The organism is Rania fehmarnensis (assembly GCF_056494185.1).
Genome location: NZ_CM151398.1, coordinates 5,380,064 through 5,437,734, shown reverse-complemented (window position 1 = coordinate 5,437,734; position 57,671 = coordinate 5,380,064). Strand labels below are relative to the sequence as shown.

51 protein-coding genes and 1 tRNA gene (2 of these 52 running past the window's edge) are annotated in these 57,671 nt (G+C 52.9%); 36 read left to right on the top strand and 16 right to left on the bottom strand.

The window, feature by feature from the left end; translation table 11 throughout:
* A protein-coding gene (locus tag SH573x_RS18540; RefSeq protein WP_479356765.1) for a sigma-54-dependent Fis family transcriptional regulator crosses the window boundary here: on the bottom strand, positions 1-1,013 show its 5' portion. It extends 607 nt beyond the left edge of the window; 1,013 of the gene's 1,620 nt are visible here — the first part of the coding sequence; it begins with the start codon at positions 1,011-1,013; its stop codon lies off the left edge, out of view.
* A 229-nt stretch (positions 1,014-1,242) separates the two neighbouring features.
* Here SH573x_RS18540 and SH573x_RS18535 point away from each other — a divergent pair, with 229 nt between their 5' ends.
* The 9 genes from SH573x_RS18535 (at position 1,243) to SH573x_RS18495 (ending at position 8,997) form a co-directional block, all read left to right on the top strand.
* Positions 1,243-1,734 carry a nuclear transport factor 2 family protein gene (locus SH573x_RS18535; RefSeq protein ID WP_479349183.1) on the top strand — a complete coding sequence of 164 codons (492 nt, stop codon included), beginning with the start codon at positions 1,243-1,245 and terminating at the stop codon, positions 1,732-1,734.
* Positions 1,735-1,831: 97 nt separating this feature from the next.
* Entirely contained in the window at positions 1,832-2,743 is a 912-nt protein-coding gene (locus SH573x_RS18530; protein ID WP_479356763.1) for an alpha/beta fold hydrolase, read from the top strand.
* Between the two features lie 58 nt (positions 2,744-2,801).
* Positions 2,802-3,449, top strand: coding sequence for a pyridoxamine 5'-phosphate oxidase family protein (locus SH573x_RS18525; protein ID WP_479349182.1), 648 nt, complete (start codon positions 2,802-2,804; stop codon positions 3,447-3,449).
* A gap of 10 nt (positions 3,450-3,459) precedes the next feature.
* Positions 3,460-4,107 carry a cysteine hydrolase family protein gene (locus SH573x_RS18520; RefSeq protein ID WP_479349181.1) on the top strand — a complete coding sequence of 216 codons (648 nt, stop codon included), beginning with the start codon at positions 3,460-3,462 and terminating at the stop codon, positions 4,105-4,107.
* Between the two features lie 47 nt (positions 4,108-4,154).
* Positions 4,155-4,910, top strand: coding sequence for a glucose 1-dehydrogenase (locus SH573x_RS18515; protein WP_479349180.1), 756 nt, complete (start codon positions 4,155-4,157; stop codon positions 4,908-4,910).
* Between the two features lie 41 nt (positions 4,911-4,951).
* A complete protein-coding gene (locus SH573x_RS18510) occupies positions 4,952-5,782 on the top strand; it encodes an alpha/beta fold hydrolase (RefSeq protein ID WP_479349179.1) in 831 nt (276 codons plus the stop codon).
* Positions 5,783-5,882: 100 nt separating this feature from the next.
* Complete coding sequence (locus SH573x_RS18505; protein WP_479356762.1) at positions 5,883-7,217, top strand: dihydrolipoyl dehydrogenase family protein; 1,335 nt, start codon at positions 5,883-5,885, stop codon at positions 7,215-7,217.
* A 773-nt stretch (positions 7,218-7,990) separates the two neighbouring features.
* Positions 7,991-8,479: a DUF2924 domain-containing protein gene (locus SH573x_RS18500; protein WP_479349178.1), complete on the top strand. Its 489-nt coding sequence runs from the start codon at positions 7,991-7,993 to the stop codon at positions 8,477-8,479.
* Positions 8,476-8,997: a recombinase family protein gene (locus tag SH573x_RS18495; protein WP_479349177.1), complete on the top strand. Its 522-nt coding sequence runs from the start codon at positions 8,476-8,478 to the stop codon at positions 8,995-8,997. Before SH573x_RS18500 ends, SH573x_RS18495 begins: the two co-directional genes overlap by 4 nt.
* A 214-nt stretch (positions 8,998-9,211) precedes the next feature.
* Here SH573x_RS18495 and SH573x_RS18490 read toward each other — a convergent pair whose 3' ends face one another.
* Positions 9,212-9,733, bottom strand: a complete 522-nt coding sequence (locus tag SH573x_RS18490; RefSeq protein WP_479349176.1) for a helicase-related protein — start codon at positions 9,731-9,733, stop codon at positions 9,212-9,214.
* Here SH573x_RS18490 and SH573x_RS18485 point away from each other — a divergent pair.
* The 3 genes from SH573x_RS18485 to SH573x_RS18475 all read left to right on the top strand — a co-directional run bounded on the left by SH573x_RS18485 (position 9,636) and on the right by SH573x_RS18475 (position 11,680).
* Complete coding sequence (locus SH573x_RS18485; RefSeq protein ID WP_479356867.1) at positions 9,636-10,379, top strand: hypothetical protein; 744 nt, start codon at positions 9,636-9,638, stop codon at positions 10,377-10,379. The two genes, SH573x_RS18490 and SH573x_RS18485, sit on opposite strands and share 98 nt — an antisense overlap.
* Before the next feature lie 385 nt (positions 10,380-10,764).
* The gene (locus SH573x_RS18480; RefSeq protein ID WP_479349174.1) at positions 10,765-11,340 is read left to right on the top strand and encodes a hypothetical protein; all 576 of its coding nucleotides are present in this window, start codon (positions 10,765-10,767) and stop codon (positions 11,338-11,340) included.
* Complete coding sequence (locus tag SH573x_RS18475; RefSeq protein ID WP_479349173.1) at positions 11,309-11,680, top strand: hypothetical protein; 372 nt, start codon at positions 11,309-11,311, stop codon at positions 11,678-11,680. The genes SH573x_RS18480 and SH573x_RS18475 overlap by 32 nt, the downstream gene beginning before the upstream one ends.
* Here SH573x_RS18475 and SH573x_RS18470 read toward each other — a convergent pair.
* The 4 genes from SH573x_RS18470 to SH573x_RS18455 all read right to left on the bottom strand — a co-directional run bounded on the left by SH573x_RS18470 (position 11,677) and on the right by SH573x_RS18455 (position 15,729).
* Positions 11,677-12,627 (bottom strand): carbon-nitrogen hydrolase family protein, encoded by a 951-nt coding sequence (locus SH573x_RS18470; RefSeq protein ID WP_479356760.1) that lies wholly within the window; start codon positions 12,625-12,627, stop codon positions 11,677-11,679. The genes SH573x_RS18475 and SH573x_RS18470 overlap by 4 nt on opposite strands.
* 193 nt (positions 12,628-12,820) lie before the next feature.
* Complete coding sequence (locus tag SH573x_RS18465; RefSeq protein WP_479349172.1) at positions 12,821-14,554, bottom strand: alpha/beta hydrolase; 1,734 nt, start codon at positions 14,552-14,554, stop codon at positions 12,821-12,823.
* A gap of 194 nt (positions 14,555-14,748) precedes the next feature.
* Positions 14,749-15,333, bottom strand: coding sequence for a Fic family protein (locus tag SH573x_RS18460; RefSeq protein WP_479349171.1), 585 nt, complete (start codon positions 15,331-15,333; stop codon positions 14,749-14,751).
* A 27-nt stretch (positions 15,334-15,360) separates the two neighbouring features.
* Positions 15,361-15,729, bottom strand: a complete 369-nt coding sequence (locus SH573x_RS18455; RefSeq protein ID WP_479349170.1) for a helix-turn-helix domain-containing protein — start codon at positions 15,727-15,729, stop codon at positions 15,361-15,363.
* A 482-nt stretch (positions 15,730-16,211) separates the two neighbouring features.
* On the opposite strand from SH573x_RS18455, the gene SH573x_RS18450 reads away from it, so the two are divergent.
* From SH573x_RS18450 to SH573x_RS18430, 5 genes are all read left to right on the top strand, one after another.
* Entirely contained in the window at positions 16,212-16,814 is a 603-nt protein-coding gene (locus SH573x_RS18450; RefSeq protein WP_479349169.1) for an RNA polymerase sigma factor, read from the top strand.
* Positions 16,811-21,415 (top strand): WD40 repeat domain-containing serine/threonine protein kinase, encoded by a 4,605-nt coding sequence (locus SH573x_RS18445; RefSeq protein WP_479349167.1) that lies wholly within the window; start codon positions 16,811-16,813, stop codon positions 21,413-21,415. The genes SH573x_RS18450 and SH573x_RS18445 overlap by 4 nt, the downstream gene beginning before the upstream one ends.
* Positions 21,416-21,873: 458 nt before the next feature.
* Complete coding sequence (locus tag SH573x_RS18440) at positions 21,874-22,626, top strand: sugar phosphate isomerase/epimerase family protein (RefSeq protein ID WP_479349165.1); 753 nt, start codon at positions 21,874-21,876, stop codon at positions 22,624-22,626.
* A 42-nt stretch (positions 22,627-22,668) separates the two neighbouring features.
* On the top strand, positions 22,669-24,189 hold the full coding sequence (locus SH573x_RS18435) for a TolB family protein (protein WP_479349164.1): 1,521 nt from the start codon (positions 22,669-22,671) through the stop codon (positions 24,187-24,189).
* A gap of 336 nt (positions 24,190-24,525) precedes the next feature.
* Complete coding sequence (locus SH573x_RS18430; RefSeq protein WP_479356758.1) at positions 24,526-24,729, top strand: DUF1559 family PulG-like putative transporter; 204 nt, start codon at positions 24,526-24,528, stop codon at positions 24,727-24,729.
* A gap of 149 nt (positions 24,730-24,878) precedes the next feature.
* Here the strand turns inward: SH573x_RS18430 and SH573x_RS18425 are convergent, their stop codons facing one another.
* Positions 24,879-25,472: a Uma2 family endonuclease gene (locus SH573x_RS18425; RefSeq protein ID WP_479349163.1), complete on the bottom strand. Its 594-nt coding sequence runs from the start codon at positions 25,470-25,472 to the stop codon at positions 24,879-24,881.
* 372 nt (positions 25,473-25,844) lie between these two features.
* Between SH573x_RS18425 and SH573x_RS18420 the strand changes: the two genes are divergently transcribed.
* The 6 genes from SH573x_RS18420 (at position 25,845) to SH573x_RS18395 (ending at position 34,419) form a co-directional block, all read left to right on the top strand.
* Positions 25,845-26,060: a hypothetical protein gene (locus SH573x_RS18420; RefSeq protein WP_479349162.1), complete on the top strand. Its 216-nt coding sequence runs from the start codon at positions 25,845-25,847 to the stop codon at positions 26,058-26,060.
* A 523-nt stretch (positions 26,061-26,583) separates the two neighbouring features.
* Positions 26,584-28,257 (top strand): potassium-transporting ATPase subunit KdpA, encoded by a 1,674-nt coding sequence (kdpA, locus tag SH573x_RS18415; protein ID WP_479349160.1) that lies wholly within the window; start codon positions 26,584-26,586, stop codon positions 28,255-28,257.
* A gap of 36 nt (positions 28,258-28,293) precedes the next feature.
* Complete coding sequence (gene kdpB / locus SH573x_RS18410; RefSeq protein WP_479349159.1) at positions 28,294-30,384, top strand: potassium-transporting ATPase subunit KdpB; 2,091 nt, start codon at positions 28,294-28,296, stop codon at positions 30,382-30,384.
* A 27-nt stretch (positions 30,385-30,411) separates the two neighbouring features.
* Positions 30,412-30,990 (top strand): potassium-transporting ATPase subunit C, encoded by a 579-nt coding sequence (locus SH573x_RS18405; RefSeq protein WP_479349158.1) that lies wholly within the window; start codon positions 30,412-30,414, stop codon positions 30,988-30,990.
* The gene (locus SH573x_RS18400) at positions 30,987-33,710 is read left to right on the top strand and encodes a DUF4118 domain-containing protein (RefSeq protein WP_479349157.1); all 2,724 of its coding nucleotides are present in this window, start codon (positions 30,987-30,989) and stop codon (positions 33,708-33,710) included. Before SH573x_RS18405 ends, SH573x_RS18400 begins: the two co-directional genes overlap by 4 nt.
* 4 nt (positions 33,711-33,714) lie before the next feature.
* Complete coding sequence (locus tag SH573x_RS18395) at positions 33,715-34,419, top strand: response regulator (RefSeq protein ID WP_479349156.1); 705 nt, start codon at positions 33,715-33,717, stop codon at positions 34,417-34,419.
* A gap of 315 nt (positions 34,420-34,734) precedes the next feature.
* Here the strand turns inward: SH573x_RS18395 and SH573x_RS18390 are convergent, their stop codons facing one another.
* The gene (locus SH573x_RS18390; RefSeq protein ID WP_479349154.1) at positions 34,735-36,117 is read right to left on the bottom strand and encodes a Gfo/Idh/MocA family protein; all 1,383 of its coding nucleotides are present in this window, start codon (positions 36,115-36,117) and stop codon (positions 34,735-34,737) included.
* 342 nt (positions 36,118-36,459) lie between these two features.
* Here SH573x_RS18390 and SH573x_RS18385 point away from each other — a divergent pair, with 342 nt between their 5' ends.
* Complete coding sequence (locus SH573x_RS18385; protein WP_479349153.1) at positions 36,460-37,188, top strand: PEP-CTERM sorting domain-containing protein; 729 nt, start codon at positions 36,460-36,462, stop codon at positions 37,186-37,188.
* Between the two features lie 230 nt (positions 37,189-37,418).
* Complete coding sequence (locus SH573x_RS18380; protein ID WP_479349152.1) at positions 37,419-37,664, top strand: GntR family transcriptional regulator; 246 nt, start codon at positions 37,419-37,421, stop codon at positions 37,662-37,664.
* Positions 37,665-37,776: 112 nt separating this feature from the next.
* Here the strand turns inward: SH573x_RS18380 and SH573x_RS18375 are convergent, their stop codons facing one another.
* A complete protein-coding gene (locus SH573x_RS18375; protein WP_479349151.1) occupies positions 37,777-38,007 on the bottom strand; it encodes a Uma2 family endonuclease in 231 nt (76 codons plus the stop codon).
* Between the two features lie 212 nt (positions 38,008-38,219).
* Here SH573x_RS18375 and SH573x_RS18370 point away from each other — a divergent pair, with 212 nt between their 5' ends.
* Positions 38,220-38,663 carry a hypothetical protein gene (locus SH573x_RS18370; protein ID WP_479349150.1) on the top strand — a complete coding sequence of 148 codons (444 nt, stop codon included), beginning with the start codon at positions 38,220-38,222 and terminating at the stop codon, positions 38,661-38,663.
* Positions 38,656-38,865: a helix-turn-helix transcriptional regulator gene (locus SH573x_RS18365; protein WP_479349149.1), complete on the top strand. Its 210-nt coding sequence runs from the start codon at positions 38,656-38,658 to the stop codon at positions 38,863-38,865. The genes SH573x_RS18370 and SH573x_RS18365 overlap by 8 nt, the downstream gene beginning before the upstream one ends.
* Here the strand turns inward: SH573x_RS18365 and SH573x_RS18360 are convergent, their stop codons facing one another.
* Positions 38,866-39,351, bottom strand: a complete 486-nt coding sequence (locus SH573x_RS18360; protein ID WP_479349148.1) for a hypothetical protein — start codon at positions 39,349-39,351, stop codon at positions 38,866-38,868. It abuts the gene before it with no gap.
* Between the two features lie 130 nt (positions 39,352-39,481).
* Entirely contained in the window at positions 39,482-41,329 is a 1,848-nt protein-coding gene (locus SH573x_RS18355; protein WP_479349147.1) for a sulfatase-like hydrolase/transferase, read from the bottom strand.
* A 465-nt stretch (positions 41,330-41,794) separates the two neighbouring features.
* Between SH573x_RS18355 and SH573x_RS18350 the strand changes: the two genes are divergently transcribed.
* From SH573x_RS18350 to SH573x_RS18335, 4 genes are all read left to right on the top strand, one after another.
* Positions 41,795-42,394 (top strand): transposase, encoded by a 600-nt coding sequence (locus SH573x_RS18350; RefSeq protein ID WP_479356756.1) that lies wholly within the window; start codon positions 41,795-41,797, stop codon positions 42,392-42,394.
* 468 nt (positions 42,395-42,862) lie between these two features.
* Positions 42,863-42,920: transfer RNA gene (locus SH573x_RS18345), tRNA-Ser, on the top strand.
* Positions 42,921-43,340: 420 nt separating this feature from the next.
* Entirely contained in the window at positions 43,341-44,459 is a 1,119-nt protein-coding gene (locus SH573x_RS18340) for a slipin family protein (protein ID WP_479349146.1), read from the top strand.
* A gap of 172 nt (positions 44,460-44,631) precedes the next feature.
* Positions 44,632-45,210 carry an RNA 2'-phosphotransferase gene (locus tag SH573x_RS18335; RefSeq protein WP_479349145.1) on the top strand — a complete coding sequence of 193 codons (579 nt, stop codon included), beginning with the start codon at positions 44,632-44,634 and terminating at the stop codon, positions 45,208-45,210.
* 51 nt (positions 45,211-45,261) lie between these two features.
* Here SH573x_RS18335 and SH573x_RS18330 read toward each other — a convergent pair whose 3' ends face one another.
* The 4 genes from SH573x_RS18330 to SH573x_RS18315 form a co-directional block, all read right to left on the bottom strand.
* Positions 45,262-46,287: an alpha/beta hydrolase fold domain-containing protein gene (locus SH573x_RS18330; RefSeq protein ID WP_479349143.1), complete on the bottom strand. Its 1,026-nt coding sequence runs from the start codon at positions 46,285-46,287 to the stop codon at positions 45,262-45,264.
* A gap of 347 nt (positions 46,288-46,634) precedes the next feature.
* A complete protein-coding gene (locus SH573x_RS18325; RefSeq protein ID WP_479349142.1) occupies positions 46,635-47,384 on the bottom strand; it encodes a nucleotidyltransferase domain-containing protein in 750 nt (249 codons plus the stop codon).
* Entirely contained in the window at positions 47,381-48,310 is a 930-nt protein-coding gene (locus tag SH573x_RS18320) for a nucleotidyltransferase domain-containing protein (protein ID WP_479349141.1), read from the bottom strand. Before SH573x_RS18320 ends, SH573x_RS18325 begins: the two co-directional genes overlap by 4 nt.
* A 355-nt stretch (positions 48,311-48,665) precedes the next feature.
* Positions 48,666-48,806, bottom strand: a complete 141-nt coding sequence (locus SH573x_RS18315; protein ID WP_479349140.1) for a hypothetical protein — start codon at positions 48,804-48,806, stop codon at positions 48,666-48,668.
* A 551-nt stretch (positions 48,807-49,357) separates the two neighbouring features.
* Between SH573x_RS18315 and SH573x_RS18310 the strand changes: the two genes are divergently transcribed.
* From SH573x_RS18310 to SH573x_RS18295, 4 genes are all read left to right on the top strand, one after another.
* Entirely contained in the window at positions 49,358-50,575 is a 1,218-nt protein-coding gene (locus tag SH573x_RS18310; protein ID WP_479349139.1) for an efflux RND transporter periplasmic adaptor subunit, read from the top strand.
* Positions 50,576-50,833: 258 nt separating this feature from the next.
* Positions 50,834-51,196, top strand: coding sequence for a four helix bundle protein (locus SH573x_RS18305; protein WP_479349138.1), 363 nt, complete (start codon positions 50,834-50,836; stop codon positions 51,194-51,196).
* 65 nt (positions 51,197-51,261) lie between these two features.
* The gene (locus SH573x_RS18300) at positions 51,262-54,777 is read left to right on the top strand and encodes an efflux RND transporter permease subunit (RefSeq protein WP_479356754.1); all 3,516 of its coding nucleotides are present in this window, start codon (positions 51,262-51,264) and stop codon (positions 54,775-54,777) included.
* An 11-nt stretch (positions 54,778-54,788) separates the two neighbouring features.
* The gene (locus SH573x_RS18295) at positions 54,789-55,301 is read left to right on the top strand and encodes a hypothetical protein (protein WP_479349136.1); all 513 of its coding nucleotides are present in this window, start codon (positions 54,789-54,791) and stop codon (positions 55,299-55,301) included.
* A 165-nt stretch (positions 55,302-55,466) separates the two neighbouring features.
* On the opposite strand, the gene SH573x_RS18290 is transcribed toward SH573x_RS18295, so the two are convergent.
* A complete protein-coding gene (locus SH573x_RS18290; RefSeq protein WP_479349135.1) occupies positions 55,467-56,483 on the bottom strand; it encodes a carbon-nitrogen hydrolase family protein in 1,017 nt (338 codons plus the stop codon).
* 128 nt (positions 56,484-56,611) lie between these two features.
* On the opposite strand from SH573x_RS18290, the gene SH573x_RS18285 reads away from it, so the two are divergent.
* Positions 56,612-57,671, top strand: partial view of a CehA/McbA family metallohydrolase domain-containing protein gene (locus SH573x_RS18285; protein WP_479349134.1) — the 5' portion only. 749 nt of this gene lie beyond the right edge of the window; the window shows 1,060 of its 1,809 coding nt (coding positions 1-1,060); it begins with the start codon at positions 56,612-56,614; the stop codon falls past the right edge of the window.

The window sequence follows — 57,671 nt, the reverse complement described above, 5'->3', positions numbered from 1 at the left end:
TGTAGCACTCTCAGTAGCTTCGCCTGCAGTTCCAACGGGATTTCACCAATCTCATCGAGAAAGAGCGTTCCGCCTTCCGCCATTTCAAAGCGACCCACTCTGTCTCGAAACGCACCTGTGAACGCTCCCTTGGCGTGACCGAAGAATTCGCTCTCATAAAGTTCGCGATGAACAGCCGCGCAGTTGACTTTGATAAGCGGACGATTGGAACGTCTGCTTCGAAGGTGGATTTCACGCGCAACTAGTTCTTTGCCAGTGCCGCTTTCGCCCAAAATCAACACCGCCGAGTCAGTGGGTGCTACGAGATCGATTTGTCGTGTCACGGCTTCTAAGGCAGCACTTTGACCGATCAGTTCACCAAAAGCCGCGGCACCTACCGCCTCCTCGCGTAGAAACTCATTTTCTAATTCCAATCGTTTTCGTAGTGTTTCAATCTCGGAGAACGCACGCGCCGTTGCGATGGCGGCCGCCGCATGATCCGCAATCATGCGCAACCAGCCCATGTCCTCGTCGGCCATCGGTTGACGAGCAAAGACAGCGAATACCCCGAGCACTTCTCCTTGGTGAATCATGGGCTGCCCGGCAAAACCACGAATTCCCTCAGCCTGAATCCAATCTGGCGACGCGACCCAATCTGGCAGCGGCTCCGTGAGTACCGGCTCTTCCAGTGGCTGCCCACTCAGCGCGATCCGCCCAACTTTCCGTACGCCAAACGGCATCCTGCGGAACGTACCTTCCGTACTCGTCCAAATTGCGCCGGTTGGCAGGATAGACCTACCGCTGCTGGCAACCAGCTCAAGGCACTGCGTCTGGGTGCCACAGACCTCGCCTTGCGGACAGCCCGAGCAACTTGACGTCGGTTGAGCAAGCCAAATGCGTACGAGAGCAACACGCCGTGTTTGGCTGAGACGCGTCACTATTAAATCGAGCAGGCCTGGCACGGAGCGTTCGAGCGCCAGGTCTAGCAATAACCGCTTAGGATCAGTCAACAGTGGTTCGGTCGTCGGGTACATGGAGATCATCTTACGATATTTCGTATTCAGAATACGAAATATCGTGGATTAACGAATTCTCATGACACTGCACACAACAAGCGAGACTACCTAACTCCTTACACAAAAGCAGTTTGCGCTTTTTTTCATGCTTCGGTATGCAAAGTGTATTGGTCATCGTCGTTGAGTTAGCCGTGATGCTCAGCACACGCCTCAACTATCCCCATTCTGCCCGTTGAAGGAGCGTTCGATGACATCCCCGACTGCCTTTTCATCTTCCCAGACAGCGATCGCGCCGCCATTCACCCTAGTGACTGCGTTGCGCAAAGTTCGTCTTGCAGAAGATGCTTGGAATTCCCGCGATCCGAAGCGGGTCGCCTCGGCCTACAGCGAAAATTCCGTGTGGCGTAACCGCAATGAGTTCATCACGGGCCGTGATACCATTCGTCGGTTCTTGGCCTCCAAGTGGGATCGTGAACTCGATTACCGTTTGGTCAAAGAACTATGGTCGTTCACCGAAGATCGCATCGCAGTGCGGTTCCAGTACGAATGGCACGATGCTGTCGGTCAATGGCATCGAAGCTATGGAAACGAACTGTGGGAGTTCGACGAGTTGGGCCTGATGCGTCGGCGTGAAGCCAGCATCAACGACTTGGCCATTCCCGAGACCGATCGCAAGTTCTTCTGGCCAGCTCCCGGCGCACGACCGGAAGACCACGCTGGCATTCCCGATATTCGCTAATCCACTATCCCGTTTCGATTACCCGTTTTCCCGGAGATTTGACATGACCATTTCGACGAATCGACCATTTGCCTTGGGACTACTGACCTTGGTCGCGATGCTGTTTCCTTGGCACTCCACTTGGGCAGAACAACCAGTCAATGTGTATCACAAGACGATTAAGGTCGGAGACCTCGACATCTTCTATCGCGAAGCCGGACCTAAGGACGCGCCAGCGATCCTGCTGCTCCACGGCTTTCCGACCAGTTCCCAGATGTTCCGCAATCTGATTCCGGCGTTGGGAGACAAGTATCGCGTCATCGCTCCCGACTATCCCGGCTACGGCCACAGTTCCATGCCGCCGAGAGACAAATTTACATACACATTTGACAACTTGGCAAAGGTAATTGATGAGTTCACCGAAAAGGTCGAACTCAAAAAATATGCTCTCTACGTGCAGGACTACGGTGCACCTGTCGGCTATCGGCTGGCATCAGCTCATCCGGATCGTATCACTGCGATCGTTGTTCAAAATGGCAATGCGTATGACGAAGGACTCGACAATGAGTTCTGGGAGCCGATCAAAGCATATTGGAAAGAACCGAGCAGCCAAGATAAACGCGATGCCATTCGCAATTTAGTAACCTACGACGCGACGAAATGGCAGTACACTCACGGCGTGAAAAACCCGGAACTCATTAGTCCGGACGGAGCCGTGCACGATCAGTTTCTCCTCGACCGAGCAGGCAATGACGAGATTCAACTCGATCTGTTCTTGAGCTACGGTAGCAATCCGCCACTCTATCCACAGTGGCAGGCATACTTCCGAAAACATCAGCCACCGATGCTGATCGCTTGGGGCAAGAACGACAAGATATTCCCCGCAGACGGCGCAGAGCCCTACAAGCGAGATCTAAAGACCCTCGAATTTCACCTCTTGGACGCGGGCCACTTCGCGCTGGAGTCGAACGGCGCGGAGATCGCTGGCCTGATGCGAGAATTCCTTGGCAAGCACGTGCCGAACAAATAGGTCGATCAGCCGAGCCCACAACCAGTCCTGCAACGCCAAGCCGCGAACGGAAGTAACGATGTCTGAAAGCAATATGACGAACGGCCGCGAGTACCCAAGTGACGTTGCCTTCACCCCAGCAGTGAAGGCGATCCAGGGGCAGAAGGGATCACGGCCAAGCTATGCGCGCATGGAGCGCGGCGGAGGTTGGCAGACGACGATCACGCCAGAGCTTACCGAGTTTCTGGCTGACTTGGACATGTTTTATCTCGGGACCACCAACAGCGAAGGGCAGCCCTATATTCAATATCGCGGAGGTTCACCTGGATTTCTCAAGGTGCTCGACGAACACAAATTGGGATTCGCCGATTTCGGCGGTAATCGGCAATACATCACTCTCGGTAATCTTTCGGAAAACAACAAAGCGTTCATCTTCCTGATGGACTATGCCAACAGTCAACGGATCAAACTGTGGGGCACGGCCAGGGTCTTAGAGAATGATGCCGGTTTGCTTGACCGTCTCCGCGATCCCACGTACCCCGGCAAAGTCGAGCGGGCAATCGTGTTCACGGTCGAAGCGTGGGATGTGAATTGCCAACAACATATCCATCCGAGGTTTTCGCAACGACAGATTGCCCCAGTTGTTGAGAAACTTCAGGCTCGCATCGCGGAACTGGAGTCCGAAGTCAAGCTTTTACGACTGAATTCGTCTCAAACCAATCTATAAGGAAAGCAGTATGCAATTCCACAAACATGACACCGCACTTGTAATCATCGACCCACAGAACGATGTGCTTAGCGAGAACGGTATCTCCTGGGAGCTGGTGGGCGAAAGCATCAAGGAAAATAACACCATCGAGAATCTCGGCCTCCTCTTTGAAGCGGCCAAGGAGCGAGACTTCGGTGTGTTCATATCACCTCATTATCTCTACCCACATGATCAGGCGTGGCAGTTCGGCAGCATTGTCGAGCACATGATGCTGGACAGCAAAGAGTTCTACCGACCCGACCCACTCGGCCGAGAAGGGTTCTACGGTTCCGGGGCAGACTGGCTAGATCGGTACAAACCCTACATAGAGGATGGCAAGGCGGTCATTGTCAGCCCTCACAAGATTTGGGGCCCACAGACCAACGATCTGGTGCTTCAACTTCGCAAACGTGGTTTCCACAAAGTCATCCTCGCAGGGATGCTTGCGAACCTATGCGTTGAAAGCCACTTGCGGGAACTTATCGAACAAGGCTTTGAGGTCGCGGTAGTGGCCGACGCCACCGCAGGACCTCGGCACCCTGAAATCGGCGATGGCTATAAGGCTGCAGTTATCAACTACCGCTTCATTGCCAATGTAGTTCTCACGACTGCAGACGCCGTGAACAAGATCCAATAAGACGTTTGACTTAATTTAATTATTTGAGATACCCAGGAGAATCAATTATGGCTGAGAAGCTTGCTGGAAAGATCGCCCTTATTACTGGTGGAAGTTCCGGATTGGGTTTGGCGACTGCCAAGCGATTTATTGCGGAAGGGGCGCAAGTCGTGGTCACGGGCCGGCGACAGTCCGAATTGGACATGGCAGTGAATGAACTTGGTAGCAGCGCCCTGGGAATACGAAGCGATGTGTCGATTCTGGCTGATCTTGACCGCCTTTATGAAATGGTCCGGGAACGATTCGGAAAGCTCGACATTGTCTTTGCCAACGCGGGTGGCGGCGCGTTTGTGCGACTTAGCGAAATTACAGAAGAGCATTTCGACAAGTACTTCGACATCAATGTCAAAGGAACTCTGTTCACGGTACAGAAGGCTTTACCACTTATGTCTGCAGGAGGCACGATCATTCTCAACGGGTCGATGGTGACGATTAAGGGCCTTCCCGGGTTCAGTGTCTACGCGGCCACAAAAGCAGCGCTCCGGTCGTTTGTTAGGACCTGGGCCGTGGACCTAATCGGCAAAGACATTCGTGTGAACATCGTCAGTCCTGGTACGGTAATCACGCCCGCGTACAAGAACGAACTTGGAATGACTGACGAGCAGATCAAAGCTTTTGAGACTGATGCGGCAACGAAGACCCCACTTGGGCGGTCGGGCACACCTGACGAAATCGCAAAAGCAGTCGTGTTTCTCGCTTCCGACGATAGTAGCTATATCACAGGAACAGAGCTATTTGTCGATGGTGGTGCCGCACAGATTTGACCGATTCGGATTCAGCCAATTTCATAATACAGGAGCCTATAATGAGCAATATTACCACCCCCGACGGCACACAGATTTACTATAAGGACTGGGGGCCGAGGAACGCGCAGCCGATTGTTTTCCATCATGGCTGGCCGCTGAGTGCTGACGACTGGGATACGCAGATGCTGTTCTTTCTCGGCCATGGTTATCGCGTTGTCGCCTTTGACCGGCGCGGGCATGGCCGTTCGAGCCAGGTTGCTGATGGTCATGACATGGACCACTACGCCGCTGACGCCGCCACCCTCGTAGAACATCTCGATCTACGCAACTCGATCCACATTGGTCACTCGACTGGTGGCGGTGTGGCAACACGCTACGTCGCTCGCCACGGTGCGGAGCGCGTGGCGAAGTTGGTGCTGATCGGCGCTGTGCCGCCGATCATGTTGCAGACGCCAGACAATCCTGGTGGCTTGCCGATAGAAGTGTTCGATGGATTCCGGCAGCAACTTGCAGCCAACCGCTCTGAGTTCTACCTCAACGTCGCGAGCGGCCCGTTCTATGGCTACAACCGTCCGAATGCAATTGCATCGCAGGCAGTCATTCAAAACTGGTGGAGACAGGGAATGATGGGAGGTGCAAAGGCCCACTACGATGGCATCCGGGCATTCTCCGAAACTAACTTCACCGAGGACCTGCAACGAATTGAAGTTTCGACGCTTGTTATGCATGGCGACGATGACCAAATCGTACCCATCGCAGACTCTGCACTTCTTTCCGTCACACTTCTTAAGAACGGAGCCCTGAAAGTTTATGAGGGGTTCCCGCACGGCATGTGCACGACGCACGCCGATGTGATCAACGCCGACTTGCTGTCGTTCATTCAAGCCTAGCTTCTCGGTTTCCTGTTTCCTCAACCCATCCGAGTTCGCTATGTCAAACCCCGAAGAGTTCGACCTCGTTATCCTGGGCAGTGGGGAAGCGGGAAAGTAAATTGCCTGGACATTCGCTTCAAAAGGGAAGCGAGTCGCCGTTGTTGAGCGTAAGTACATTGGCGGGTCATGCCCGAATGTTGCTTGTTTGCCCAGTAAGAGTTTCATCCATTCGGCTAAGATCGCGTCGTATTGTCGGCATGGGACTGAATTTGGCGTGGCTGAGTTCGTGGGTCCGGTCGAGATGACGGCCGTCCGCGACCGCAAACGGAAGATGGTCGACGACCTGGTCGCAGACCACCTTGAAAAATACCGAGCAAGTGGAGCGGAGTTGGTGCTCGGCAACGGCGTCTTCGTCGCACCAAAAACCATCGAAGTGGAAATCGATGGCGGTGAAACCCGAACGCTCCGGGGCGAGAACGTTGTCGTCTGTACCGGTTCCCGGGCGAGAATCGACAACACGCCTGGCCTCAAGGAAAGCAAGCCACTAACCCACATCGAAGCGCTCGATCTGGACCATGCTCCCGCGCATCTCATCGTTTTAGGTGGTGGCTATATTGGACTTGAATTGGCACAGGCCTATCGCCGACTGGGCAGCCGTGTGACTGTGGTTGAGCGGAACGAGAAGTTGATCCACCGCGAAGATCCCGATGTCACGACAGCGATCGGCGAACTCTTTCACGACGAGGGAGTCGAAGTATTTACCGGCACGAAGATTTCGCGCATTGACGGCGAGACAGCCAAATCCGTCCGGCTCCACGCGACGGCCGGAGGGCAATCAATTCTGATTGAAGGATCGCACCTGTTAGTCGCCGCAGGACGTACACCTAATACCGATGGCATTGGGCTGGCGCAGGCAGCAATCGAAGTCGATGCTCGTGGTCATGTGAAAGTTAATGAACGGCTGCAGACGACCGCTCCAGGTGTTTGGGCCGTGGGAGATTGTGCTGGCAGCCCGTATTTCACACATGCTGCCTACGACGACTTTCGAGTTGTCAGAGACAACATCGAAGGCGGAAACCGCGTCACCACCGGTCGACAGGTGCCATTCTGCTTGTTCACTGATCCTGAGTTGGCCCGCATCGGACTCAACGAGCGGGAGGCCAAGCAGCAATGCATCTCCTACCGACTCGTAAAAATCCCGATGCGAAAGGTGCCGCGAACACGCACGCTAGCTGAGACTCGCGGATTCTTGAAAGCGCTCATCGCTGCCAATGACCAAATCCTCGGATTCACGGCCTTCGGCGTGGGGGCCGGGGAAATAATGTCTGTTGTGCAGTTAGCAATGTTGGCCGGGATCCCTTACATAGAACTCCGGGACGCAATTCTCACGCACCCGACAATCGCTGAAGGTTTGACAATGCTCTTTTCGACAGAGCCTAGCTGGTGCTCCTAAGCATTGAAGCATGTGTCATTGAACTAATCGAGGTACCCAGTGATTTCGAGGGCTGCGAAGCTTTTATTCAGTAACTGCAACCGCTTTCTCGCCACGTTGATTTTCCGCTGTTGATCGCCTTATTTGGGTTGCCGATGGTCGCAAATTCTTAGTGGGTAATGAGACGCGGTTCGGCCGTTTTGCATAGATAGATCTGGGAGGGATGCCACTTCGGTTCCCTCGAAGGTCTAGCTATGGAGACGGAACCATCGACCCTTTTTCTTTCGATACTCTTCCTAACGATGGCGAAAGGCCGGCCGATCCGGCGTCGGTTCGCTTTCGATCCATCGCGGAGATCCTACTTCGCGGTATCCAACGCTGTGTCGCTGCAGACCGCGAATTCGATGACGAATCAAGCGAGAACTCGGCGCAGGACGAACCTGTTTTGGGCAATCTCGGAGACTCTTTACCCGAGCCGCTTGATTTCGTTTCGGACAAAGCCCTCTCTGTGTCTCGCGTCTCCAAAACGCTGGGTTTTGGCGACGCCCAAGACATCCAAAACGGAGGTAATTCGTGAGCAACGAAGCAAGACACAGAGACATCGCAGCACTGTTGGCCAGAGGTGTGATTCGGGTCAAAAGGAGCCCATTGGCAGCCAAAGCGATTGAATCCCACATGCCCGAAAGCAAGGCGTATTCCGATGGGCAGCCCTCAGAGGGCGACCGCATGCTAGTGGAAGACCAACGTCACGGCCAAGTGGATTCAGTGGAGCCTATACAGCAAGGAGGTGATCAATGAGCCCCAACGTATTACTCAAGATCGCCGAACTGCAGGACAAAACGGTTAGCCAATTGGTCCATCGCTACGAACAGGTCTTCGAAGAAGAATGCCGGAGCCGCAATAAGCAGTACTTGATTCGTCGCATCGCTTGGCGTCTTCAAGCCAACGAAGAAGGTGGGCTGTCCAGAGCCGCGTTGAAGAAGGCCGAGGAGTTGGCGATTGGCGCTGAGACGCGAGTGACGGCTCCAAGGAAGCACAGCACCGAGGGCGTCAAGTTGGTTCTTCCTGAGCCCAATTCGTTCGTGGATTGGGACCCGCGACTGCCGCCGCCAGGCAACATCGTCGAGCGGCAATACAAGGGCAAGATGATCCGCGTGATCGTCTTGCAGGAAGGCTTTGAGTACGAGGGCCGGCGCTACAAATCTCTGACGGCGATCGCCAAAGAAGTTAGCGGCTCGCACTGCAATGGATTTCTATTCTTTCGACTTGGGAGACGAGCATGAGTAACAAAACCCCACCGCGCCCAAAAACCATTCGTTGCGCGATCTACACTCGCAAGTCCACGGAAGAAGGACTCGATCAACAGTTCAACTCGCTCGACGCCCAACGCGAAGCAGCCGAAGCTTACATTCGCAGCCAGAAGTGTGAAGGCTGGGAGATCGTTTACGACCGTTACGACGACGGAGGCTTCTCAGGGGGCAACATCGAGCGGCCGGCACTCAAGCGACTCATGGAAGACAACCTCCATACATTCCACCGGAGAGTTCTGGAGGCGACGATGAAGGATCCTCAAGCGAAGACCCGGGCCCACGTCCACCATGGTGGCCCGAGGATTGGCCTTGGCCGCCACCACCGGATGAGCCTGTGGTTATTGAAGCTCCACCTCCGCTCCCCAACATCATCTGGCCGCGGCTCCCACCAGATCATCCGTATCATTTGCCGCCAGGTTATCACTATCCCGACAACCTGCCCGAAGGCCATCCGGGACACTATTACCCAGGGATGCCACCGTATCCAGTGATCGCTCCGTGAGGATTGCCTTAGATTCGTTCCTGAAGTTGAAGCGATCGAACTGTAAACGCGTGTTGGACTCCGGTCCAACTGCCGTATACTTGATACTCAACACCCGCGGGTCGCATTACCGGCTTGCGGGAGTTGTTGTCCAGCCTTGGAGTGCTCGTTGTCGTACCGAGCTACTGAAAGTAGTCGTACGAAATAGAGGTGCACTTACGAAACTAATTTTGGGGGGCAACCTGCTCTGACCAGACATGCAAATTGACTCGAAGCGCGTGGACCATAGAATCGGGGAGTGGAACAAATCGAAGTCCAGCCTCCTCCCCTTCGGCGTTGTCCTGATCGTCTGCTCCTTCAGATTCGTCTGCAGCAAGATCGCCACCGGTAAGAACCTCAAACGTCTGTGCACGCAATCGCAGTTCTTCGTACATTCGTTCATCGTAGGTTCCCGCTAAATATGGGACCCCGATTTCCAAGAACGAATTCGACTCTTCGCCTGAACGATCTCGCTCCCGAAACGTTTTACTTCCTATTCGATCGGTTCTCCCAGTTCTCTGCTCCATGACGGCTGGATTCCAAGCTAGGTCAAAATGAATTACATGTCTGCAGTGTCGATGCAGATCGATTCCTTCCTGCCCCACAGACGTGCAAATCAAAATCTCTGGTAACAGTGGTGTGTTGAAGCCTGAAAAAATTCGTTCACGAGTTACTTTATCCTTACTACCATGTACGCCGGATGCCATGTTGCTCCAGTCTAGAAACCTAAACCATGTACAGACTGGCATTATTACCGATTGTATTGAGGGGTTGAGTGCGCATCCTGATTACCAACACCCCGACGTGAAGACAGTCTTCAATACGACTCTTTGGTGGCTCGTTCAGTTTGTTGCGTCTCGCTTGGATATGACAAAGAAGGATGCACCTGAGTTGAAGTACCTCTTTAGACGCGATGATGGATCACGGCCCACAGAGGACTTTCTTCACCGTGACTTTATGACTTTATTTCGCCCATTTGCAGTGGGAGCACAAATAGAGGTACCAAACATTGGTGGAGGACGGGCAGATGTTATGCTTCAGTACAACGCAGAAAAAATTGTGGTTGAGGTTAAGCGGGAAGAGCGCGATTGCTCGTTCGAAGCCATTGAAGAACGGTACACGAAACAGGCTTTTCAGTACCAGAATACAGCGTCTCGGATGGGGTTCCTGCTCGTGCTCGATCAGACGGATCACGGCGGCCAAGCGCTGCATCTTGCGGAGTCCATCCGTCCGATGAAGTTAACGCCAAAGGGCGAAACCGAGCCGCGATACGTTGTGGTTTGCCGGATCTCGGGCGATCGCTACACGCCAAGCGAACTTTCAAAACCTAAGAAGAAAGGCAGAAGCACGTGAGTCACGACCAAGCCACTCGCGGGATCTCGGAGACTCTCCGACGCCATTCCCGCAGGTTATTCGCTAAAACAGTCAAAGAGCCATAACCCGGACGAGAGAAAACGGGCGAGTTTCGCGAGGTGTCGGTTCCACTCAACTTATGTGGCATAGGCCACTAGCCTGTGGTGTGGCATAGGCTTCTAGCCTGTGAAGCCACGAAAACCGAAAGCCGACGTTTAGCACACCAGCCGAACGCCGGCTTTTTTCTTATCCCCGTAGGTCGGGGTCTCCAGGCCCGTCCGATTCCTGGGCCTGCAAACATGCATGCCGTAGGTTTGCCGACGCTGCCCATCGCGTGAATCTGCATTACGTCGCTGAGCTCAAGAAAGTCGACGTCTGCCATCTATTGAGCCAGCCTGCGCAAGTCGTCTTCGAACTTCGCGTTGATCTTTTGGAGACTCGCTTCGATTTTCTTTTGACGTGTTTTATCACGGCATGGAGTAACAAGGAGCTGGTCGCCATTCGTGCTTATTTCGAGCGGGGTATCAGCGGAAATCTGGAGCATATCCAGGATTGGCTTGTCTATCACGAGAGCCAAGCTGTTCCCGTGTTTGATCAACATTTTTTGCATCGTTTCGTCCCCTTTTGTATGGTGTCACAACGTTTATACCGCGATTCGGGGGAAGTCAAGCTGAGCCTAAATCCGCATGCAATCCCAACAGCCGTTCTCGAACAAATACACATACTCGTTGCCGCAGTTCCTCGCGAACTCGTGGAGAGCTGCACGCGTCGGCATAACAGCCGTGCGATTGCCGCCACTCTCAGCCAATCTGTTTTCAACTTAACTCGTAACGGAGTATTTACGATGCTCGGATTCGTTGGAATGGCGTTTTTGGGAATGGTGTTTTGGCAGGCAACGGAACCGCCTGACATCAGCGGTAATTGGACCAGTGATCAATGGGGAACAGTGGTCGCGTGTTGAACATCGCTTCAATGGCACCGGCATCGAATTGCTTGAAGGCGATCTCACACCAGCCGACCTCGCGCTGCTGATCTGGTTGAACGATCCGGACCAGTTGCGTCGCGCCAACTGTGAGCGCATCGTGCTTCGTTTTCAGTCGTTCTATTGCTTCATGAATCGCACGCTCGAAGCGCCGTTATTTGAAATGCCGGCTGACGTCGTGCTGAAGCGAATTGAAGAACGCACCAATCAGTTCATCCGTAATCGCCAGCGAGGTGTTCTACTGAAGAGCCAACGAGCAAATGACGTAGTTCTCAAACCACTCAACGCGATCGTCGGCCAGCAAGTTCCTGCGGTCTAGTCTTGGGCTTTTACACCGCGGGCTTCGTCCTGCGTTCGACGTGCGCGGGCTTGTTGTTTTGATGCCTGATCAAGCAAGCCGAGCGATTCTGCCATCTGCCCAATTGTCGTAGCGGGATCATTGGACCAGAACACGCCTCGATCTTCAGATTCAGAATAACGGAAACCGACTCGATCGCCGAATTTATTTCGAAAGACTTCACCATTTCGAAGTTGTGAAGACCAAGGCAAAATCAGATAGCTCAGATCCAGCTCGTGAACCAATGTTTGTTGAGGCTCTCTAATTTGGGCCGCCACGAGTCCCGTTCCCGGCTCGAAGAACGATGCATTATGTCGGAAGGTTGATGAGACTACCCAGTATTCATGGATGGCAGCATACATGGCGGTTCGTGTCAACTGCGGCGACTGCGTTGGGTAAAGGACCAGCTCAACACCTTGATTGGCTAGGCTTCGCCAACCTTCCGGATACTCCACGTCATAACAGATCTGCAACCCAACGCGACCAAAGTCCAAATCGAACACGGCGAAATCGATTCCCGGCTTGACGCCGCCTTCAAATGTTACTGCACCGTCTGAACGGTGGTCGTCGGGAACAGGATGGACTTTGACGTAGCGCCCGATAAGTTCTCCATCTCTGCCGATTACCACCGCTTCATTGGTACAACCAGCCAGCGTAGGATGGTCGTTGAAGATTCCACCGAGTACCAAATAACACTTGTACTCTCGCGCAATATCGGCACAGGCAGGGAGCACATCGTTTTCCAAGGACACGGCCGCTTCGGCCGCAGAGCCTGGTTTGCCCGCAGTCATGGCGTATTCAGTAAAAAGAGCTAAATCATGCGAACGCCCAAACTTCTGCTTTGAGCTTTCGGTCATTTCGGCCACCAACTGCCGAATCTGCTGAATTCGCTGATCTAGTCCAGGATAGTCGCTGTACCAACGCGTCATGGTCGTTCCAACAATGACTTTTCGCGGATGCTTTTCGTGACGCGTTTCTGAACTCGGATTGAACGCTGTTGGGTCCTCGCCCAACACGCAGATGCTCGGTAAGACGAAGATCAAGAGCAAGGTCAAACACTGCTTCAAGGAGTGGTGTTTCATGATCGTCTGCACAACAAAGGAGCAAGTGGTCGAGGGGGAACTAAGGCTCTTCCGTTTTGGGACCGATGTAGGAAGTCGCGATGACCACATCATCATACCATTTTCGGTTGGCACGCTTCGGGCTTTGCTTGGCATGCAACCCGATACCTGCGTAATTTAGCTTCAATTCTTCGGTGTCTCGGAGATGAAGGTTTGGAAAATCCGCAGCCAGTTTGCCGTCGAACCAGAAAGCAATTCTGCCATTAGCTTTACCAGCCGTGTTCGCTTGAACCATGAGTTCATAACAGTGCCACTTACCCAGATCAGGTACTACATCAAGACGTGGAATAAACTCTGAGCCATACTCTGCTGGCTGAGAGGAAAGAGGTAAGACCAGGCCTGTTGGAAAGAAATGATCCCCATAGTCAGATCGCATCTTAGGATGATAGCAGTAAACATTTAAATGCCCAGGCGAAGCGGTTTCGGCTTCACCTCGCCAGTTCTCCAGTGCCACGGTAAACTTGTTCTTTCCATCGGCTCGTTGACCAGGAGTGGCAAAGGGGATAGTCGAAGCGATTGCTGACACGAAACCTCCGTTGTGGCTCGAGCCGATCTGGTCGAACCCTAACTCGAACTTGGAATAATACCTCAAGAACAATTGTGAATGTCCGTCGGTAAATCGCTTGACCAGTTCATTGCTCACTTCCTGCTCACTTTGAGGGACAGTGATCTCGAGCGATCGCTGGCCACCAAACACTCTGTCTTTCTCAGTGGTTAGGTCCAAGTTCGACCGATGATACACCATATCCCATTTTTCGCCGACAGAGCCTGTTTCAAAGTCTTCATGGAACAACACTCGGGAATCCTGGGCAATACCGCCATCTTTCACGTAGTTGGCGGCGATGCCGGTAAAATGCCGCGATAGCTGCCTAGGTTCTTCGCCAGTTTGTTGAGCTGATGAGCTGTGAGGCAGAATGTTGTGTCGCGCCAACCACTCCGCGCTACGTTGAGGCCAAGAACTGACCGGAAGTCCAGTCTGTTGCATCCCAAAGCCATGTTTGCCTTCTTCATAAAGATGCATTTCGACCGGAATGGATGCTTCTCGTAATGCGCTATACAGAGCCAGGCTTTGTTCAGGCGGCGCGCCGGGTTCGTCATCGTCGGTTGCATGCACAATGAAGATTGGACAAGTCTTGGGCGGAATCTTAATATAGTCGGCCAACTCTCTGGACTGCGGACTCTTCGTGATGTAGCCGGTGTAAGCAACGACTGCAAAGTTGGGTTGGCAACTGTGCTGGTCAATCGAATCAAAGGCTTCATACGCCCGCTGCTCGAAAGAAGTCGCTGTCATAACCGCCAAATGACCACCAGCAGAAAATCCGACGATACCAATTTTTTCAGGATCGATACCCCATGTTGCGGCGTGGTGTCGTACGAGACTTACAGTGCGCTGAGCGTCTAATAGCGGGCCAGGAGCCGGCAACCGCTCGGGTTCACCTTCGCGACGTGGTACTCGGTATTTGAGTACGATACCGGTCATACCGATCGAATTGGCCCAGGCGGCAATATCTTCGCCTTCTCGGTTCCAGGCTAAGTTCCAATAGCCTCCACCTGGGCAAATAATCAGAGCAGCACCACTGTTGCGCGCTGGGTCTGGGCGAAATACTGAGATTGTCGGCACTGAGACATTGGTGACCCAGATTGCATTTGGAGTGGGTGCATCCTCGGGCCTGCGTACTCTCTGTGGACCGATCGACCCATGGTCGCCCACGGTCGCTCCCGGCCAAACCTTCATTGTCAATGGTTGTGCGACTGCTAACGGTGCCACTACACATGGGATCAACAAAGTCCCAAATCGAATGAAATGTTTGAGAAAGCTCATTACAAGACACATTTTCGATTCCATGGTTTCACTCAATCGATGCAAGCACTTGATCTAAACTAATCGCAAACCCAATGAATGAACGGAATCTGAATCACTTTTCAAGGTTAAGCTATCGTAGCGAATTCCACGAACAGTGAATCCGCTTGCTTCATGGCTGCAATGTACTCACCGCGGATCGGACTTTCCGTATCACGGAGGTCGGTGGCAGGCCAGATAGTCACCGGTTGGTCGTGTTGCATCAGCCAGATGTTCGCTAAGAGTCTTGCCCACCGACCGTTTCCATCCTCAAATGGATGCACCCAAACCGCGCGATGATGAAACTCGGCAGCGGTTGCAATCACAAGTTCGCCGGTTTCGCTATGCCGCTTCTCTGATTCGATTGATATGACGCCGAGTTCAGCAGTGACAATGTTCGGACTCACGCCGATGTTCTTTTGAGTAGTCCTTATTTCTCCCGCCCAACTCCAAATCGATCCCAACATCTCCCGATGCAAGTCAAGAAGCCAACCGAAGGTAAATGGCGCGAGTTTGTGGCTTGGTTTGCTCAACAAGTACTTCTCGGTCACTCGCAGGATCGACTCGAACTCAGCTTCATTGAGTTGGCGACGCGTTTTGATGGTCTTGATTTTCAAACCCGACCCATCAAAGGGCGTATCGTCGTCTTTGCCGGCTGAACCGAATGGATTCACGGAAGGCTACCGCTGATGTTCAGTGAGTCAGGTAGCCCAGAGCTTTCGGCTGGATGATGCGATACGCGCCTTGGTGGCTTCCAGGTGCTCTTGGGCAGAAGCTGCACAGACGGCTTGGGATTCTAAAGCTACATTCCCCTGTGTAAGCGCGATCAACCGCTTAGCCTTCTGAGTAGCGATGGTATCTTTGAATTCTTTGGCTGGTATCGCCAACAAATCCATCTTCATTCCGAGTGCGGAAAGAACGGCTTGTAGATTGGAAACGGAGTAATGCTCATCCTTCCCTCCGAGAATGCGAATCACAGTTGCCCGTGATACGCCACTGCGGCGAGCAAGATCGGAAATCGACATCTCGAGTTCGTTAATGCGGTTTTGTAGAAGGGTAGAAAGCGACATGGGTCAACAATCGAATGGACTTCAAGCGAGAGACCGAAAGAACGAACCACAATGATATTGTTGCATATGTGAAACAAAAAGCAAGTGAAACCCTCCGGAAAGACTCGGGGTTTGCAGTTCGTAAGGTCTTGAAAGTAAAGGACTTACGTATTTATGAAACGAAAACAAGTGAAACTTGCCGAGAGGAATCGCGGGCGACGATGCGTAAGCGATTTCGGGTGCAGGACTTACGGCGTATTGCCTGTCTCGCGAGCGGTTTGAAATGAGTTCAGTTCGCTCAACTTCTCTCTTTTCCAGTCTGGGCTAAGTTCAAAAATAATCCAGGTTCAAAAATAATTCAGCGGGACTGTAACAAAGAAGCGGTTGGTGTGGTTAACTCGTGGAGGATCGCGTGGTGGCTCATTTCGTGTCTTTGCGACTGTGTAATTTCCGTTTCTGGCTGAGTCTACTAAATAGCCAAACACTTCTGCCAGCGGAATCAGATGCAGTCCAGTCCTCCAGAAACTCGAGCTAGCTTAATTCTGCGATTGAAACACGCAGAAGATGTGGCGGCCTGGAACGATTTTGTCGCCATCTATGCGCCCGTCATTTTCCGAGTTGCAAGTCGTCATGGTTTTCAAACCGCCGATGCTGAGAACCTGATCCAGGAAGTTTTGCTTTCTATTTCTCGCGCCCTGCCGCAATGGCTGCAGCGCAAGGATCGAGGCAGCTTTCGCGCCTGGTTGCTCACGATTGCTCGCAACGAAGCGGTCGATATGCTAACGCGGCGAGCCACCAGGCCGCTTGGCAAAGATGGTCTTGAGGCCGAGCGGTTGCTGGCCGGAGTCCCAGACCACCGCGGTGATCTTTCCGCCCAGTTCGACCTCGAATACGAACAAGCCGTTTTCCAATGGGCTGCGGCGCAAGTTCGTGATTCGGTTTCGGATACCACCTGGCAGTCGTTTTGGCTGACTCATGTCGAAGGCCTGTCTGTCGATAGGGTCGCACAGCAATTGAACATGCGAACCGGCACAGTCTACGTCGCTCGAGGCCGTGTGATGAACCGCATTCAAGAACTCGTCAAACAGTTTGAGGACAAACAATGATTTTTCACGACAAACCAGATCACCAGCTTTGCGATGATGACAAGCTGATGGCCGTGTTGAATGATGGCGATCAAGCTGCTGAGCATCAGGAAGTCATTGAGCACATCGAGCAATGCCCTCGATGTCAGCAGCGTTTTGATGAGCTGGCGGCAGGCGCACAGGACTGGACCATGGCACGTCAGGCTCTTCTCAACGACGATCCCTGTTCCGAGAACCGAGTTGGTTCAGCTAAGTGGGATTATTCGCTGCGAAACGAAGGACCGGTGGCCTGGACCGAGTCGATGGCCAGCCAGTTGCTCTCGCCTGCATCGCACCCCGAAATGCTGGGCCGCATCGGTCGCTACGATGTCGAACGACTCATCGGCTCGGGCGGCATGGGAATTGTCTTCAAGGCGCATGATTCGGAATTGAATCGTCCGGTCGCGATCAAGATCCTGGCTCCCTATCTTTCCAGCAGTGGTCCGGCACGCCAGCGTTTCGCACGCGAAGCCCGCGCTGCGGCGGCCGTCGTTCACGAACATGTTGTTCCGATCTACAACGTCGAGTCCGAGCGAGAGATTCCGTTTCTGGTAATGCACTTCATTGCTGGAGAATCTCTTCAAGGGCGAATCGATCGCGAAGGTGCGCTGGAGTTGTGCGAGATACTGCGGATCGGAATGCAAGTGGCATCTGGGCTCTCAGCGGCTCATCAACAAGGTCTGGTTCATCGCGACATCAAGCCATCGAACATTTTAATGGAACAAGGAGTCGAGCGAGCGCTCATTACCGACTTTGGCCTGGCTCGCGCTGCCGATGATGCCAGTTTGACAAGAACCGGATTCCATCCCGGCACACCGCAATACATGTCGCCGGAACAAGCGGCTGGCGAACAGGTCGATGCCCGCAGCGATTTGTTTAGTCTCGGCAGCGTGCTCTACACGATGTGCACTGGCCGCCCGCCGTTTCGAGCCGAGACAAGTCTCGGTGTTCTGCGCCGCATCACCGATGTCGAGCCGCGGCCGATTCGTGAAATCAATCCCAACATTCCTGAGTGGCTTTGCTCGCTGATTGCTCGGCTGATGTCCAAATCGTCAGAAGATCGTTTCGCAAATGCGTTGGAAGTCGCTGATCTCCTTGGGCAGTGTCTGGCTCATGTGCAGCAACCAGCAGGCATGCCGTTACCTGAAGCTGTCGCGCCAATAGCACCCATAAAGTATCGCCGTCCTCCGATCGGCAGGTTCATTGCCGCTGCGGCCTTTGCTTTTGCGTTAGTATTCGCTGGCGTGTTTATAGTCCTGGAGTCGAACAAGGGAACTCTCACAATTCAAACTGAGGCAGACGATATTCGTGTCCGTATCACTCAGGGTGACGAAGTAATCGATGAGTTGCAGGTTACGAAATCTGGCCAGTCTGTACGTGTTGCAGCGGGCCAGTACAAAGTTGAAATTATTGGTGAGACCGATGAACTCATTGTCGAGAATGAGCAAGTGACGCTTCATCGATCCGGCAACGAAGTCGTCAGAATCGTCCGCAAGGCGAATTATCCATCCGAGAATCAAACAACGGCGAAGAACTTAAGTGCCGACGAGTGGCAGGGCAAGCTGCAGGGAAACTGGACTGTCGTGCAGCAGTACGTTGACAACGGCGTACCGAATCGCAATTCCTATTCTGCGACTGTACGTAGAAATCGCATGGAGTTAATTCCAGCTGACGGACAACATTCAATGATGTTTGATCTTGTCCTTGGGGAAGCTGGTCCGCCACAGCAAATTGACTTAAAGCCAGTAATGAGTGATCTAGAACGCCAGCAGTTGCTGCAGGGGTGGAGCGACATCGACGAACCGCCGCCAGAAGCGTTGGTGAATCCGATCTTCTATGGAATCATTGAGTTAGACAGCAACGCATTTCGTATATGCAACCATGTGGTCCCTTGTTCTCCTCGCCCAATTCAATTCACGGATAGTTCAGAGCGTGTGATCTGGAACTTCTCAAAATCTGAACTAGACGAATCTGCGGAAGTGCGAGGAACAGTTGGCTCAGAACAACCGACTAGTCGCAGCGAATGGAAAATAAAGCAGGTGTTTAACCCCGCGCATGATCAAATGGTCTGGTCAGTAGCGTTCAATCCCGATGGAACAACGATCGCGTCGGCGGGCGCGGACAAGAAGATAAAATTTTGGGACGTAGCCAGCGGTTCGCTGCGTTCAACCTTATTTCGACCTGTCAACTGTACCGATGTAGCATTCTCGCCAGACGGCACCTACCTGGCGATTGCTGGTGGGGATCATGGAGAAAATCCACCTGGTGAACTCGTACTCATTGAAGCGGCTAAGGGTGAAGACCGGTTTGCACTCAAAGAAGAGTTCGTACTCGAAAGTCATGAGAGTGCTCGGTATTCCAAGAGCGTTGCTTTCTCTCCGGATAGCAAGTGGCTTGCATCGGGCGGAAACGACAAACTAGTCAAGATTTGGAGTGTGGAGCAAAGGAACTTGCACATCGAATTGACAGGCCACACGGAACTGGTGAGTCAAGTTGCCTTTTCGCCCAACGGTAAGATTCTCGCCTCAGCGAGTTTCGACCACACCGTCAAACTCTGGAGCGTTCCAGATGGGAAGGCGATCGCAACACTGCGAGGGCATGATAAAGAAGTCCGAGGAGTCGCATTTTCACCGGACAGCAGCTTGCTTGTGTCTGTGAGCCACGACGGCACAGCGCGTCTTTGGAAAACTGGCTCTGGAGAACCACTGGGAGTAATGGATGGTCATGGCGGCCCAATGTTCTCAGTAGCATTCGCCCCAGATGGTCGGCATTTTGCAACTGGAAGTCGTGGTCGGTTGGGCGTAATGATCTGGGATATAAATACTCAGAAGAGCTCATCCCCGGTTGTGCTACCCCCGCAAGAAAGAGAAATCATGTCGCTAGCATTTTCGACCGATGGACGACTGCTCGCTATCGTAGGAAGTTGGAATGGGTTTCAGATTTGGAATCGAAATTCGGCAGCATCTGCGCCTCAAACAGTACTCGATCAACCGACCAAGTATTACCTGGCGCTGGAGCTTTATGAAAGGCACGAAGACTCTAATAAGCTCCTGGCCAACCCAACCATTGCGGTAGCTGAGGGAACGCCATTCACATACAACGCCGGCGGAATGATCAAAACGAGTGTGTCTGGATTAAGACTGAACGGCCATGTTGATTCGCTCGATGACAGCACAGTTCACGCTGCATTGCGAATTGGTTGCGGACCTGGAGAATCGGAAAAATTTGAAGTCAATGCCAAGATAAAACTTGATGAAACCAAAACTATACAACTCGATAAGGTCACTTGGCTCGATCTCCGCATCGAACCAGAACGGGCTGATACCACGCTCAAACTGTCGGCGATCAACTCTGAAAGCGTAGATGCGACAGTGGAACGAGCCACTCCTGCAAAGGAAGAAACGAAATACTACCCGGTCCAGGAAGCTTCTCCCGAGCAAGTTGACCTTTCCACACCTCAAGCCACCTTGGAATACATCGACCGGTTTGCGATTGTTCACCCAGTTGACGTTCCGGTCGAGTGCTACACCGACGAGGCGATCCTCGAATTGAGCGGCGTTATGCTGCAACAGCTACGCTACCAGTCCGTTCTGTCACAGCTTTACGCGCAAGTGGATGCCCAGATTCGATTGCAAACCAACGGAGTAAGCGATGCGAAAGACAGCGAGCCAATCATCCCAGGCGCCTTTCCATCATTTCATCTTCAAGTCGAAGCACTCGTCAATGAGCATTCGCTTGCGATGCCCCCTGAGGAGTGCAAGGAAGCATTCGAGTCGCTTTGTAAGTGGACGGTCGCTTCGCTCGACGGAAAAGAATCGCGGGTAATACCCGATCGAGAACTCTACAGACTGGCCGCAGGAATACTGAAATCCCCGAAAGAATTCTTGCCTGAAGCGGGCAAGCTAAGCCAATTTTTCCGAGACAGTTCAAGAGATGCAATTGCGCGCAGTACGGAAGCAATATCAAAGACGCAGTACGACATTTTGATTAACGGCACCGAAGCTACCGCAACCGCGATCAATGAGAGCAACAAGTTGGCCACTCCAATGAAATTCAAATTACGCCGCGTCAATCAGCGCTGGCTTGTGAGCGAAGCGTTCAGCGATGATATATTGACACAGTTAAACTTGAGTATGCCGCAGATGACTGGTGACGTGTCGGTGACCAATGCAGAAAGCGCGAGAGAGTCAGCCGCAACTTTGGCAGCAGAGAAGGGGAACGCTGGCATGCAACCGCCTGCAGACTACGATGCCATATCACGGCTTCGCTCAGGTCCAGTCAGGAATTACTCCGTATTCGTTGACACCACAGGGCAAGGTCAACCGCCGGCAATCGGGGACTATGCAGATATCTTTGTCAACATTCATGACGACGACCCAACGGATCCCGAAGTGCGTCCTCTGGTTCGCGGTGCCATGGTGACGAACACTAAGGACCCAGAACCAACCACCACTCGAAGCCGAAAAGTAGAGCTTGAGCTAGTGTTGACTCTAGCCGAAATCGATCGGATACGAAGTCATGAACATCGCGATGCTTTTACATTCGCCACAGTGGACGGTCCAGATCAAAAGATCAAGAAGTAGCAGTTGTAGATCAAATGAGTCCATCTGCTCGACGGGTTTGCCTATTTTTCATAACCTGTCTCTGTCGTAGTCGAGGAAGTCGATGTCACAAGCGCCTGTCGGTAAGATTACCAAACCCCGTGTTCCCTTTCCACAGTTCACGATTCGTGCTTGTTATTCGCACACGAGAAGCGATTGACGAACTGCCGCAAGCTCTGTCCGATCCGAAATAATCCCCCCTTCAACTCCTGTTATTCTCTTCAGAATTACATTCGATGAAACATCTGACGACTCGTAGAGCGATCTTAAAAGGTGCAGCACTGTTGCCCTTCGGTATTGCATGTGCAAGCACGCAATCCACTGTCGCGGCACAGGATAAACCCGAAACACCAACTCGTTCGGCAAAAATAAAATTGAGCGTAAACGCGTGGTCGTATTACATTCCGCTTTATCGGCATCAGAAGGGCGAAAGCGGTGGAATGAGCCTTTTCGAAATGCTGGATGAATGCGCTCGACTCGAAGTCGACGCGGTTGATCCGACTGGGTACTTTTTTCCTGGCTACCCCGAGGTGCCCTCAACAAAGTTCATTAACCAACTCAAGCGACATGCATTTGGGCTTGGACTCGAGTTCAGTGGTACTGGCATCCGCAACGACTTCGCGACACCCGATAAAGGGAAACGCCTGGCGGATGTCGAACTGGCAAAACGATGGATAGAATCCGCTGCTGAGATGGGTGCGCCTGTTTTGCGGGTCTTCGCCGGCACACAGCCCCAAGGCCACTCTTGGGAAGAAACAGCGAAGTGGATGTCAGAAGCACTCGCTTTGTGCGCAGTACACGGTGAGAAATTTGGCGTGATGGTTGGAGTACAGAACCACGGCGATATGCTCAAGAGCGCGGACGAAGTCCTAAAGCTCCTCGATATGGTGAAGTCAGAATGGTTGGGAACGATCGTGGACACGGGCTTCTTCTTAACCCCCGATCCATACGTCGACATCGCAAAAGTGATGCCCCATGCGGTAAACTGGCAAGTCAAAGAACTGCTCAGCAATCGACAAGGCCCCAAGATCGACATGGACAAGCTAGTGAGGATCATTCGCGAGTCCAACTACCGCGGCTATGTTCCCGTTGAAACGCTTCCAGTCGAAGGCAAGGAAGCCCAGTACGATGCGATCGCTCGAGTGGAAGAGCTTGTTACTGATCTGCGTATCGCAGTCAACAAGAATGCTTAAGCATTCAGCCATCTAATCACACTACAACGGTCAGGCACCAGAATGTTCTCATCAAAAATCAAACTTATCGGCACGATTGCTGCATTTTTTCTTGCTGTCCACCTTGGAACATTAGCGTTCGGTCAGACGATCAAAGGAATTGGCCAATTTGATTCGAGATCTGACGTCGGCGCGCCTTCGAATGCAGGAGAGTCAACCTACGACGCAGAGAAGCAGGAGTACCGTGTTACTGGCTCCGGCAAGAATATGTGGTTTGACAAAGATGAATTTCATTTTGTCTGGAAGCGGATCAAAGGCGATTTCATCCTGAGAACTCATGCGAACCTGGTCGGTGATGGTGTCGACCCACATCGCAAGCTGGGATGGATGGTACGGTCCACACTGGATACCAATTCAGCACACATCAACGCCGCCGTTCATGGAGATGGTTTGACTTCCTTGCAGTTCCGTCGAACGGCTGGTGCCAACACTGAGGAGCTAAAGTCAAGTCTCACAGGCGCAGACGTGATTCAACTTGAACGCAAGGGAAATCGATACATGATGTCCGTGGCCCGCTTCGGCGAGCACTTTCTGACAACCAGCCTCGATGATCATAAGCTGGGTGATGAAGTCTACGTTGGACTATTTGTGTGTTCTCACAATCCTAATGTAGTTGAAGAAGCCATCTTCAAAAACGTTCGCATCACGTTGCCAGCACCCGAAAACTTTGTTCCGTACCGCGACTTCATCGGCAGTCGGCTGGAAATATTGGACGTCGAGACTGGTAAACGCAGCGTTCTATTGGAAACGCCAAATAGAATTGAAGCCCCCAATTGGATGCCTGACGGAACTGACTTGATCTATAACGCAACCGGAAAACTCTATCGCTTTCCGCTCGACACCAAGCAACCGATTTTGATCGACACCGGATTCGCGGACAAGAACAACAACGATCACGTGCTTTCGTTCGATGGCAAAACAATTGGCATCAGCCATCACACAAAAGAAGAAGGCGGAGCATCGGTTGTGTACACGGTGCCCATTACCGGCGGCGTTCCAAAACGCGTCACCAGCAAATCACCATCCTACCTGCATGGCTGGTCACCAGATGGAAAGTCTTTGGTTTACACAGGCGAACGTGACGGAAAGTTCGACATCTATAGAATAGCTGCGACCGGAGGCGAGGAAACACGACTCACAACTGCCGAAGGCCTCGACGATGGATCCGAGTATAGCCCCGATGGAAACTTCATCTACTTCAATTCATCTCGAAGTGGCAAAATGAAGCTGTGGCGGATGAAATCGGATGGAACCGAACAAATGCAATTGACTCACGATGACTTGAACGATTGGTTTCCCCATATCTCACCAGATGGTAAACAGATCGCCTTCTTGTCCTTCTCGAACGAGATTGCCGCAGACGCCCATCCGTTCTACAAGCACGTGTATCTACGCATGATGCCGGTCGGTGGCGGACAACCGAGAATCATCGCCTACGTATACGGCGGTCAAGGAACGATCAACGTTCCATCGTGGTCTCCCGACGGCCGCTTTCTTGCGTTCGTTAGCAATACGCACAATTGATAAACAACTATTGCCAAAACGGGTTTTATCCGATCGCCAGCGGCAAGTCTCCCACTCCGTTTGGTGTACCTCACCAGGCGGACCAACGTTCCGACATCGCAAATTCGAATAAGCCGGTGTCTTGCAGCAACGCAAAACACCGGTTTTTTTGCATTTTCCTGCAAATTTCCGGCTCTCAAGCACTCTCCAGAGAGCAATTTCCTGTCCTTTCTTTCGGCCGGTCCGACTCAGCCAGAAGCAACAAGTTGTGAAGCTGATAGCGCAGGTTGTGCAGGTGAGTAAATGTTTGAGGTGCCCGTGCGCAATACATGTAAGGAAATCTGCGATCATGTGTGAATAAGAGTAGAGGACACACATGAACGACTGGCCAGAAACAAATCCAAAGGTTTTCAACGTGGTGAGCGAGGTACGCGTTGTCCAACACACCATTGGAGCTTCCATCCTGGCGGAGCGGTTTTTGCAAAGGCGGATGGCTCGGTGACATTTCTAACTTATGCGACCGACCGGACTTTACTTGCCGATTTAGCTTCCCGCGACTGAGCACTCTGTAAACCGGTCGTTCACTTGAAAAAAAGATTTCCGCGTTGTTTCTGAGATGCCAAAATGAAGCAAATCACGAAGCGCTAAACTGCCATGAGAATTTATGTATTGCGACGCTGGAGCAATCTTCTGAGAAAATGGGAAACGCCTTATGTCGCCCAAATCGGCGTTGTGTCAAATTCGAATCCTGGCAATACGTCTTCACCCGAAATTGATATTGGATCGGACAATACCTTCATCTCACAATTCGGACGATAGACATAAACTTGTCGATCGAACGGATCGATCAGCCAGCCGAGTCGAACACCATTAGCAATGTAGTCTAACATCTTTTGGTTGAGGCTGCTTATTCGATGCGATCGCGAACGCAATTCGATCACGAAGTCGGGAAAGATAGGAGCGAATGCTTCCCGATCTTCTTTCGATAAGGCTTCCCAGCGGTCCATCGCGATCCAAGATGCATCCGGCCCACGTTTGGAACCATCTGGCAGGGTGAAGAGGACGGATGAATCGAAAGTCTTTCCTCCGAAAGCTTTTGACCATCGATGCAACTGCACGGAGATTTCGACGTTTCGGCTTGATCCCTCACTACCGGTTGGCGTCACGACGACAATCTCTCCGTTCGCATTCTGTTCCACCTTCAAATCGGGATTCAATGCCACAAATTCTTCAAAGGACTCTGCCACCCGAAACGTAGTCGGCGTCCAATACGACTCAGATTCTTCGCGAGTAAATTGCTTCATGGTGATTTCATCCTTTTCCCGTATTCAGAAGCTTACCCATTGAATCGCAGTTTTGGCAACAATAGGGCTCCAAAAACTGATCCGATATTCTTCATCCTTTGCGATCATCCAGTCATTCTTGCAGACCACGACTTCCACTGTCTGGCGACGGTGGCTACAAATTTCTTGAAAAAGGAAAAAAGCGCGCTCACGCACAGCTCGTCCGCCCCACTATTGCTGGTGACAAATCGATGCCTGAGCTATTGAAGGTACAACTTGAACCACTCTGACAAAGAACTCGTGAGAAAAGCTCTTACCGGCAACGTTGCAGCTTTTGCAGCCTTGTACAAGCGGTACTACGGTTTGGCAGTCGGATTGGCTCGATGCTCCATCGTGACGTGCATTTGGCCGAACCGCGTGCTTCGCATCTCCAAGTTGATGGCTCTGACCATTCGGTTCGATGAAATGCTCCGCATTGGCGAAGCGTCCGGCACAATCGAACTGGCCCGCCGTGGACATGTCACCCTACCACGGAGGAATCAGATCATGGCCCTTAACCAGCTCGCGCCCGATATCCAGGAAGCCCTACTCAATCTACCGGACATGTAGGGTAAACCCGAGATCCACGAGAACCGACTGCGTCCCATTTCAGCGATGCTGTATTGGGACGACCAACGGCGTACAAGTTCACTGAGCGTAGCCGGTGTCTAGCAGCAACTCACGACACCGGTTTTTTCGTGTTTTCCTGCAATCTTCCGGGGCGCATGGAAACCCTCGTAGTGCGAAAATGCCAGAAGCGGATCTAGTGGCCGCGACAACCAGTTCCCTCCCTAGGGCAACGCATCTTGATAAAACTTTGATACTCCGCGGCTCGCTTTTGATGCGCGCTTAATATCGACATTGCGATACTTCTTATCAGTCACACGTACTGAAGGAGATCGTGATGCTGACGCTTACCATGATTTTTGTCGCGACCTGTGGGTTCGCACTTCTCTGGGCACTGATCCTGTGGATCGAACGATCACGAGGTGCCCTATGAATGCCATCGTCGTTTTGGTGATTGTTCTTTCGCTGGTCTATCTGACCTACGCGATGTTGTGCCCCGAGAAGTTTTAGGAGAGAAGAACTCGCTATGTCAATTTGGATTTTACCGTTAATGATACTGATCGCGGCTGTCGCAATTGCCTGGCCGCTTTCTTATTACATGCAATTTGTATTTGATCCGATCGATAGATCACCATTCATGCGGCGCTGGCATCATGGATTGGAAGTGGTATTGGGACGCAGCCATGAAAACGCGTCAGTAACGTGGGCTGCCTACGGCCGGTCGATGCTCATGTTTAACTACTGCATGTTCGCCCTAGTTTTTCTGGTCCTGTCGTTTCAAGATTACTTGCCAATCAATCCCGATGGCAAGGCAGGCTTGGAGCCTACCCTGGCGTTCAATACGGCGATCTCATTCATTACCAATACCAACCTCCAGCACTATTCGGGCGAGGTCTCGCTCAGCTACTTTTCGCAGTTGTCGCTCATGTGGCTGCAATTTGTATCGGCAGCGGTTGGCATCGCTGCTCTTGTGGCGGTCGCGAGAGCGATGGCGGGCTCCGAGTCCATGGGCGATTTCTACAAAGATGTTGCCACGGCTTCGCTTCTGGTGCTGCTACCCCTGGCGACCATTGCCGCGCTAAGCTTGGCGATCGGAGGAGTACCAATGACGCTCTCGGGAGCTGTGGAGGCCACGACATTGGAAGGCGCCACACAGACAATTGCTCGTGGGCCTGTGGCTGCGTTTGTGGCGATCAAACAACTTGGAACCAACGGAGGAGGATTCTTCGGACCCAACAGCTCCCATCCGCTGGAGAATCCAACTTTCTGGACTAACGTCATCAGCAATATCTGCATCTTGATCATTCCAATGTCGTCGGTATGGATGTTCGGTCGTATATCCAAGCGAATGGCACACGCGAACGCTGTGTTTGTTGTCATGCTGCTGATGTTCATCTTGCTGGTTGGTTATGCCAACTACTGCGAACAGCAACCGACCACTGCGCTGAATGGGTTACCTGTTACTTCGCATTCAAACTTAGAAGGCAAAGAGCTACGCTTTGGAATGTCCGCTGGTCCTACATGGGCAGTGGCAACAACAGCGACTTCCAACGGATCGGTCAACGCGATGCACGATAGTCTCAACCCTCTCACGGGCCTTGCTCCCATGGTGGGAATGTGGCTGAACGTGATCTTTGGCGGCGTTGGTGTTGGGATGTTGAACATGTTCTTGTTCATTGTTTTAGCTGTGTTTTTAGCCGGGATGATGGTCGGACGCACGCCTGAGTATCTGGCGCGTAAAATCGAAGCTCATGAAATGAAAGTTGCCCTGCTCACGATCTTGGCACATCCGCTTTTCATTCTTGGTGGCGTCGCATTGTTTGCAGCTAGCTCATGGGGACGCGAGACGCTCAACAATCCGGGTAGTCATGGTCTGTCTGAGATCATCTACGAATTCAGCTCAGCCGCGGCTAACAACGGCTCTGGCTTCGAAGGGCTTGGCGATAACACGCCACCTTGGAACATCGTGACCGGGCTGGTGATGCTGTTTGCCCGATTCATTCCGATCATCGCTCCGCTGGCTATTGCTGGATCGCTCAGTACTAAGCGAGCGACTCCTGAAGGAGCCGGCACGTTTCGCACCGACTCGTGGATGTTCGGTGTCATCCTGATCGGCACAGTGCTCATCGTGGGGGCCCTCCTGTTTTTGCCACTCGCAGTGCTTGGCCCGATCGCCGAGCAATTGCAAGCCGCTCAATAACTGCAACCGTTCAATCAAAACTATCGGAGTTGAAATATGTCTACCGTTTCGATGGAACCCAGTTCGGGTCATCAAAGCTCACCACCACATCGACCAAGGCCTGAGTTATTCAGCCTGAGCATGCTCGGGCCATCGATCGTCAGATCGTTTGAAATGCTTAACCCGATCCGTATGGCCAAGAATCCAGTGATGTTTATCGCAGAGGTCGGTGCAGCTCTGACGACGCTTATTACGGTGCAAGCGATCGCGACAGGTGATGAAGCGACATGGTACTTCCTCGGCCTAACCATAATTCTTTGGTTCACCGTCCTCTTCGCCAACTTTGCGGAGTCGGTAGCTGAGGCTCGCGGTCGGGCTCAGGCGGCCAGTCTGCGTTCGGCTCGCAAAGATGTCACAGCGAATAAAGTGGCTGAGATTGCAGGACGTGTCATCGATGAAGTTCCCGCATCCACACTGAAAGTTGGTGACTTTGTTGTCGTTCGTCCCGGCGAGACTATTCCTGCCGACGGCGAAGTCTTACAAGGGATTGCGCTCGTTGACGAAAGTGCAGTGACGGGTGAGAGTGCGCCGGTGATTCGCGAAAGTGGCGGCGACCGCAGCGCTGTAACTGGTGGGACACGTGTTGTCTCAGACCATATCGTCGTACGAGTCACCGCCATGCCAGGGGAGAGCTTTCTAGATCGCATGATCGCAATGGTCGAAGGAGCGAATCGAAGCAAAACTCCCAATGAGATCGCACTCACGATCCTGTTGGCAGGCTTTACGATGGTATTCTTACTCGTTTGTGTGACGCTTTATCCGATTGCAACTTACTTCGATGTTACGATCGATGTGCCAACCTTGGTTGCGCTGCTCGTATGTTTGATTCCAACCACAATCGGCGCATTGCTGGCGGCTATTGGGATCGCTGGGATCGCCAGGCTTAGTCAAGCGAACGTGATGGCAATGTCAGGTCGCGCCGTGGAAGCAGCCGGTGATGTGGATGTGTTGTTGCTAGACAAAACCGGAACGATCACGCTGGGTAATCGACAGGCCGCCGAGTTCATCCCAGCACCTGGGATTGATGAAAAGCGACTGGCAACCGTGGCACAGCTCGCATCACTGGCTGACGAAACAGCGGAGGGACGCAGCATCGTAGTTCTGGCCAAGAACAAATATGGACTTCGTGGTCAATCACTCGAGGAACTGGCTGCACAGGTCGTTCCGTTCAGTGCACGCACTCGGATGAGCGGCTTAGATCTTGAAGGGCGAGTGATTCGCAAAGGAGCGGTCGATGCGATTGCGTCTCATCTTATGGCCCGTGGTAAAGAGTTGCCACGCGAAGTTAAGTCTGAGACCCAGCGAATTGCAAAGGCAGGTGGCACGCCGCTTGTCGTCGCAGAGAATGACCAAGCGCTGGGCGTCGTCTACTTGAAGGACATCGTGAAGGGCGGGATCAAGGAACGATTTATCGAACTTCGTCGGATGGGAATCAAGACCATTATGATCACGGGCGACAACCCGCTGACGGCCGCTGCGATCGCTGCCGAAGCAGGCGTCGACGACTATCTCGCTGAAGCAACTCCCGAAGCGAAGCTGGAACTGATTCGCCGCTATCAAAGCCAAGGCCACATGGTGGCAATGACTGGCGACGGAACCAACGACGCACCAGCACTCGCTCAAGCCGATGTAGCCGTAGCGATGAACACAGGAACGCAAGCGGCAAAAGAAGCTGGCAACATGGTCGACTTGGATTCCAATCCCACGAAGTTGATCGACATTGTCTCCACGGGAAAGCAAATGTTGATGACTCGTGGTGCCCTGACGACGTTCAGTATCGCAAACGATGTCGCCAAGTACTTTGCGATCATCCCGGCTGTGTTCATGAACGCCATGCCTCACTTGGCACCGCTTAACATCATGGGGCTGGCCACACCTCGAAGTGCAATCTTGGCAGCGGTCATCTTCAACGCCCTGATCATACCGCTATTGATTCCGATTGCCATTAAAGGTGTGAAGTATCGACCGGTCGGCGCGGATGCACTTCTGGCAACGAACCTGCTGGTATATGGATTTGGCGGATTGATCGTTCCCTTTGTGGGCATCAAAGCGATCGACCTGGTGTTGGTTGCGGTTGGTTGGGTTTAGTGATTCTGTAAAGCGAGGGAAATAATCATGTTCATTGAATTCATACGTTCACTTCGGCTGACAGGACTGACAATCACGGTCTGCGTCTTTGCGTACACTACTCTCATACTTGTATCAACCACAATGGTTGCCCCGGAGAAGCGTCTGGGCAGTTTGATCTATGGAGCTGACGGCAGGGTAATCGGTTCTCGGCTTGTTGCTCAGGCTTTCACGCGTCCAGAGTATCTGTGGCCCAGACCATCGGCTGTCGATTACAATGCTTCTGGGGCGGGTGGCAGTAATTTGTCGCCGGCCAATCCCAAAATTCGCGAGCGGGCGGAGGCAATTCTCGCAAATTACGCGTTGAAAGACGGTGCCACGCTACCTGCTGATTTAGTGACTGCCTCTGGTTCAGGACTGGACCCGCATATCAGCCTTGCGGCCGCACTGATTCAAGCAGACCGGATAGCCATGAGTCGACAAGTCGATGTTTCCACCATACGAGAGCTCCTGCAAAAGCAAGCAGCATCAGAGTCAGTTACCAGCACTGGGTCAGAGGGATTAGTGAACGTTCTCGAGTTCAATTTGCTAATGGACTCGCAGCTGAAGTCGGTTGAATCGCTATGAACGACCAGGAGCGACCGACACCGGAGCAGATGCTGGCTCGGATTCGATCGGAATCGACTGAGGCCGAGTCGGCATCATCAGAAGGCAAGCTGCGATTGTTCTTCGGTTACGCAGCCGGCGTTGGCAAGACCTACGCCATGCTTCAAGCCGCTCAAGCGATGAAGCGCCAGGGGCGGGAGGTAGTCATCGGCTACGTCGAACCACACGCTCGGCCCGAAACTCAAGCATTGACGGAAGGGCTTGAAGAGTTGCCGCGACTGGAAGTTTCTTACCGCGGTTCAGTACTGAGCGAGTTCGATTTGGATGCGACACTGGCTCGTAAGCCTGAGTTTGTGTTGGTCGATGAACTTGCCCACACGAATGCACCTGGTTGTCGTCATGCAAAGCGTTGGCAAGATGTAGAAGAACTGCTCGCCGCAGGAATCAACGTACTGTCGACACTGAACGTGCAGCATGTTGAATCGCTGAATGACGTCGTAGCCGAGATCAGTGGCGTCCAGGTTCGCGAGACTGTTCCCGATTCCGTTTTGGAGCGAGCCGATGAAGTTACTTTGATCGATGTTTCTCCAGACGATCTCTTAGAACGATTACGCCAAGGAAAGATCTACGTCCCAAAGCAAGCTGCATTCGCGCTGGAGAAATTCTTTCGCAAAAATAATCTGGTAGCGCTTCGTGAGATGGCGCTGCGGCATGCGGCAGATCGTGTGCACGACGATGTGGAAGTGGCCAGACTCGGAAGTGCGTCCAATCGACCATGGCCAACGAACGAGCGACTGTTGGTGTGTGTTGGTCCCAGTCCTACGTCGGCAAAAGTGGTTCGCGCTGCAAAGCGACTTGCCGATAGGATTCACGCTCCCTGGATTGCGCTGCATATCGAATCAGCGCTTGCTGCCCAGTGGAGTGACGCAGATCGCCAGCAACTCCATCGCAATCTCAAACTCGCCGAAAGCTTAGGCGGCGAAATTGTTCAGGCTTCGGGTGATGACGTCAGCCAGGAGTTGCTGGCTTACGCATCCAGTCGAAATGTCACAAAGATCGTCGTCGGGAAGACCGGGGCACAAGCGATTCGATGGTGGCGACGTCCGAACTCATTAGTGGAGCGATTGCTGCGTGACAGCGGCAATATGGATGTCGTTGTCGTTCGCGGAGTCGACGAACCACATCCTGTTTCCACAACTTGGTATTCACGTTCGTCCAATCTGCCTCCCCTGAGGTGGCTGGAAGCGACAATCTACACGGTAGCGGCAACGCTTAGTACGCTCTTGATGCATCGTGCCGGATTCTCAGATGCGAATCTGGTCATGGTTTACCTGCTCTCAGTCGTGGCAATTGCAGCGCGATGCGGAAGTTTGCCATCGATTGCAGCTTCAGTTGCCGCTGTGCTGATTTTTGATCTGCTATGCACTCAGCCGTACTATCGCGTCACCGTTTATGACAGCCAGTATCTGGTGACGTTTGCCGTGATGTTGATCGTCGGTTTGCTGGCCAGTACTCTCACATCGCGAGTCCGTTATCAAGCGGATGCGGCTCGCAGGAACGAGCGCAGGGCAGAAGCACTCTATCGCCTCAGTCGTCGGCTAGCCAAAACAGCCAGGACCGCGGATCTATTGCGAGAGACAGAGCAGATTATCTCTGAAGTGTTCGATGCTCACGCTGTGATCTACCTTCCGAACGATGAACGAAAGGTGCGTCCGATCCTTGGCCATGTCGCAAGTTTTGCCGCTAGTGCTAAAGAGTTCGCGACGGCTCAGTGGGTGCTGGACCATAACGAACCCGCTGGAGCCGGAACAAATACGTTGCCCAGTTCTGAGGCAGTCTATATTCCGCTATCAACCCCAGACAATGTCGCAGGCGTGATGGCAATTCAGCCAACGAAAGCAAACACTCAGCTCTCGATCGACGCACGACAATTGCTTGAGACATATGCGACACAAATCGCGTTTGCGATCGAACGCAATAACTTGTCTGAGCGATCGCAACGCGCGGAGCTGGAATCCGAAGCGGAGAAGCTGCGGAGCTCGCTGCTCAGTGCTGTATCGCATGATCTACGAACGCCCCTGGCAGCGATTGCTGGTGCGGCGAGCAGTCTCGATGCAAACATCAATAAAGAGTCGATTGACCCAGCTAGTCACGATTTACTTGAGACGATCGTGGATGAGTCACAGCGTTTAGCGCGATTGGTCGAAAACCTATTGCACATGACTCGCTTGTCCAGCGGTAAAGTGCAGATTAATCGTCAATGGCAGCCAGTTGAAGAAGTCGTCGGTTCGGCCCTTCACCGACTCGATCATGTGCTCACTGACCGTGAAGTCAAAGTGCAAATTGAAGGAGAGCTACCGTTGGTGCATGGTGACGACATTCTTCTTGAGACGGTTCTTGTCAATTTGATCGACAACGCATTGAAGTACTCGCCCGATCATTCACAGATCGAGATTCAGTGTGGGCCGGTGAGCGGTGGCATCGCTATTCAAGTGGCTGACCGTGGTTGCGGCGTCCTTCCTGGAGATGAAGAGAAGATCTTCGAGAAGTTCCATCGAGGCTCAGGTCCGAACATAGACCGACGAGGAACCGGCTTGGGGCTGGCGATTTGCGATGCGATCGTCCGCGCTCACAGGGGGACGATCACGGCAAATAACCGTCCCGGAGGCGGTACAATAGTACGCTTCACCATCCCAAATGAGACTATACCGCCGCAGATCGTGCCAGAGATTGACGAATAACGATATGGTTAACTCGAGTGCACCACTAATTGCCATTATCGAAGACGAAGCTCCGATTCAGAAGTTTCTGCAAGCGTCTCTTCACGTCGAGGGATTCCGCGTCGTTCAAGCCACCACGGCAAAGGAAGGCGTGCGACTAATTACGCAGGAACATCCCGCGATTGTGTTGCTGGATCTGGGACTGCCTGACGCCGACGGCATCAGTGTCATTACGTCAGTTCGCGGCTGGTCATCGCTACCAATTATCGTACTTTCTGCTCGCGGCGAAGAGAAAAGTAAAATAGAAGCGTTGGATGCTGGTGCGGATGACTATCTGACGAAGCCGTTTGGGGTCGGGGAATTGCTTGCTCGGATTCGCGGTGCCTTGCGTCGAGCAGCTCGTCCCTCCGGAAATGGCGAAGATCACACCTTTCGTTTTGGCCACGTATATGGCGACCTCGCCGCGCGGCAGATTTTTGTCGAAGGGGGAGAGGTCAAACTGACCAAGCTGGAGTTCGATCTGCTCGCCCTGCTTGTACGCAATCGCGATCGCGTGTTGACGCACCAATACCTACTGAAGGAAGTCTGGGGGCCTGGTTCGGCCAACGAACCCCATTACGTTCGCGTTTTTATGGCAAACCTGCGCAAGAAGTTGGAATCGAATCCGAGCCGTCCACAGTACCTGCTCACTGAGCAAGGAATAGGTTATCGGCTGCGGACTACAACTTAACGGTTCGTAGCAAGATGTGAAGCGCAAAGCATCGGCGGTTTTTGTGCTTATTGAGCGTTCTGGGCCAAAGCGTGCCATACCGCGCGCGTGAGTTCGATCAGACGGTCCATCGATTGAGCATACGATTTCGCCAAGTCCTCCTGCGTTGCACTGTTCAGTTCTACAACTCGAGCTGGTGGAGCGTCTTGTGTTCCTGCAGTCGATGCTGTTGCCTATTCCTTTTCTTGCCCCCATTTTCTTGCCACAACTGGGTGACGGCGTGCAATAGAGGCACTTCTTCAACCCTGAGTTGCGCATGGGAGGCAGCATTCAAAATCAACTCGAGATCTCAAAACCCTTACGATACTCTCTCGCGACAAAGCTCTGAGCTTGAGGATCACCAACCACGGACTCCGAAGTGGGGTCCCATGTGATTTTTCGATTGAGTCTCGCGGCAATGCCTGCCAGGTGACAGGTTGACAAGGCACGATGGTGACTGAAAACATCCGAAATTGGTTCTTGGTGATCGCGGACTGACTCAAAGAAATTGCGAAAATGATCGACTAATGGACGTCCTTTGTAGGCTGTCTCCAGCGCACCGCTTGGTAAGGGATTCGTTTTGAGTTCGTCAACCGGTGCCCCGGTCAGCTTACCACGATTCACAAAGATGCGGCCTGCGGATCCTTCGAACAGGATGCCATTATCCCGATCATGGCGTATCTCAATTTCCAGATCATCCTGAAATTTGCAGATGATGCGGAACTCGGTCGCGGTGTTGTATCGCGTAACGTCTACCGGGTAGCCATCTTTGAACTCAACCGGGTGTTTTACCAAAACTGGATCGATCGACACCGGACCTGTATCTGTTTTGCCGAGTCCCCACGTGGCAATATCTACATGATGGGCGCCCCAATCGGTGAGCTTGCCACCGGAGTATTCGTACCACCAACGGAATTCGTAGTGACACCGTGACCAGCTCTTGGTTTCGCCATTGTCGCTGGGTATGAATCGGAACTCTCGTTCTTGGACGGGGCCCTGCCAAAGATTCCAATCCAGTGTTTTAGGAACTTCGGCAACTGGTATTTCTGGACTTACCGGTGCTCCACCAATACTGCACGTGGCACGTTTGATCTTCCCCAAGCGACCGGATTGAATGAGAGCAATGGCGCGAACAAACTGTTCGTCGCTGCGCTGTTGCGTCCCGATTTGGACGATGCGACCAGTCTTTCTGCATACGTCGCAAATCTGTTTACCTTCGGCAATCGTCAGCGTCATTGGCTTTTCACAGTAAACATCTTTGCCGGCTTGCATGGCTTCGATCGCGATCTTGGCGTGCCAATGATCGGGAGTGGAAATGTGAACGATATCGATGTCTTGGTTATCAAGAATAGCTCTGTAGTCTAGAAAGCTCGTCGGCTTCTTCGCTGACCACTCATTCACCAAGTCTGTCGCTCGTTCTCTTCGAAGCGTATCGACATCGCAAACGGCAACATAGTCGCCATAATTCTTGAACTCGGGTGCTGATCCCCAGGGGCCATCCACGCCGGTCGCTTTCACGAACCAGCGGCTACCCGTACCTATGGCACCAACTCGTGGCCTATCGTTGGCTGAGCGGAAACCATGAGCACGATTGCCGTGCACCAGGATGGAAGCACCAGCCCATGCCAAAGTGGATTTCAGCACTGAACGACGAGATAACTTGACTGATGATTTCGACATGGGAACTTCTGATTGTTTGGGGAAGTCAACGTTCAATATATTGGCGGGACTACCTACGAGATTCTACCGTCCTGACCGGGGCCTGACTTCGAACGTGCGATTCTCGACCTGCGTGATTGAGCCATGAATTTGCTGCGAGGTGAGACGAAAATATTGCGATTGCACATGTCCCATACCAATTACGACCACGGAACGACACAATTCCCCGCGTGGCTGTTCGATCCACCTAATGTTAACGGAATGCAATCTGAACAACAAAAAACCTTCCTTTTAGGCAGTCAGCTGCTATTATCGGTGTTTATCCGTACGTTCTCTCTGCGATTATCAACAGGATTTGAGCCAATGCGACTACTGAATAACTTTGCGGTGCTCTGTCTAGCGATGCTCACTCCCAGCACAGTTTCGGCAGACCTGATCATGATCGAAAATTTTGAGGATAACACTGTAAATTTTACGGTTTCCGATCCACTATTCCATGACGGAGCGAGCGATTATTTCACCATCGTACCACTCAATGGCTTGGCAGCCCCCGTGGATGCATACTCGGGCTTCAATGGCGCCAATTATTTTGCTGCCGAAGATGTGGATGACGGTGGTCTGCGCCCCGAATCTCGAACGATGAGTTTCAACGTAAACATCTCCAACTTCAACAATCTGGCATTCAGTACTCTGTTCGCTGCGGGTGGAAACGCAGCGGTCACACCTGCATACGACAGCAATGATGGTTTCTTGGTACGAGCGTCGATTGACGGGGGGGCGTTCCAAAATCTATTGGCATTTGAAGCGGTCGGGCCGACGAATCAACTGTTGCGTCAAGATACCGATTTCAATGGAGTCGGCGACGGATTCCTACCGAGTTCTACGTTTGCAGCTTTTAGCAACCTGGCTATTTCGGGAACAGGGAACAATCTACTGCTTGAGATTATTTTGACCAGCAATGATGGAAATGTGGAATTTGCTTTTGATGACGTTATCATCACAGGCAACTTGGTTGCAGTTCCAGAGCCGTCTTCGATGGTGCTGTTGATTTTGGCTGGTTCAGCCCTTGGTTTTCGACGCCGGAGAGCATAATCCCCATAATCTGAGCATTCGATTGGTGAGAACGGTTTCTTAAGGGAGCGGCAAGCCGCTCCCTTTTTCGTTTCATCTTCGTCAGCTGCAGAAACGCACTCTGATAGACGACCATCTGGCGATGGTGGCTACGGAGATGCATCCAACCTGTGGCGACCACGCGCTTGATAAGGGCACGGTGCATTACTACAGTAATGCACATATGCAGTCGAGTGAGCCTGGAGGTCAACATGATGACCATCAGTAAAGCCTATGCGAGGCTGGAGGTGGATGGCGTCTTGGTCCGCAGGCGGGGCGTGGGAATGGTGATCGCCGAGTCAGAGACTCCAACTTCAGCGTCCGTCAAGGCGCGGCAGGCCGAACTTCGGCCGCTGATCGAACAGGCGGTGCTGCGTGGCTTGCAATTGAACCTGTCGAATCCACAAATTATCGCCGTCGTGGAGTCGATCTTGAAAGAGAGCCGCCGATGGAGCTAGACAGGTCTCCAGGCCCGTCCGCACCTCGCATTTGTTGTTTGAATTTCCAAATGCGGACGGGCCAGGAGACCCGTCCTACAAGAGTCGCCAACTCGCCAATTAGAACCTTGGCTTATGTGGCCCAAATTTGCTTTGAGTATAATTCGAAGCCCGGCAATACTTCGTCACTCGAAAGTGACAATGGATCTGAAAATGTTTCCATCTCGCAATTCGGACGGTAAACATAGACTTGTCGATCAAACGGATCGATCAGCCAGCCGAGTCGCACTCCATTGGCGATATAGTCCAACCTCTTTTCGTTGAGGCTGCTTATTCGATCCGATCGCGAACGCAATTCGATCACGAAAGTCTTTCCTCCGAAGCCTTTTGACCATTGATGCAACTGCGCGGAGATTTCAACGGCGACACGACAAGGGATGCACCACGTTAACACCTCTACCGTCTGGCGACTTTAGCTACAGTGACCTACTTGAAACCATGTAACCTACAGGTTACTATCGATGCATGTAACCTACAGGTTACTCACGGGGAGTACTTCAATCAGTGAGCGCAAAGATGGCGAACGAGCAATTGGAACTGGCGGATAAGTTGACGTTGCGGCGAGCGCGGGCTGCGGTAGTCTTGGGAATTCTATTTATCGCGAGCATGGCCACCAGTCTTAAAGTCGACATCGGCGATAGTCGGCCAGCCACGCTACAGCTGGGCGCCTGGATCGTCTGGGCGGTCGCTCTACTTGTGTTGGTCGCGTTGGGGGGCGGGTGGTTTCGAAAGCCATTTGTTCGATCGATGATGAATGATGATTCCACGATTGAAAATCGCAAGACAGCACTAGTCACCGGGTTTTGGGCCATCGTTGTTTGTGCGTTCTTTCTTTACGGACTGAGCTTCGTCGAAGATTTTACTGGGCGTCAGGCCATCCGCATCATGCTGTCAGCGGCCATAGGCGCGGCTGCCATTCGATTCGGAACACTCGAGCGGCGAGCCCTAAAAAGTGCCTGAACTTCTCCGAAATCGACTTAAAGAAGAGCGTGAGCGACTTCAACTCACTCAAGCGCAGCTAGCCGAGAAGGTTGGTGTCAGTCGCAAGACGATCAATACAGTTGAGAATGGTATATTTATCCCATCAACAGTCCTGGCACTAAAACTGGCTAAGGTTATCGGTCGACCAGTTGAGCGATTGTTTTATCTTGTTGGACAATAACTATTCGGTCAACTCGTAGACGCCGCGGCCAGCCCGTTTGAGCTTGCCTTGTTCTGCGAGTTCCTCCCAAACATCGCGTGGAAACTGATTGGGTGGAGTGATGGCGAGAACACTCGATTTGTTCCCGCCAGACATGGGGCCACGGCCCAGACGAGATTCATCATCGAGAATGGTGAGCTTCAGCCGTTTGCGAAAGGCCTTCATCGCCAGTCTCAGCACTTCTTTACGGGCGGCGGCTGCCTCCGCAGCTATTTTCGGATCGACTTCAATCACTTGTTCCGAATCATCCGACGGCTCGTTCGGTTCGGTGATTCTCTCTGGCGGATTCGATTGCGACATGCTGGATGATTCCAAATCTGAGTTGCGACATACCTCACGGACTTGCAAAGCTGCAAACAATTCCAGCTTGTCGATAGCCGACGAAGTGAGTGCCACTTCGACCACCAAGTCGGGAGCCGGATCGACTTCGAAGTCAAGTCCCGTCATCGTAATTCTATCATTTGCCAGCGCCCAGAAGTACCTCGTCCTGGTCTGAGCAGACTCGACACCGTCCCCAGACGGTGGATGCACCACGTTAACGCCTCTACCGTCTGGCGACGGTGGCTACGCCTAATATCTACTTCGATACGATGTTCTTAATCAACCGGGGGACGTAGCTGTCATAGCGAGCATGCGGTGAAGGCCCGTCCGGTCGAAGGGTCTCGATCATCGAGTGAAGCGAACGCCCTTTTTCGCCGATCGCCTCGATCGCTGCCAGCGCTGACATGGACACGAGGACACCATTCTCTGGTGGCGCGGCCAGCGAACCAAGCGTGGCTAATGCTGGAGCGAGAGAATCGTTACTCCCATATTGGATCAGGGCTTGAGCCGCAACAATTCGGACAGCCGCTGAGGAATCCGTTAGCGCCTTGGCAAGATTAACTTCGTGCTTAGTTACTACCTGTTGGCCGCGAATCAGTAGACCCATAGCGCCCCAGTAACGAACCGCACTGTCGTCATCTGACAGCAGAACGATCAACGAACTTTCCGAACTGTCTTCGACGTTGGATGCGGTAGCTGCAGCGGCCACAATTTTCTCTTGAGCATATTTGAATGGATCGCGTGCGATCTCGTAAGGCGTGCTTCCCGATGCACGCACATGCATTTCCAGCTCAGGCAAGAAACATACATCTTTCGTACGCAGGATATGTTTCATGTGGGCGTCTCGCATCTTTTGCAGTATGGCTTGATGCTCCTTTGAATGTGCCAGGTTTGTAACTTCGTCGCGATCGTTTTCTAAATCGTAGAGTTCTTCTGAGTCTTTAGGAACTCTCCAGAAGATCGACTGCGCTTCGTTGGTCAAACCTTGCACGAACTGATGATGCCAAACTCGAGTACTCGGTGTCTCGAACTGGTAAGCAACTCTTTGGGCTTGAGAGACATGAGGGTGATAGTTTCTCAAGTAGACAAAGCGCCCGTCGGTAACGCTGCGAACCAAGTCCATCCGTTCGTCCATACGTCCACGCTCGCCGTAAAGAAACGGTTGTGGCTCACTCTGATGCGGGCCCGCAAATGCATGGCCCTGCATCCATTCCGGCGGCTTGATGTCTGCCATGCTCAGTACGGTCGGAGCGAGGTCAACAAAAGACACCATGCGATCGGACATCCCACTGGCTTTGTATTCTCTCGGAGCAAGATGCTCCCATTTCGGAGGGAAATAGACGACCAATGGTACATGCAGACCCGAATTGGATGGCCATCGCTTGCTGCGCGGCATGCCACTGCCGTGATCGCCGTAGTAGAAGACAATGGTGTCCTCTGCCAGGCCAGCAGCGGCGAGTTCAGCCAGTCGTTTACCTGCATCGGCATCCGCTTCGCTCACTTTGTCATAGTACTGCGCCCAATCTTCGCGAACTGCAGGCAAATCCGGATGATAAGCTGGCACACGCACTTCTTCGGGTTTCGTGATTTGTATGTGCGGGCGTGTACGTATCTGGCTTTCATGACTCCTCGTCGAGTTGAAAACTGCGAAGAATGGTTGTCCTCGGGCTCGATTTTTCCAGCTGGCTTTGCCAGAAGACTCATCCCACACCTTGCCTGGCTCGTCGACGTTGTAGTCGGTTTTGCTATTGTTCGTGCAGTAGTAACCTACCTCTCGAAGATACTGCGGATAAAGCTTGATGCCTGCAGGCAGAGTTACCATCGAACGCATGTGTAGTCCGCCGCTGCTGGATGGATACAACCCGGTAATGATTGCCGTCCTAGCAGGGGCGCATACTGGAGCGACTGACCAAACACGCTTAAAGGCCATACCCTTGGCGGCGAGTCCATCGATGTTGGGTGTCCTCGCCAATTTGTCCCCATAACAACCCATCTCGGGCCCATGGTCTTCACTCGTTAGCCAAAGAATGTTGGGCCGCTCGGCAGACAACAGACTGCTACTGAGGAGCGAAATGCCTAAAATCGCGATTAGCTTGGGTAACATGCTTAAGAAAATTCAAAGTGAAAAAATAGAAGACCGTTTACGTCGACTCTATCTTAGGTGATTTTGTTCCAACGTAGGACGGGTCTCCAGGCCCGTCCGTCCAAGAATGTAGGACGGGTCTCCAGGCCCGTCCCCTGTCTTTTAACAACTCATTACACTCTTACCCTCATGGCATGCAGGCGCGTCCTTAGTAAAATCGAGATTGGACGGGCCTGGAGACCCGTCCTACTTGGATTGAGAGTGGACGGGCCTGGAGACCCGTCCTACTTGGATTGAAAATTGGACGGGCCTGGAGACCCGTCCTACTTGGAATGAAAAGTGGACGGGCCTGGAGACCCGTCCTACGGGGTTGGTTGAATTGGAGGGGATTTTGCGGTGGCTGCCAGCGACCTCTGGAACCTTGATCCGCCACCCGGATTTCAAGGCTTACGAGACGATCTTCCGCTCAGTGTCTATACTCGCCACATGCCTCATTGGCGACAACCAGGTGCAACATACTTCGTCACGTTTCGCTTGGCCGACTCACTTCCAGAATCTCGATTGCACGAGTTAAGACAGTTAAAGGCCGAATGGTTGCGGTGCCATCCAGGAATACCCGACAAGCAGGCGCTAGAAAGCTTGGCGCGGATGGTTTTCATACGGATCGAAAGTTGGCTGGACCAAGGTCTAGGTAGTTGCGTACTTTCGAACGATCGATTCGCACAGTTGGTAGACCAATCACTGCAACATTTTCAGAACGTGCGTTACGAACTTGGAGCCAGCGGGATTATGCCCAACCATGTCCATTGCGTCGTGAGGCCCTTTTCACGAGCAGGAGTCGAGCTAGAGAAAATTACCGGTAGCTGGAAGTCATACAGTTCCAGGATAATCAATTCGGCAATTGGGCAAACAGGTAGCTTGTGGCAAGATGAGAGCTATGACCGCATCGTGCGTGACGAAGAACATCTTTGGCGATGTCTGCAATACATCTGTCGTAATCCGAAAAATGCAGGGCTATCCAATGAATCTTGTAAGCTTTGGCTTAATCCCGAATGGGAAGCCCTCGGTTGGAAGTTTGAATCATAGAACGGGCCGTAGAACGGGCCGTAGAACGGGTCTCCAGGCCCGTTCATAAAACCAGCTCCGGCTTGTCATTGTTGATGGCGGACGGGCCTGGAGACCCGTCCTACTTGGATTGAGAAGTGGACGGGCCTGGAGACCCGTCCTACTTGGATTGAGAAGTGGACGGGCCTGGAGACCCGTCCTACGAAATTTGCAGCGTCTGACGGAATTTGTGAGGACCCGAAAGTTCAACTCCCGCGAACCAATGCTGGGGACCGGCGTCTATATATGCAGCCTGCAGCCTGTGCCAGGAATGTTCGCCTGGGAGCGGATACGGTTCCTAAACCGCTAAACAGTGTTCGAATCACTGCATTCCAATTTACAAGCAAGCGTTTGGTCGATGTGGTTCCGACGGCGCGGTGGCCTCTGCCAAGTAAGCAGTTAGCTCATCGTGTTCCGCGTACGGGTTCTAGCAACGACATCGATTGAAGTAGCTCAGTGGGTAGAGCATCAGTCTAGAAAACTGACGGTCACGGGTTCGACTCCCGTCACGCAACAAGTTGGCTGCAAACCAACCCGGGCGCGTAAGCGTTCACCAAGTAGCTGGCGGGCAACGGTTGTTTGACTTGATCCGCTTTGGTTGGCCGAAGAAGCACGACTGGAATTCGAACACTTCTAGTGAGTGGACGAAGTCTAACTCGGATGATTTTGGTTCATCCAGGCAGCAGACAGGTTCGCTTTGTAGAAGGACAGCAGGCTGTTGATAAGTGCGGTTGAATCGAGAGGACGAGCATTGGATGCGAAAGCAGCCATTGCCGCGAAGCCTCGCACGCAATCCCATGGCTCAGCAGACAAAGTTCTCCTCCGCGTTGCCAAACTGTGATCAGCGAACAACTTGTTGCCTTAAGGCCTCTACTTTTTACTTCCAAAATCAAAGTGTCACTCACTATCGTGAAAGGAGGCGATCCCCATGTTAGTCAAGAAGATCATGATCCGCAGCTACGAGGTTGGCCTGAAGTTTCGCGATGGCGAATTCAAAGGCCTGCTCAATACGGGAAAGCATTGGATTCTCGATCCATGGAACAAGATCCAAGTTCGAGTAGTGTCGATGCGCGAGCCTTGGTTGGTCGACGAACAACTGGATATGATCGTGAAGTCGGGCGCCATTCAGGGTCGAGCAGAAGTCGTCGACTTGAAAGACAACCAGCGCGCCCTGGTATGGATTGATGGTCGCTTTACGCGCTTACTTGGTCCAGGCCTGCATGCCTACTGGCTTGGAACTCGCGATGTTCGAGTGGAACTGATCGACGCGCGGAAAGCCAAGTTTGAGCACGACGACCTCAAGGCAATCGTACGAGCGAGCGAAGCAACTCGTTGGCTGGACATTTGTAAAGTCCAGCGCGACTGCGTGGGTGTCCTGTTCGTTGACGGACGGTATGTCGATCAGCTCGATCCAGGTCTGTATGCGTTCTGGAAGGATGCGGCAGATGCTCGTGTGGTCGAGCTGGACATGCGGGAGGCACAAATCGACGTTAGCGGCCAAGAGATCATGACGCTCGACAAGGTAACTCTCCGCATGAACGCTTTGGTTACCTATGTGATCAAGGATGCGCGTCGCGCTGTGTCGGCGGCCAGCGATGTACGTCAGTCGCTATACCGTGATGTACAGTTGGCACTGCGTGCAGTGATCGGTGGTCGAGAGCTCGACAGCTTTTTGACGGGCAAAGACGATGTGGCTCAAGAACTTGAACAGCAAGTTCGCGCGCAGGCAGCAGCCTTGGGTCTAGAAGTTCGTTCAGTGGGTATCAAGGATGTGATCCTGCCAGGCGACATGAAGGACCTGATGAACCGCGTTACCGAAGCCAAGAAAGCAGCCGAAGCTAACTTGATCGCTCGACGCGAGGAAACTGCGGCCATGCGAAGCCAAGCCAACACGGCCAAGCTCTTGGCCGATAACCCAACCTTGATGCGACTTCGCGAACTGGAAGTACTCGAAAAGATTGCGTCAGCCGGCAAGCTGAACATCGTCCTGGGCCCAAGAAAGTCAGATACAGAAGGACTGGCCGACAAAGTCGTAAACCTGTTGTAGGACCGACAAATCGTGTAAGCTTTGAGCCGTTAGTGGAAACGAAAGAGTATCTCACGAAGAGGTGCGATCAGGCAATCTCTTCGCTTACTCCTGATCCCTTACTGCTCATTGCTTACCCTTTGCGGTCCAAATCCGTTGAACTGCAAGCAAGCGAACCACGAAGCCATTTTCAATGAATGATTCTTCTATGGCTACGGAAAAAAACAGTCTCACCTCTACCAGCAAATTCCTGAGCCTCGTACTTCGACATCAGCCTGAGGTTGTGGGCATGCAGCTTGAACCTGAGGGTTGGTTGCCGATCGACGAGTTGATTCAGAATGCTAATCGCCAGGGAAAGCGGTTGACACTAGAGTTGTTACACGAGGTTGTCGCGTCGTGCGAGAAGCAGCGGTTCTCTCTCAGCGAAGACGGACTAAAGATTCGAGCCAACCAAGGACACTCCGTCGCTGATGTGGAGCTCAATCTTCAGCCGGTTTCGCCTCCGAGCGCTTTATACCATGGGACGGTGGCCGCTTTTTTGGATAGCATTCGCGAGCACGGATTGCTGAAACGCTCTCGCAACCATGTGCATTTGTCTGCGGACATCGAAACCGCCAAGAAAGTTGGGGCTCGGCGCGGGAGACCTGTGGTCTTGACGATCCGAGCCCAAGCGATGTACGCAACGGGACATGCTTTCTACTTGTCGGCCAATGGTGTTTGGCTGACGGAGACTGTACCGAACCGGTTCATTGAATTTCCAGTCGATCATTGACATGCGCGCAGGTGATCGGCTTGACCTGTGCAACATTTTGGCGACCGCTGTTTATTGTTTAGCTGGCTCCTGGGCTAATTCGGCTTCCGGGACGAGTTGAATAGTTACGTCAGCATCCTTGAGATACTTGTCAAAAAAATTCTTCATCAGCACGATTACGGAGGGCTTGCCGAACGATCCGCCACCATGTCCTGCTCCGGGGAATTTTTGCAGCCAAACGGGCGCTCCGCTCTTCTTCATCGCGGCTTCGAATTCTTCGCTTTGAGCATAAGGCACCAGGGTGTCATGCGTACCGTGAAGGATGAGTGTGGGCGGGGAATTCTTGTCGACGTAAGTGATGGGGCTGACAGCGGCTGTCTTTTGCTTGTCCGAAAGTTTCGTACCGATTAGTTCTGAGTAAGGATCGCTGGGTGTATTGAACTGAAAGATGTTTCGCACATTCTTGTCTTGCTCCGCTTGCTCGATCACCGATGCAAAATTCTTGGGACCGAAGATATCCACGACGCATTGGACGGCATCGGAAACGTCCTCATTTCCACCGATGGCTGCAAACACTTTCTTGCCACCGGTCACACCGACCAGAGCTGCCAGGTGGCCGCCCGCCGAGCCACCGATGACACCAACCTTTTCTGGATTGATATGGTAGCGGTGAGCATTCGCGCGCAGCCAGCGAATGGCTGCCTGGCAATCCTGGATTTGGGCTGGGAACTTGGCCGCTTGACTGAATCGATACTCAACACTAGCCACCACGTAGCCTTGGGTTGTCATCATCCGTACATCGCAAGGATACTTGCTGCCTCCCATCCAGCCTCCGCCGTGAATATGCACTACCAGCGGTAGAGGTGCCTTAGGCGGTTGCTCCGGATAGTAGATATCAAGTCGCTGGGCTTCGACTCCACCTTCAACATAAGGGACATCAAAATCCCACGTAATACCCGCCGGCAACTCCGCCTTTGGCTTGGACTTTGTTTCTGGCTTGTCCTGCGCATAGGTCGGTAATATCGATAGGCTGTTTGAGGCCAATGATACCAGCAGAAACAACCAGCTGAATTTGAAGAACGACTTTGGGTGGGACATAGCAATGCTCTACGTAGTTTTCTTGATACAAGGTTTTTGGGCCGCTCGATATCGGATACTATCCGAATTGTGTGGCCCGTTCAACTCAGTCCAGGGACACACGTAGCAGCGTCTCTCCGAGACGCTGAACCGCTCACTGCAAGCCATACGAGTCTCGGAGAGACTCGGCTACGTGGACAACACGTAGCAGCGTCTCTCCGAGACGCTGAACGACCCACTGCAAGCCGTGCGAGTCTCGGAGAGACTCGGCTACGTGGACTACACGTAGCAGCGTCTCTCCGAGACGCTGAGTAGCCCAACTCAAGAGAATGGAGTAGCAGAGTACTCCGAGTCTCGGAGAGACTCGGCTACGTGAGGCGCAATCGCACCAGCAGGTCATTGAGAGCGTCGCGACCGGTTGGAACTTCCGGCAATTTCGACTCCGCGTGGGATTGTTCCAACTCTCTGGTTAATCGTTCAAGCTCGGCTTGATAGAAATCCAGGTCAGCAGCGTCGAGGACGCCTTTCTCAGTGCCAGTCCGCTTCCGATGGACGAGTTCATCCAGGTAATTCAGCTTTGCCGATTCATTCAGAATGCACAAGTTGGCTTCAACCACACCCGTCTTCATCAAGTGGATACCGGTTAACAGAACGCGAAACGTGTAAAGCAATGGCTTGACTCGCGGTGGTGTTTCTTTTTCAAAGAGCTTCCACTGCGTCGCAGCAAAGCCGAGATAGTGATGCGCATGATGCCGCGTGATGCAGCTAGGCGCAAGCGCTTTCAGCTCTTCGTGCTCTGGTGTAGTGAATACCACGAGCGGAGATAACAATTGTTCCAATACGTAGCCGTTCCGCTTGAGCATCAGGCCGAAGAATTTGGCGGCATCGTGGGTGACGAGGTCAATTTCCAGCCCGTCGTAGATTCCCTCTTTTTCAACCGTCTGTTGGCCTTCGTCTAAACTGACCACCGTCTTGAGTGGCAATAAGTGAACGCCTCGGAGATCGAAGTCTGAATCGGGTGAAGGGAAGCCGTACAAGTGAGCGCCGCTGATCGTGGCGAACACAAGTGGAAATGGATGCGACTGCACGTGAGTCATCATCTTGTCGTAATCGATCATGGCAACTCCTGGTGCATGGCAAGTCTTCTGGCATGGACTAAGAACGTATTGGCTCGCTCGTAGTCAGGACGATCTGGCAAAGCAGTCTGCTGAAAGGCGCGTTCGAAGTCGACCTGAAGTTTCTTGCGCCACGAGTCCACTTCCGCGAACGCAACCGCTCCTCGTTTGATCTCCAGCAACTGTTCGCGGGCATCACCAACTTGCACAGTCACCTTACCTTCGCGGAGCACGTCGATTCCTGAAATTAGCAAGCGGATAAGATGCATTACGTGCTTCCATTTGACCTGTCCCTGATTTCGAATGTCGGTCTGCATCTTCTTGAATTGGGAGGCGACATATCCGGAGTAAGTTTGAAACACCAGCTTGGACAAGAACGCTTCGCGCATCGTCAGTAGGTCTTCGGCCAACGGCGTCGCAAACTCGACGATTGGAGAATAGAGACATTCCAGTACGTTGGGGTTCGCCTTGAGCGCCAGAACGATAAACTTCTGTATCTCCCAATATGCTTCCTGCAAGGCCTCGTTCTCCAGCTGTTCAGGAACCCCGTATAGCGACCAGTGCAATTCGGCCGGTGGCAGAAAGATGCCACGCCGATCTGTATCGGATTGATCATCGTCCAAGCCGTAAGCCCGCGAACCGATGACGCAGCGATAGATGATTCGCTGGTTGAGATCGACCAGCGCAGAATCGTCGCTTCCACGAATTTGGTCGCGTTTGTACTCAGATAGACGCACTAACTGATCGTGATGTACAGCCGCTTCGAAGCCATCGCTAAATTTCACACGATACGCATGGGAACGATCGATTGGCGAGCGAACTATCACACCCACAGATCCGGCAGTATGTGCCACACGCTGATTCGCATGATAGGTGTCCTTTTGCACAACAACTTGTGTACCAACCGAAAAGATCAGTGGTTCTGTCACAGTCCCTGGTTCTCCGACTATCCATTCACCATGTTTTCGCCACGCTCGTCAACTCGACGAGGCTGGCAATGATGATATAAAAAGTCGCTGCGGCGCACTAACCCACGTAGCCGAGTAACCCCGAGACTCGCATTTGTTCCCCATTGCAATCGGCCCCAGGCTGGGCGGTACGATTATCAGCGTCTCGAAGAGACGCCGCTACGTGACCTTTGGCGAAATAGCCGCGAACTCCCCATATTGTCTGGCAGAACGCTCTTTTGTGGGCTAAGCTTAGCCAGTTAGGAATCTACGGATGAACCGAGTTGTCGCGATTTTGCTGATACCATTCTTGTTAGTGGGCAATTCCATTGCTCACTCACACGGTATCGCTGCGCACCATGCGCCGGGCCAGGAGAGAGCTCACATTCATCTTGGCGGCTCCCATCACGCTCACCACGATCATGGATCGCATGGGCACTCGCATCATGGGCACCATCATCACCACGACCATAATCAAGATAGCCCACACTCAACACCAATAGAGCCTGTCGATCACGACTCGGATGCCGTTTACCTGGTTGTGGCAGACGCCGTTTTTACAGCGACTGTGCGATGCTGGGTAGAATTCGATTTCCAGTTATTCTATGACACGGCTAAGTGTGTCAAAGCAGTCGTCCACCGCTGGTCGCGGTTCCGTGAACTGCCGCACTGGTATTTCTCTGGGCCACCGCTCTATCTGCTTCATGCTGCGCTGAGGCTTTAATTCGATTCGCCTGAGGGCTGTCGGCTCTCTGATGACGCGTCGTTTTTCTCTATGCCCCAGTTCGCTGCTCAGCGCTTTCAAGACGTCACTTGAGGCAGTGCAGCTTCATTCATGAACTCCGGTTAGCTATGCGTTTTCATATTTCGTTCGCACCTCCGTGTGCACTTTCGATACTGTTTTTAGTCCACTTCGTCGGCTGTACTTCGAGTAAACCCACAACTCCGACTACAACGCCAACATCGAACGGCGCTACGACGAAACCGGAGCTCCAGATTCTTGAACTCGGTGAGCAGGCAAGAAAGAACTTGAACCTGGTCGTAAAAGCGGTTCGGCCAATCGACTATTGGCGAACGATAGCCATCCCTGGCGTGGTAGCGGATCGACCCGGGATTTCGGATCGAGGTGTGACGTCACCGGCTGTCGGTGTTGTTTCCGAGATTCATGTCTACCCAGGCGACACGGTGCGGCCAGGGCAACGCTTGGTGACGCTGCGTCTTTTCAGCGAGTATTTGCAAGCGACTCAAACGCAGTTGTTTAAAGCGTCTCAAGAAGCCAAGCTGGTCCAGCAGCAAATTGATCGTCTCACGAAGGTGGCTAGCTCCGGCGCAGTTTCTGGTTCTCGGCTAATCGAGATCAATAATGAATTGCAGAGACAACAAACGCTTATACAAGCTGCAAAACAAGAGTTACTCAATCGTGGCCTGACCCCAGAGCACATCGATTCCGTGACCGAGGGCACATTTGTTTCTACTATCGACATACTGGCACCTCCTCCCCATAGTGACGAATCGGTGCTTCAGGGACTAGTGACTCCTGATGTCCAGCCGGCCGGATATGACGACAAGACCGCTATCGCTTATGAAGTGCATTCGTTGGGCGTCGGGCTTGGCCAAACGGTACAAGCCGGTGACCTGCTGGCCAGCCTGGCGAACCATCATTCGCTGTTCATCATTGGCCATGCATTCAAACGCGAAGCGGGCTTGCTCGAACAAGCTGCGCAGAACCGAACTGCTCTGCATATTGATTTCGCTGAGGATTCAGTCGAACTTTGGCCAGCAATCGAACAAAGGTTCCAGATACGACACCTCTCCAGTACGATCGATCCTGCGACCAGAACGTTCGATTTCTTTGTGCCGCTAGTCAATCAATCAAGGTCCTATCAAAAAGACGGAATGACCTTTCTGGTATGGCGTTTCAGGCCGGGCCAACGTACGCGAATTGAAGTACCCGTAGAGAAATTCGCCAATGTATTCGTCTTGCCGACGGAAGCTGTCGTGCGCGAAGACGCCGAGGCATTCGTCTACAGACAGAACGGCGACTTGTTCAATCAGATCTCCGTTCACATTCTCCACGAAGATCGCACGCAAGTAATCCTTGCTAACGATCGAAGCATCACTCCCGGAACCTTCTTGGCTCAAAACGCAGCCGCCTCGTTACGTCGAGTACTCAAAGCTCAATCGGCCAGCGGACAGCAACCAGGTCTCCATGTGCACGCTGATGGAACCGTCCATGCGGCGCACTAAGTTGATTTATGATTTTAGATTGCCGATTGCCGATTGCCGATTGCCGATTGGAGATTGGAGATTGGAGATTGGAGATGGTGATTGGTGATTGGTGATTGGTGATTGGTGATTGGTGATTGGGGATTGGGGATTGGGGATTGGGGATTGGGGATTGGGGATTGGGGATTGGGGATTGGGGATTGGGGATTGGGGATTGGGGAATGGGGATTGGGGAATGGGGATTGGGGAATGGGGAATGGGGAATTTGGAGGCTGCAGCATGAAGAGTGAAGAATTGAAGTTGCGGACGAAGCAGTTAGCGTTGCGGGTGATCCGAATGAGCGAGTCCATTCCACATACAACTGCAGGCAATGTCATTTCGCGGCAGTTAATACGCTGTGCAACTTCGGTAGGTGCAAACTATCGCGCTGCCTGCCGAAGCCGCTCGAAAGCTGAGTTTGTTTCGAAACTCCAGATCGTGGTAGAAGAGTCCGACGAGTGCTCGTATTGGCTCGAGCTATTGGTCGAGGCCCAGCTACTACCAATCAATCGATTGGAAGCCTTGCTCGACGAAGTGAACCAGTTGACAGCCATTATGGTCGCCTCGCGCAAAACCGCCCTGCGACCAAAGGATGAGCTATGAACAATCGGGTTTCAGGTTCCGGACAAAATTCCCGAAACAACAGTCATCATCGATCGGAGGGACCAATCTCCAATCTACTATCTACAATCATAATTGTTTCGCTTAAGAACCGCTCTTTGGTTCTCATCGCCAGCCTGGTGGTTCTGGTTTACGGATCATACCTGGCGTCGACGATGTCGGTTGATGTGTTTCCGGACTTGGATCGGCCACGTGTGGTTATCATCACCGAGGCTGCGGGTTTGGCCACGGAGGAAGTTGAAACGCTGGTAACTCAGCCGATCGAAATTGCGTTGATGGGTGCCCAGGGTGTTCAAGCCGTGCGCAGCCAAACCACCGCCGGGCTGAATGTCCTGTACGTCGAGTTCGACTGGTCCACTGAAATTCGCGCAGCCCGCCAAACCGTTAGCGAACGACTGGCCACGCTCGCCGGTATCCTCCCCGCGGGTATCTCGCCGCAAATGACGCCTCCGTCGTCAATCATGGGGCAAATTGTTGTCGCAGGTATCTACCGTCAGGCCGGTCCCGAAGGTGGTGTGCTCGCACCCGTTGGACGCACAAGGCTCATGGCGGAACTGAATGTCTCCTCGAAATCACAGACTCGGTCCGACTCCGGGAGCCAGCTGAAACTGTGGCGAGTAATCGATCGAAGAGATGTAAGATCTTGGCAACCCGTTCCTTTCGAACTGGTCGAGCCTGTGCAAGAGCAAGGTGCAGGAGCTTCACGAACATTTCAAGCCAGCGTCAAACTGGATTCGGGGATTCACGAGCTTAAGTTTGAATCCGACGCGAAACAACTCTTAGAACTTCGGACCCTAGCTGACTGGGTGATCCGACCCAGACTTTTGAAAGTCCGCGGAGTCGCAGAAGTCTTCATGCAAGGAGGCGATCGCAAACAGTACCAGGTCTTGGTTGATCCCACAGCCCTGCTCGAATACGACGTGACCGTCCAAGACGTTGAACAGGCTTTGCGCGAGAGCAATATCAACACCAGCGGTGGCTTTGCGATCACAGGTGAATCGGAACGCCCCATTCGCATTCTTGGACGCCTGGGAACCGAGCGTGGCAATGTCATCGACGATCTGCTCAAGATCCCAGTGGCGAAATCTCCCAAGCGCAGTGTGTTGCTCGAACAAGTTGCATCCGTAGTGGAAGGGCCCGAGTTAAAGCGCGGCGATGGTAGTATCAATGGTCACAGTGGCATCGTATTTACCGTCGTCAAGCAACCTCATGTGGACACGCGAAAGCTGACCGATAGCGCCGCGGCCGCTTTTGCGGAAGTAGAAGCGTCCTTGCCAGCCGATATTGTCATCAACTCAGAACTCTTTAGGCTCAAGAACTTCATCGACCGCGGCATCTTCAATGTGGCAGAAGCTCTCGTCATTGGTGCCGTGCTGGTCGTCATTGTATTGTTCCTGTTTCTTCTAAACTTCCGCACCACGTTCATTACGCTTACCGCCATTCCAATGTCGCTGGTAATGACGACCCTGGTCTTTCGCTTTATCGGATGGCTCAGTGGCAGCGAGTTATCGATCAACGTGATGACGCTCGGTGGAATTGCCGTCGCCATGGGCGAGCTAGTTGACGATGCCATCGTGGACGTGGAGAACATTTATAGGAGGTTGAAAAGTACCAATTGGCGATTGCCGATTGGCGATTTGGAAAATCAAAAGTCAATAGTCGACAATCGCAGATCGCATATTCTTGCTGTTGTATTTGAGGCGAGTAAGGAAGTTCGCAATCCTATACTCTTTGGTACGGCGGTGGTGATTCTCGTGTTTCTCCCGCTGTTTGCATTATCAGGCGTCGAAGGACGACTATTCACTCCGCTGGGTTTTGCATACATCGTCTCGATCCTATCGTCGTTTGTAGTTTCATTATCCGTGACACCAGTCCTGTCGTACTACTTGATTCCGTCTTCCAAGACCATGCATAGCGATCGCGACAGTTTGGTTCTGCGCTCGATGAAACGAATGGTGCGTCCACTGATCCAGATCAGCATGCGAATCCCATCGCTGTTATTGGTCGCGACGTGGTTGATGGTGGTTGCAGCTGCCTCGCAAGTTGCTCAGCTGGGTCGTAACTTTTTGCCGGCATTCGACGAGGGAAGTGTCCAGGTTAATGTGACGCTGCCGCCCGGTTCCTCGTTGCAGGCTTCCAACCAGGTTTCGACCAGCTTGGATGCAGTGTTCAAGTCGATGCAGCTGAGCGAAAAGAACCCGGACGGCGCCATTCTGAACTTCGTCCGTCGAACAGGGCGCGCGCAGATGGACGAGCACGCATCGCCAGTAAACTTCGGCGAGTACATCCTCAGCATGAATCCAAACGCAGCTCACCAGCGCGATACGATGATCGCGGCGCTGCGGGAACGCATCAGCCATAAAGTCCCAGGGGTTGATATCGAAGTCGAACAACCGTTGGCTCACCTCATCAGCCACATGGTCTCTGGCGTCTATGCCCAGATTGCGATCAAGATTCACGGCGATGATCTCGAAACACTGTTGACACTGGCCGACCAGGTCAAGTCTGCCATCGCAGATGTGCCTGGCGTGACTCCACCGATCGTTGAGCCTGTGCAGATGACAGCTGAACTGCATATTCAACTGCGAGGCGATGACCTGGCCCTGCATGGACTCACGCGACAATACGTTGCATCCGTTCTGCAAACTGCATTGCAGGGACAAGTCGTCTCGGAAGTGCTCGAGGGCCAACGCCGTTTTGATTTGTTAGTGCGGTTGGAAGAGCAGTATCGCACCGATTACGCCAACCTAGGGCGTCTGCGCATCGACTTGCCACATCTTGATGGGCAAAAAGAACGTGGGCAAATCGAACTCCGTGATGTGGCGACGATTTACGAAGGAGTTGGCCCCAACTCTGTCAATCGCGAGAACGCTCGTCGGCGAATTGTCGTTCGTTGCAATACGGAAGGTCGAGATCTAGGAAGTGCCGTCGACGAGATCCGGCGCAGGGTTGATGCGGAGGTGTCGATGCCCGTTGGATACTACGTTGAGTACGGCGGGCAGTTTGAGAGCCAGCAAAACGCCACGCGATTAATCATGATCTTGGCAGGACTGTCCGTGGTCGGTATGTTTGGCGTTCTCATGATCCTATTCCCATCTGTGCGTATCGTGCTGCAGATCCTCAACGCCTTGCCTACGGCTTTCATTGGAGGCGTTTTCGCGCTGGTGATTACTCAACAGACAATTACAGTCGCCAGTCTGGTTGGTTTCATCTCGCTGGGTGGCATTGCAGTACGCAATGGAATTCTACTCGTCACGCATTACTTCCATCTGATGCAGGAAGAAGGCGAAGAATTTTCGCAGGCGATGATTCTGCGTGGCAGCTTAGAACGCTTAGCACCTGTGCTGATGACGGCTCTGACGGCTGGTATCGGCCTGATTCCGCTGGTGATTGGGGGCCAAGAGCCTGGCCGCGAAATTCTCTACCCTGTCGCTACGGTGATCTTGGGCGGCTTGTTGACTTCGACATTTTGTGAATTCTTGATTCACCCTGGCTTGTTTTGGAAATTCAGCGGTCAAGACGCCAGGCGATTGGTGAACGCTGATAAAGCAACTTCAATTTAAGGAATCTTGTGATGAAGCGGTTTAGTTTTGCATTGGTATTAGTGGTAGTCGTTGGATTCGCTGGGTGCAACAAACCAGCAGAGCCGCCTGCTAATTCCGCTAGCGAGCATGGACATGAACACGGGCCTGGGTCACACGACCACAGCGCCGAGGGGCATGCCCATGGTGCCGGTCCACATGATGGCACCATCGCCGATTGGGGTGGAGGCAAGTACCATGTGGAATTCACCGTGGATCACGGAAAGCAACAGGCCACGGTCTACATTTTGGGAGGCGACGAGAAGACTCCAGTGCCGCTCGATGCGGCTTCGATCGAACTGAGCATCAAGGACCCAGAGATGCAAGTGACGCTGGCAGCATCGCCGCAAGAGAGCGATCCTCAGGGCAAATCCTCGCGGTTTATCGGAACGCACGAAAAGCTCGGTGTGGTTCAAGAATATGCTGGTACCATGACTGGCGTCGTCGACGGTACGCCATACTCCGGCGACTTCAAAGAAGAAGCCCACGGCGACCACCAGCACTAGCCACTCAGCCGTTTCGCGAACCACTTACGTAGCTTGGCAACCGACTCCAGTACGATATTTATCCACGGCTTTATCCAACTGATGAAGCGCGGATTTCAGCCTTGGCAATCAGATTCGATTGTGGGGCGACCCCTGGCTGCTACTAGTATTCGGTAAGTGTTTCTCCTAAGGATTGGAGCGGGGATCGAGCTGTCTGGGATGCTGGCTTGGCTGGCCGAAGCTCATCGGCTCATCGTCGCGCAAGGCCATGGGCCGTTCATTGTGGTACCAGCCTTTGGGGTCTAAGCCATCCGGAAAGTCGTGAACCAGCATTCCAGGTTGGTTTCTGGGTAACTGCTGAGCGATCGTGGCATCGGGCCGCGCGACCATCGAGCCCCAGTGAGAATAGGGCTGCGACGAATTGTTGGCCACAGCCCACAAGCGATTGTCAGCACAGCGCGTCGGAAGTTGCCGCTCGGTGAGATTATCCAAACAACTCTCGCCCGCGCCTCTAGCATTGTGAAAAGAGTGCAGCATCACTTGGACACCCCGTTGTCGATAAGCGATATAGATCTGTGGCCAACACAGGTCGTAGCAAATCGCCAATCCGATTCTCACTCCACGAATATCGTGGACCACCAAATGGTTGCCGGTCGTGTAGTGCCTTTGGTCACCGCGAGTGCACATGCACTTGTCATAGCGATCGACAATCGAACCGTCAGGAGCAATTAAGTATAGACAGTTGGTGGGCTTGGTCTGAGCGTCCAGATAGTGCGAAGAGCCCAAGACCAACCACAGGTCCAACTCCCGTGTCAGTTCGCGTAGCGATGCGGTCTCGCGTCGCAAGTTGTCCCAGTCATAGCCTACATGCGTTGGCAGATCGATATCAACATAACCCGATAGCGAGGCTTCGGAAGTATGCAGCAGATGGGCTCCGCACGTCGCAGCACGGCGCATAAACTCGCGCACCTGGCGACCGTTCTCTGAAGGATCTCCGCTGACTGGGAACTGGCAACTGGCAACCCGCAGCCCTTGGGCGGGTCTGGGGGCCTCTGGTGGAAAGTGGGATGCCGGTCGTGGGCCATCCGCGACGGCTACATGGGTAGCCAGGCCAGCGATCGCTGTCGTACCGGCGGCCAGCATACCGCGACGCGATATGGCTCCGAGCGCGCCGTCGTCGAGGAACGTATCTTCTGAGTTCATCAGATTAACCTCTGACTTCTCGATTGGTTTCCGGATGATCAAGTGCCTAAATTGTTGTTTTCTCGCTGGCGAGTTATCCTACAAGTAACGTGAAGGTTTGCAACAGGTTGAAGAAATGAAGGTGTTCTATGCGACCAGGCGGCGCATTGGATATTTCGTGTTGGTTGCGATCAGCTGGCGTGAGCTGGTCAGTATGTCTGGTACTCATATCCTCTTTGGCGACTTTCGCCAGCAAGGTCCATGCCCAGAGTACCGCCTCACAACCCACCCAGAGTTTACACTTTGTCGGTTCGGTCATCGACGCCGATAGTCAGAAACCTATGGCGGCGCGCGTCTACTTGCAGGACGACAAAGGAAACTGGTTATTTGTTCGCTCCTCCAGCGATCAAGGAACCGCATGGCCATATGCGGAGCAGTGGGTGCCTATGCCAGAGTCAGTCGAGAAACACACGACGGTGTCGGCACATCCCTTTACAATCGATTTGGCACCCGGCGAGTATCAACTCTTGATTGAACGTGGCAAGGAATACCTTCCCTTGCATGAAACGCTGGTTGTCCCCAAAGTTGAAGCATCGCCAAGCAAACAACAGCCTACGTTACCGATGCTCGAAAAGAGCTTGGCGTTGCAACGCTGGAGCCACATGGCTGCCAGCGGCTGGTACTCAGGCGAAACGCACGTGCATCGTCGTATCGCCGAGTTGCCGAACGTGATGGCAGCAGAAGAATTGAACGTGGCGTTCCCTGTAACTTTCTGGACGATCGCCTCGGACAAAGTGCCGGACCTGGAACCATCGAGTCTGCGATCTCAAGGCCCTTCACCGTTTGGCCCACGTGAGGATCTGGGTTACCAGCCGATCTGGGTTAACCAGCAGCAAGTGATTCTGCCTCGCAACACGGAGTACGAAATCTTTTCGATCGGGCCACGACGGCATACGCTGGGAGCCATATTTGTGCTTAACCATCGCACTCCCTTCACACAAACTGTGCCGCCTGTCGGGACAATCGTTGAGCAAGCCCGCCGCGAAGGAGCGCTGTTGGATCTCGACAAACACAATTGGCCTTGGTCGTTGATGTTGGTTCCCGTAGCCAAGGTTGACTTGTATGAGCTATCCAACAACAGTGTGTGGCGAACCAAGTTTGGCTTCAAACAGGCCGGACATGCCCTTCCACCTTGGAAGGAGTTTGAGC

Excerpts from the sequence above, each read along its gene's own strand:
- SH573x_RS18380 (WP_479349152.1), top strand. The coding sequence starts at position 37,419 with ATGATGACCATCAGTAAAGCCTATGCGAGGCTGGAGGTGGATGGCGTC.
- SH573x_RS18500 (WP_479349178.1), top strand. The coding sequence starts at position 7,991 with ATGAGCCCCAACGTATTACTCAAGATCGCCGAACTGCAGGACAAAACG.
- SH573x_RS18535 (WP_479349183.1), top strand. The coding sequence starts at position 1,243 with ATGACATCCCCGACTGCCTTTTCATCTTCCCAGACAGCGATCGCGCCG.
- SH573x_RS18390 (WP_479349154.1), bottom strand. The coding sequence starts at position 36,117 with ATGTCGAAATCATCAGTCAAGTTATCTCGTCGTTCAGTGCTGAAATCC.
- SH573x_RS18370 (WP_479349150.1), top strand. The coding sequence starts at position 38,220 with ATGGCGAACGAGCAATTGGAACTGGCGGATAAGTTGACGTTGCGGCGA.
- SH573x_RS18470 (WP_479356760.1), bottom strand. The coding sequence starts at position 12,627 with ATGACGCGTTGGTACAGCGACTATCCTGGACTAGATCAGCGAATTCAG.
- SH573x_RS18495 (WP_479349177.1), top strand. The coding sequence starts at position 8,476 with ATGAGTAACAAAACCCCACCGCGCCCAAAAACCATTCGTTGCGCGATC.
- SH573x_RS18510 (WP_479349179.1), top strand. The coding sequence starts at position 4,952 with ATGAGCAATATTACCACCCCCGACGGCACACAGATTTACTATAAGGAC.
- SH573x_RS18425 (WP_479349163.1), bottom strand. The coding sequence starts at position 25,472 with ATGAAGCAATTTACTCGCGAAGAATCTGAGTCGTATTGGACGCCGACT.
- kdpB (WP_479349159.1), top strand. The coding sequence starts at position 28,294 with ATGTCTACCGTTTCGATGGAACCCAGTTCGGGTCATCAAAGCTCACCA.
- SH573x_RS18530 (WP_479356763.1), top strand. The coding sequence starts at position 1,832 with ATGCTGTTTCCTTGGCACTCCACTTGGGCAGAACAACCAGTCAATGTG.
- SH573x_RS18360 (WP_479349148.1), bottom strand. The coding sequence starts at position 39,351 with ATGACGGGACTTGACTTCGAAGTCGATCCGGCTCCCGACTTGGTGGTC.
- SH573x_RS18355 (WP_479349147.1), bottom strand. The coding sequence starts at position 41,329 with ATGTTACCCAAGCTAATCGCGATTTTAGGCATTTCGCTCCTCAGTAGC.
- kdpA (WP_479349160.1), top strand. The coding sequence starts at position 26,584 with ATGTCAATTTGGATTTTACCGTTAATGATACTGATCGCGGCTGTCGCA.
- SH573x_RS18385 (WP_479349153.1), top strand. The coding sequence starts at position 36,460 with ATGCGACTACTGAATAACTTTGCGGTGCTCTGTCTAGCGATGCTCACT.
- SH573x_RS18290 (WP_479349135.1), bottom strand. The coding sequence starts at position 56,483 with ATGAACTCAGAAGATACGTTCCTCGACGACGGCGCGCTCGGAGCCATA.
- SH573x_RS18440 (WP_479349165.1), top strand. The coding sequence starts at position 21,874 with ATGAGCCTTTTCGAAATGCTGGATGAATGCGCTCGACTCGAAGTCGAC.
- SH573x_RS18445 (WP_479349167.1), top strand. The coding sequence starts at position 16,811 with ATGATTTTTCACGACAAACCAGATCACCAGCTTTGCGATGATGACAAG.
- SH573x_RS18305 (WP_479349138.1), top strand. The coding sequence starts at position 50,834 with ATGAAGAGTGAAGAATTGAAGTTGCGGACGAAGCAGTTAGCGTTGCGG.
- SH573x_RS18515 (WP_479349180.1), top strand. The coding sequence starts at position 4,155 with ATGGCTGAGAAGCTTGCTGGAAAGATCGCCCTTATTACTGGTGGAAGT.
- SH573x_RS18450 (WP_479349169.1), top strand. The coding sequence starts at position 16,212 with ATGCAGTCCAGTCCTCCAGAAACTCGAGCTAGCTTAATTCTGCGATTG.
- SH573x_RS18330 (WP_479349143.1), bottom strand. The coding sequence starts at position 46,287 with ATGTCCCACCCAAAGTCGTTCTTCAAATTCAGCTGGTTGTTTCTGCTG.
- SH573x_RS18295 (WP_479349136.1), top strand. The coding sequence starts at position 54,789 with ATGAAGCGGTTTAGTTTTGCATTGGTATTAGTGGTAGTCGTTGGATTC.
- SH573x_RS18400 (WP_479349157.1), top strand. The coding sequence starts at position 30,987 with ATGAACGACCAGGAGCGACCGACACCGGAGCAGATGCTGGCTCGGATT.
- SH573x_RS18465 (WP_479349172.1), bottom strand. The coding sequence starts at position 14,554 with ATGAAGGTTTGGCCGGGAGCGACCGTGGGCGACCATGGGTCGATCGGT.
- SH573x_RS18435 (WP_479349164.1), top strand. The coding sequence starts at position 22,669 with ATGTTCTCATCAAAAATCAAACTTATCGGCACGATTGCTGCATTTTTT.
- SH573x_RS18455 (WP_479349170.1), bottom strand. The coding sequence starts at position 15,729 with ATGTCGCTTTCTACCCTTCTACAAAACCGCATTAACGAACTCGAGATG.
- SH573x_RS18340 (WP_479349146.1), top strand. The coding sequence starts at position 43,341 with ATGTTAGTCAAGAAGATCATGATCCGCAGCTACGAGGTTGGCCTGAAG.
- SH573x_RS18520 (WP_479349181.1), top strand. The coding sequence starts at position 3,460 with ATGCAATTCCACAAACATGACACCGCACTTGTAATCATCGACCCACAG.
- SH573x_RS18350 (WP_479356756.1), top strand. The coding sequence starts at position 41,795 with ATGCCTCATTGGCGACAACCAGGTGCAACATACTTCGTCACGTTTCGC.
- SH573x_RS18405 (WP_479349158.1), top strand. The coding sequence starts at position 30,412 with ATGTTCATTGAATTCATACGTTCACTTCGGCTGACAGGACTGACAATC.
- SH573x_RS18525 (WP_479349182.1), top strand. The coding sequence starts at position 2,802 with ATGTCTGAAAGCAATATGACGAACGGCCGCGAGTACCCAAGTGACGTT.
- SH573x_RS18325 (WP_479349142.1), bottom strand. The coding sequence starts at position 47,384 with ATGATCGATTACGACAAGATGATGACTCACGTGCAGTCGCATCCATTT.
- SH573x_RS18490 (WP_479349176.1), bottom strand. The coding sequence starts at position 9,733 with ATGGCATCCGGCGTACATGGTAGTAAGGATAAAGTAACTCGTGAACGA.
- SH573x_RS18395 (WP_479349156.1), top strand. The coding sequence starts at position 33,715 with ATGGTTAACTCGAGTGCACCACTAATTGCCATTATCGAAGACGAAGCT.
- SH573x_RS18335 (WP_479349145.1), top strand. The coding sequence starts at position 44,632 with ATGAATGATTCTTCTATGGCTACGGAAAAAAACAGTCTCACCTCTACC.